Raw genomic sequence first — 56,816 nt, forward strand, 5'->3', positions numbered from 1 at the left:
CCTTGCCACTGCGAGTCAGTAAGGGGTTGAAAGCACTCAACCATAAGGGAACGGAAGCCTAGGAACTCCCGCCCCAACTTACTGGCTCGTTTCTGTTTACGCCCTACTCAATTCCCCAACACGCTCTAAGAGGTTATTCAATTCTGAAAAATCTTCCTCTCCTAACTTTGCCTTACTTTTCTCTAGCTCACTCTTTAGCTGTAAAGCTTCCTTGCGTAATGCTCTGTTTTCCTCTCCAAGCTTAGATAGCTCATCGACCAGCGGTTTAGTGTCTGTGAATTCAGCTCCTGAAATCCAGCCAGATAGATTATGACGTTGCTGAAGAACTGGTATTGTCTCGTGAATGGCCAACTTAATGTCTTTGGAGTCAGAAAAGAAGCTAGATATACGACTGAGTACCTTCTTTCTAAATGCTTCCAACTTTGTTGGGTTTTTTAATTCTAAAACGTCTTTGCCACGAGTTTTCACCCATTCATCAAGGGTTTTATCTTGAATTACTACTGCGAAATATGGCTTGCCAGTAGATACTGCATAATCGTATTCCATTTCAGTATAACCTTGTTCAGTATCCGGATGAGTTGATCCATATCTGCCGCCAAGTATCAGCATATATATGTCGCTTTCGTCAATCCATCGGGTTATAGTATCCCATTGGCTTTCATCTCCTGCAGTGAATAACTCCATTCCTGCTGGGATGTGTCCTGCTTTCAAAATAGCAGCAACTGCCGCTTGTCTTTCCTCGTGTAAGTCAAGGTACGTTGAAGAAATGAAAATTTGTAGTTTCTTCTGAGGCATTGTTCGATGATTTTTATTAAAAGTCTTATTTTGGGCGAATAAACGAATTAAATTCGGTTTTTACATGATGAAATAATTGTAATTGCGGAATAAATAGTTGAAAAATTGTTTTACGCAAGTAATCGAGATTGTTACTACCGGCCTCACCACCAGAAACCGCAGTGGCCTGTAGCCACTCCCGCAGCAAGATGACGGCTTCGGCACGGCGGGCGGCATAACAGGGGCCTAGCTAAGCTACCTCAGCCGCCCGTGCTACTGCGGTATGGGGAGGGCGTAGGTGGTATTCAGGTAGCGGTACAGGGCGGGCCAGTCGGGGAAGGCGCCGCCGACATCGGAGCGAATGGACAAGTCGCCGAACAGGTCGTAGGCCAGGCCCACGATTTCCAGGGGGGCGGGGTTGGTGGCGGTCAGGCGTTTCGGCTTGGGGGCAAAGGTGGCCGGCAGGGGGCGGCAGAAAAAGAGGATGGGCTGGTGCTCGGGCAGGCGGATGCCGAATACATCGGACGGGCCGTGGCTCGGCGGCATGGCGACCTGGATGGTTATTTCCCCGGTTTTGGGGTCGGTGAGGATGGCTTCGGCGCGCACGCCGCGGTAGACTACCGGCACGGTGCCGGGGCGCAGCTGGCCTTTGAGCAGGCGGGAGAGGCGGATCAGGCTGGTGTGGTATTGCCGGTTGCGGGCGGCGTTGAAGTAGCTGACGGTCTGCACCAGCTGCCCTTCAAAAATCAGGGTGGCTTGCTGCATGATTTGGTCGGCTGTGAGGGGCGGGGGAGGGTTTTGCGCCGGCGCGGGGAGGGCGGGGCACAGGCATAGCAGCAGGGTATATAAGTAGTGTTTCATCCCGGGGCGGTGGGTAGCACCGGAAAGATAGGTGCTGCGGTCGGGTGGAGGGGTGGGCGTTGTCTGGCCCTCTCTTGTTTCGGTAGGGGAATGAGGGCGGCGCAGCGGAGCGGTAGGGATGCTTGGTTGCGCTTCGTTGCGCCTCGTTGCGCCTCACCCCCCGGCTCCCTTCCCTCGCTTGATGCGCGACATGAAAAGGAGAGGGGGAGCCGGACGAAGCGGTAGAGGTGCTTCATCTGGCAGACGCTTGTCGAAGCATGACGCCCTTTTTCATTATGGACAATTTTTCGGATAGGCTTTGAGGCGCCTAGCTGCCGGCTGGTTGGGGTGCGGGGGGGGCTGTAGGCGGCTTGGCAAATGGCGCTATCTTTCGCCTACTCCCACAACCACTGTTTTTATCTTTCCGTGAAGCACCTGTTTTTATCGGCGGCCGTGGCCGCGGCGTTGCTGCTGCCGCTGATGGGCCACACGCCGGCGGCCGGCGACTCGCCGCAGTTGGCGGCCATGTTTGAGAAGTACTGGGATGAGCGCGCCAGGCTCTTTCCGCTGGAAGCCACCTCGCAGGGCGACAACCGCTACAACGACCAGCTGCCCAACGACGGCACGGTGGCGTCGCGCACGGCCCAGCGGCAGTTTTTCCAGCAGTACCTGGAGGCGCTGCAGAAGTTCGACCGCAGCAAGCTCTCCGCGGGCGACCAGGTGAGCTACGACATCTTCCGCTACGAGATGCAGATGCGCCTGGAGGGGCTGAAGCAGAACACCTGGATGATGCCCTTCACGCAGTTTAGCGGCCTGCCCATCTCGCTGGCGCAGCTGGGCGCGGGCACGGGCAACCAGCCCTTCAAAACGACCCAGGACTACGACAACTGGCTGGGCCGGGTGCGCAGCTTCCCGGTGTGGGCCGATACGGCCATCAGCAACATGCGCCGCGGCATGCTCACGGGCGTGGTGCTGCCCCGCCCGCTGGTGGAGAAGATGCTGCCGCAGCTGCAGGCCCTGGTGGCGGCCGACCCGACGAAGAGCATTTTCTACGGGCCGGTGGCGAAGTTTCCGGCCGGGGTGCCGGCCACCGAGCAGCCGCGGCTGGCGGCGGCCTACCAGCAGGCCATCCGCGAGCAGGTGGTGCCCACGTACCAGAAGCTGCACGACTTTCTGCAGAACGAGTACCTGCCCAAGGCCCGCACGACCACCGGCATTTCGGCCGTGCCCGGCGGGGCTGATATGTACCGCTACGCGGTGAAGTTCTGGACCACGACGGACCGCACGCCGGAGCAGATTTACCAGACCGGGCTGAGCGAGGTGCAGCGCATCCGGGGTGAGATGGAGAAGATCAAGGCGGAAGTGGGCTTCCAGGGCGACCTGCCAGCCTTCTTCACTTACCTGAACACGGACCCGAAGTTCATGCCTTTCAAGACGCCGGAGCAGGTGCTGGACGTGTACCGGGGCATTCAGGCCAAGATTGACCCGAACCTGAAGAAGATGTTTGGGCGGGTGCCTAAAACGGGCTTCGAGGTGCGGCAGACGGAGGCTTTCCGCGCCGCGTCGGCCGCCGCGCAGTACAACCGCGGCCTGCCCGACGGCTCGCGCCCGGGCATCTTCTACGTGCCCATCGTGGACGCTACCCGCTACAACGTGACGCGGGGCATGGAGTCGCTGTTCCTGCACGAAGCCATTCCGGGTCACCACTACCAGATTGCCTTGCAGCAGGAAAACACGGCGCTGCCCAAGTTCCGCCGCTTCGCTTTCTACAGTGCCTTCAGCGAGGGCTGGGCCCTGTACGCGGAGAGCCTGGGCAAGGAGCTGGGCCTCTACACCGACCCCTACCAGCGCATGGGCGCGCTGAACGGGGAGATGCACCGCGCCATCCGGCTGGTGGTGGACGTGGGCATGCACTCCAAGAACATGACCCGCGAGCAGGCCATTCAGTACATGAAGGACAACCGCGCCATCGGCGACCAGGAAGCCACGGCCGAAATCGAGCGGTACATGGCCTGGCCGGGGCAGGCGCTGGCCTACAAGACCGGGCAGATGCACATCATCGGGCTGCGCGGCAAGTACCAGAAGCAGCTGGGCACGAAGTTCCGCCTCAGCGACTTCCACGACGAGCTGCTGGCCAATGCCGCCATGCCGCTGGCCATTGCGGAGAAGACCATGGACAGCTGGGCGGCGCGGCAGAAGTGAGGTTGGTAGTATGAGAAAAAGCCCCACGGCGTGCGCTGCGGGGCTTTTTTGTGGGTTGCTATGGCTATTGCCCGACCCAGCTACTTAAGCAGTCCAAGTTGCGGAACGGGACTAGGGCTAGCTCCCCTCCTCAGCTGAGGAGGGGTTGGGGGTGGTTGAAAGACTAGGGCTAAAAGGCTAATGCTAAACGATGTTCAACGATTGGTCAACCACCCCTAGCCCCTCCTCAGCTGAGGAGGGGAACTAGCTTTAGCATTGGGCTACTCCGCAACTTGGGTTAGGTAGTTAATCAGTGCATATACCATAAGGATAATGCACAGACGGGTTGGTGTCCTCCTCTTCCATCCGGATAATTACTCGTTCTGCAGAGCAGTTTTCGCCTTGTAGCCGTGCGCGGCGGCTTCGTTGCTGAAACGTATATCAACGCTGCCCCCAAAAGCACAGATGCAGCAAACGTAAACTCTGGACGGCCTATAAACATTGGTTTCTTGTAAGCGTCTTGAAAGGAAAATATACAGCGCGGTTCCGGTGTAGAATCATATCCATCGGCTCGGACAGTATCGGGGCTAAACCGCAATAGGCGCGCTACTCCGCCAGCAACGACAGCAGAAAGAGCAAGCCGGCGAACAGCATGAAGCCGCCGAAAATCAGCGTTGGGATTTCTTGATAGGGTTTTACGTCTTCGTCGAGGCTGGCCGTTTCGGGGTGGGCAGGGTCGTAGCGCAGGGTAAGGTAGGCACCGGGCCAGCAGTCCTTATCCACCGTTACCTGCACCGTGTGCACGGCGGCGCCCTCGGGCTGGTACTGCACCGTAGCGCGGTACGACCGGTTGGACTTGGGTAGGGGCGTGAGCTTGGTGACTACGCCCCGGATGGGGCGGCCGTGGGCCAGCAGGTGGCGGTTGCGGCGGCGCAGCTGCAGGCCGCCCACCATGAATGCCGTGCCGGTCAGTAGTCCTATTCCGGCAGAGAAGGCGTTGGTGAAACTAGGCATCAGAATAAGCACTGGCCGCAGTTATAGCAGGTATAAGCAGATGCTGAGCACAACGCAGGTGCCGCTGACCAGCAGGCCCGTCAGCAGCATGTCCTCCACGTGGGCGGCGCGGCTCATGAGCAGGAACTGCTCCGGCTGCAGGGGCAGGTAGCGCACCGGCAGCCGCTGGTTCATCTGCCAATCATGGCTGACGCGGTCGTAGGGCAGCTCGACTTCCGCGCCGAAGCGCGTGCGAAACCGCAGTACAGGGTAATATCCGGCCAGCCGTTGAGGATATTCCGAGTCCTGAACCGGCACCAGGGCTATGACCTCGGCTTCGGTGGTGTCGCCGTGCCGCTGAATGTGCTGGTACCGGCGGAAATCGAGGTACATAACGCGGAAGAAATAGGCGCCGGCAGCTAAGCCTATGGCCAAGGATAATTCGGATTCTCCGAGCGGTATCATGGGGGTAAGTTGAAAACGGCTTACGCGTTGGCAAAGGTCGGCAGGGGCGACGCAAGAACCATGAGCCGTCCGCAGCGGCTCGCGGCCCGAAGCGTGAGAATGCCCAGGGGAAGTACCTTCGCAGCTTCACGTCCTCCCGATTATGAACTTTGAGCTGATTACTGAAATAGAAAGCTATCTATCCCGAAAGCAGCTGACGGAAGCTATTGCCCTGTGCGAAACGCGGCTGCGGGCGCTACCGGAAACGGATTTTCATGCCATGCTGGGCTGCACTATGCTGGCCCAAACGCAGGACGCCACGGCGTGGCTGGAGGCACTGTACCAGAAGGTGGTACAGGCGCAGCCGGTAGCGGTGCTCTACGCCGAGCTGAACGGGTTTGCCTTCAACACCGACGAGTGGTACGCCGACGGCATTGCCTACCCGCAGCGGGGGCCGCTGGACGACCTGGACTGGCTCGGGGAGTGGCACCGCGGCATGGCCTCGGCCGAGCCGCTGGTCATCCACGACATGGAGGCCCTGCAGGAGGCTTTCGAGGAGCACTTCGACCTCGACGACGAAGATGCGCCCCTGGAAGCGGCCCGCGACCTGACTTATATGCTCGTTATCCTCCGTTTTCAGGAATTGATGGCGCAGGCCCACGCTGCGGCGAAGGCCCAGGGGTTGCCGTGGGCGGCGCTGCCGGTGCTGGCTACCGCCCACGGCCACGATTTTGTGTACGAGTCTGCGTAATTAGCACCCCGGTTGCGCCTGGTCTTGGCCGGCGCTAGTTCCTTTCACCCTTCAACCGCGCGTGGGCGGGGTGCGGCCGTCGCGGCCCGTATCCGCCACGCACCCGGCCCGCGTAGTGGCCGATTTTACTTACCTGATGAGCCAATTGACCATCCGCAGCCTAGCCGACCTGGAGCAGTACCAGGGACAGGAGTTGGGCACGTCCACCTACCACACCATCACGCAGGAGCAGATCAACCGCTTCGCCGAGGCCACCCTCGACCACCAGTGGATTCACGTGGACGCGGAGCGGGCCCGCAGCGAGTCGCCGTTCGGCGACACCATTGCCCACGGCTACCTCACGCTGTCGTTGCTGCCCTACCTGTGGGGGCAGATCGTGCGCATCGAGAACCTGAAAATGCAGGTGAACTACGAAATCGAGAGCCTGCGCTTCAACCAGGCCGTGACGGTGAACAGCGAAGTGCGGCTGCACACCAAGCTGCTGTCGGTGAAAAACCTGCGCGGCATTGCCAAGGCGCAGATCGGCGTGACGCTGGAAATCAAGGACCAGAAGAAACCGGCCTACACCGGCGTGATTACCTTCCTCTACCACTTCGCCGAATAACCCGCTGGGTATTGTCGGGGCGGCCGGGGCTTGTACACCCGGCCGCCTTTGGGCTACCAACGTGTGACAAGATGTTAAGCCCCGAAGCAGGACTAGCCCTGGCCGAGCAGTACGTGGCGGAGCAGCTCGGGGCCGACTATTGGGTGAGGCCCGGCAGTTTTCAGCAGGACGAGGAGCTATTCATCTTCGACTACACGACGCGCGAATACGTTGGGATTTTGCTGGGCCCGGGGCCGGTCATCATCGACCGCCGCGACGGGAGCATTCACGCCTACGGGTCTGCCACCGGGTGGGAAGGGGCGGTGGCGCATTACCGCGGGCAGCAGCCGACCAGGGCCGCCGTGGCAGCCGAGTTTCCGGGTTGCCGTGCTGGCACTGAGCGGTATACGCTTACCATTACCCAGGTCTACCGCAAGTGGCCCCTGCTGCAAGCCCTCACCAAGGCGGACCTGAGCTACGTCGTCCCGGAAGCTCGCGCGGGTGTTATCTGGCGTGTCCCCCGGCGCTACGATTCTGAGCTGCTGGAGCAGCGCCTGCGCCGGCAGCCCACCCGCTTCGACGACGTAGCGCCAGAGGCGGTGCTATACCTCTACCCGCTGCTCAAACAGCCCCGGGTGTGCCGCTTCGAACTCGCGCCCTACGAGCCGCGCACGTACCGGAAATACCCCGAGCAGGCCACGGCCGAAGATTACGAGCCGCGCTGGTAATTGGGCTGAGTGGCACTGATAACACAAGCAGGCCAGAAGCTGTGCGCTGAAAAATTATGCGGTTGAGGTTGCTTACTTACTACTAAGTAAGTACGTTTGGGCGTCATGTCAACGTCCGCTTCCGCCACCGCTTTCGATACCCGCACGCGCATCCTTAACCTGGCCGAGGAACTGCTGCTAGCCCGCGGCTTCAATGCCTTCAGCTACCAGCACATAGCCAAGGAGCTGCAGGTAAAGCCCGCCGCCATCCATTACCACTACCCGAGCAAGGAAGAGCTGGGCACGGCCATCATCCGGCGGCAGCTTATGCGCCTGCGCAAGTGGCGCGGCCTGCCCCGCGTGACCGAGCTGACGCCCCCTCAACAGCTGGAAGCCTTGCTGGATGTGTACCGCCAACGGGCCGCCGCTGCTCACGGGCCGCAGGTGTGCTTTTTCGGGGCTCTGGCAGCCGATTTTCTCACCCTGCCCGCCCCCATGCAGCAGGAGTTGCGCACCTTCAGCGAGGAGTTGACGCAGTGGCTGGCTGGGGTGCTGGCCGCCGGCCGCGCCGATGGTTCGCTGCAGTTCAGCGGGCACCCCTTCAGCAAGGCGGCCCAGGTGCTGACCACCCTCGCCGGTTCCCTGCAGGTAGCGCGGGTGCACGGCCAGCAGCAGTTCCAGTACATTCTCAAGCAGCTGCACACCGAGCTGCTGCCGGCCGCTGCCTAAGGCACGGCTGCTATCTGTCCGATTGGCTGATCTTCCAACCTGCACCGCTACGGCTATGCTGAATACCTTCTCGCCCGCTTACCAGTGGCCCGCCCGGCACGAGCCTTTGCCCGCCGCGCCCACGGCGTTTCGCTACGCCGAACCGCCCGGCATCGGCTGGGTACGGCTGAAGTTCCGGCTGCTGGCCGCCGTGTCCACGGAGTGGGCGTTCCGGGAGGCCTGGCGGATGTTTTGTACCCCGCGTCGGCTGCCCCGCAAGAAGTGGGAAGAGGCCACGCTGGCCACGGCACGGGCCTTTCGGGTACCCTTCGAAACCGGCTCCCTGGCCGCCTACGAGTGGAACCCGCAGGGCCGGCGCACGGTGCTGCTGGTGCACGGCTGGGAGCACCGCGCCGCCTTCTGGGGCGTGTTTGCCGACGGGCTGGTGCGCGCCGGCTACCGCGTAGTGGCCTTCGACGGGCCCGCGCACGGCGACTCGCCCGGCCGGCTGACCACCTTGCCACAGTTCGCCCAGGCCACCCAGGCCGTAGCCGATTACCTGGGTGAGGTGTGGGCCGTGGTGGGGCATTCCTTCGGGGCGGCTACCACAGCGGGCCTGCCGGTGCAGTTCAATCAAGCCAGTAGCGGTGAGCTTCCGCGGCTCGTGCTCATGAGCGCGCCCGGCGATACGCTCGCCGTGGCCCAGCGCTTCGCCGATCTGCTGCAGCTGCCAGCGGCCGTGGTGCAGCGCATGGCCCGGCACATCCGCGAGCAAACGGGCCGCGCCGCCGAAAGCTTCAGCCTGACGCAGGCCGCGGCCAAGGTACGCGCCGCCCGCGTGCTGCTGCTGCACGACTGCCAGGACGAGTCGGTGCCTTTTGCGGAGGCGCAGGCCATAGCCCGCAGCTGGCCGGGCCTGGTGTTCCGGCCCACCACCGGCCTGGGCCACAACAAGATCATGCGCGACCAGGGCGTAATTCGGCAGGTAGCGGAGTTCCTGCAGGCGTAGCCTCAGCCTGGCACACCAACGGTTACACGCCCTGTCATTGCGAGGACGAAGGACGAAGCAAGCCTGCCTCCAGTAGCAACGCCGACGCAATACCTACTACCCGAAAACGGCCCCGCCCGAAACTAGTCGTTCATGGAACGGTTTCGGGCGGTGCTCATTTAGTGGTCTGCTCGTTGGTCAGGACCGATTGTTTCGTCCTTCGTCCTCGCAATGACAGCGGGTGTGGCCGATGCTAGCAGGGTGAACAGTTAGATTTCCTGCTGACCGGCGGCGTCCAGCTCGCGGAGCAGTTGCCGCAGGTCTTCCGGCTCCTGCACGGCTTTCTGCACCAAATCCAGGTATTCGGCTTCGGCGCGCAGCTCGCGTTTGATCATGCGCAGCTCGGCTTCCTGCTTTTTGCCGGTGCCCATAAAGGCGTTTTTGTCGCCGTACTTGAGTTGTTGCACGCGCAGCTTCAACTCGTTTTGCTGCTGTTGCAGGGCGCGGGTGTAGCGCAGCAGCAACTCATCCGATTCCGTGTCGGCCTCGAGGGCGGTGTGCTCGGCCAGCAACTGCAGCAGGGCGTACAGGTCGTCGGCTTCGTAGGCGCGGGTGATGCGCTGCATGCGCTCGGTTTTCTGCCGGGCCAGCTCCGGGTCACGCTCCAGGTCGGGGTGGTTGGCGCGGGCCAGTTGGCGGTACACAGCCTTGGTACCTGCCTGCAGGCGCTGCTGATCGGCCGCCAGCGCGCGGGCGGCGGCTTCCTGGTCGCGCTCAGCCTTGCTTTTGCGCTTGCCCCGCTGGTGGGCGTGGTGCTCGTGATGATGCTGGTCGGGGTGAGGCTCCGCGCTGCGGGGCAGCATTGCTTCGTCGTCCTCGAACTTAGGCACCGGGCGCTTGGGCGCGTAGCGCAGCAGCAGCTCGTCTACTTCCTCGCCGAAGCGGTGCTGCAGGGTTTTGGCGTTGCGCCACAGCAGCTCCTCGATGCGCTGCTCCTCCAGGCGGCTGAAGTAGCCCGTCGTCAGGGCCGTTTCCAGCGGCTCGAACAGGGCGCGGCGTGTAGCCACCACGGCATCAGCGAGCGGGCCTACCTGCCGCCAGTACTTGTTTTTGGCCTCGCGCTGCTCCTTTTCCAGCTCCTGCACCTGCAGGCGCAGGCTTTCCACCTTCTCGATGGCCTCGCGGAAGGCCTGCTGCGCGGGCGTGCCAGCGTCCTGATCGGTCTCGCTAGGGCGGCTCAGGCCGCGCTGCGTAGCAGGCGTACGCGTGGAGTCGAAGTCTTCAAACTTGGGCAAAGGCATAGGCAGATCTTGTCGCTGGGCAAAGGTCGGAAGTCGAGCCCGCACGACAAGGCACCAAAATCCACTGTTGCTTTACATAGAGTAAGCTAACCGTTTTTTATTAGCATAGTAATTTTTTCTATCTATTGTACAAGTGGATAATTAAGGCTTACTTCCAAACCGTTTCTATCATCTTGTTTTTCCCAAACTGAATGTCAAAAGATTTTACTCCTTCTGGCGCCCGCACTCCGCTATTGCGCTTGCTGCAACAAGCTTTTTGCCTGGCAAGCGCTGCCAATGAGCCCGATGCCCCTTCGGTAGACGAACTGGCCGAGCAGGCTTTGGCGCACAGCCGCCGCCGCTTCCTCACGCGGACGGCCCAGGCCGGACTGTTGCTGGGGGCCGGTTCGCTGCTCACGGCTTGCGCCGATGTGGCCGAAGACGTGGCGCCCCGCGCCTCGCTGGCCCCAGCCCAGGACGCCAAGGGCGGCTCGCAGCCTACTATTGTGATTGTGGGCGGCGGCATGGCGGGCCTGAACTGCGCTTACCAGCTGCAGAAAGACGGCTTGGTGGCGCAGGTGTACGAGGGCAGCAACCGCCTGGGCGGGCGCATCTTCACGGCCCGCAACCTCATGGGGCCTGGCATGACCACCGAGCTTGGCGGCGAGTTCATCGACAGCGGCCACCGCGATATGCTCGCGCTGGCCAGTGAATTTGGTCTGCCGCTCTACGACGTGGAGGCGCCCAGCGAAACGGCCCTGATCAAGGACAGCTACTTCTTCCGCGGCCGCCAGTACAGCCTCGCCGAAATCATCGCGGCCTTTCAGCCCTGGGCCCGCCAGATAGGCGATGACTGCCGCTCCCTACCCGGCACCATCACCTACGACAACCTGACGGCCGCCGCCGCTCACTTCGACCAGATGTCCATTGCCGATTACTTCGACTCGGTGCAGCTAACCGGCGTCATCCGCGACCTGCTTGATGTGGCCTACGTCACGGAGTTTGGCCGGGCCATCAGTGAGCAAACCGCCATCAACTTCCTCTGGATGTTTTCGGCCGATACGCGTAAGGGCCGTTTCGACATCTTTGGTATCAGCGACGAGCGGTACAAGATGCAGGGCGGCAACAGCCGCTTGATTGAGGCCTTAGCGCAGCGGCTGCCCGGGCAGTACACATTGAACCACAAGCTGGTAGCTGTGACCAAAGCGGCCGGCCGCTACCAGCTCACCTTCGAGCAGGCCGGCGGCGCCCGCATCAGCGTGGCCGCTGACTATGTGGTGCTAACCATTCCCTTCACCATTCTGCGCACCGTGGACCTGACGGGCTTGGCCCTGCCCACCTGGAAAACCAACGCCATTCAGCAACTGGGCTACGGCAACAACGCCAAGCTGTTTCTGGGTTTCAACGGCCGCCCCTGGCGCGACCGAGGCTACACAGGCTACTTCTTCTCCGACCGCATTACGCAGGGCGGTTGGGACGGCAGCCAGCTGCAGCCTACCACGCAGGGCGCCTTTACAGTGTACCTCGGTGGCCAGCCCGCCGTCGATTTGGGCAGCGGTTCGCCCCAGTCGCGCGCGGGCGAGCACCTCACGGTGCTGGAAGCCGCATGGCCCGGCAGCAAAGCCAAGTTTAATGGTCAAGTGGAGCGTTTTCATTGGCCGACGCACCCCTTTACCCGCGCCGCCTACGCCTGCTACCGGGTGGGGCAGTACAGCACCATTGCCGGGGCCGAAATCAAGCCAGTGGACAAGCTGTTCTTCGCTGGTGAGCATTGTAGTGCCTGGTATCAAGGCTACATGAACGGGGCCGCCGAAACCGGGCGCATGGCCGCCGAGGGCGTTGCCGCGGCTATCCGCACAGGCAACACCGCTACGGTGCTGCGGCAGCGTCTGCGCCAACGCGCCCAGCAATTGGCGTAAGCCGACCTGCACTTAGCCCGTTCTGGTACCCGCCGCCCGGCGTATCTTCTTGATGCGCCGGGCGGTTTGATTGTAGAGGTTAATTTTCGTACAGTTCGTAAGCCACGGCAAAGGTCTGGCAGTGGGCATCCACGATGTCGCGCAGGCGCTCGGAATAGCCCCCGCCCATGCTCACGGCCAGCGGCAGCCCCCGCTCGTGGCAGAGGCCGAGCACCAGCTCGTCGCGCTGCCGGCAGCCGGCGGGTGTCAGGGCCAGCTTGCCCAGCTTGTCGGTGGCCAGCACATCCACCCCGGCCTGAAAGAAGACGAAATCGGGCTGCACCTGCTCGATCAGGCCCGGCAGCACCTCCTGCAGCTGCGCCAGGTACGCAGCATCGTCCATGCCCAGCGGCAGGGCCACGTCCAGGTCCGACTGCTCCTTGCGCAGCGGGTAGTTGGCCCCGGCGTGCATGCTGAAGGTGAACACCCGCGGCTCGTCGCGGAAAATGCTGGCCGTGCCGTCGCCTTGGTGCACGTCGAGGTCGACCACCAACACCTGCCGCGCCAGGCCGTGGTGCAGCAGGCGGGCGGCGGCAATGGCAATGTCGTTCAGCACGCAAAAGCCCTCGCCACGGTCGGCAAAGGCGTGGTGGGTGCCCCCGGCCAGACTCATACCGATGCCGTCGCGCAGCGCCCGCAGGGCCGACTGCACCGTGCCCGCCGCCGACGATAAGGAGCGGTGCACCAGCTCCGGGCTTTGCGGCAACCCCAGGCGGCGCACTTCGGCAGGGGAGAGGCGCAGCTCCTTTACCTTGTACCAGTATTCGGCCGTGTGCACGCGCAGAATGTCCTCTTCGGCGCAAAAGCCCGGGTCGTAAATATCCGCGGGCTGCGCAATGCCCTGCCACAGCAACTGCTCGCGGATGAGCTCGTACTTGGCAATGGGGAAGCGGTGGCCGTCGGGCAGCGTGATGGAGTACCGGTCGGAGGAGGCGAGGCAGGGCATACGGGCGTGACGCGGGGCCGGAAGCGAAAAGCGCATCGGGCGCCCAACGGGCAACAATACGCGCCGAGGGGAGTTCCGGCTGCGCGTTTGTGCGGCCACCGGTGTGGAGTAGCGGCGGATTTCGGGACGTGAGCTTGGCTCTATGCTGCGCGATGTGCGCACGAGACGGGTGTGCTAGCTGCTGCTCACGTACGGTCGAAAAGGTGACGCCCTGCCCACGTCGAGCAAGGGCTAACGCAGGTTCTCTGCAAACTCGATTACGTTGCCGTGCAAATCTGCGACAAACCCGCAACGCTTGCCAATGGCCGGCACGTTGAAAGGCTCCCGAATGACTTTCACGTCCCGCTCGCGCAGCGCCGCCAGCGTGTGGTCCAGGTTGTCAACCTCCAGGCAGAGGTGTTGGAAGCCAGTCGTAACCGGCACGGCAGAGGCTGGCGCGGGCTTTGCCGCGCCGTCGCTTAGCACCTCTAGCCAGAAAGTATCGTCGTTGGCCGGAGCGAGGAACGCTAGCCGCAAATCACCTACCGTCCATTGCTGAAGTACCCTGAAGCCCAGCTTTTCTGAGTACCATTGAATGGTGCCTTCGTAATCCGGCGTGCGCAGCCCGACGTGGGCGGCTCGCATGTTGCCATTGATGCCTTGCGGGTCTCTCGCGGGCATCTCAATAGAGGTGGTTTGCATTAGGTATGTGGCTTTATAAAGGCCCGGAGGGCGGTAGAGCACAAAGGTCTGCGGCGGCTCTGCTGGAAGGATGGTGAATATTTCAGTTTTGGGCGTCCAGCCACAATCTGATGCTCAGGCCAGACGCGGTTGCTAGCACCGCGGGATGGGTAGGCCCCGGGTACGCTGCGATTATCACGTGCTGGGGCGTCTCGGCAAGGAGAGGTTGAGCTGCGTCTGAAAAGGCCGGAATGCTATCTGATTTGCGGGTTTGAATAGCTCATTGATAATTAAGAGCCAATCTAAATACAGTCTGCTATTACGTTTATTGACCCCGGTAATTCGCATTAAGCAGTAAGTGAGAAAATATTTTAAAACTTTTTTATCGAAATATTGCGTCGTAAAAAATAACCTTTCTACCTTTGACCCGTTCAAAGCACAAAACCTAAACGAACTAACGACTTCACTCGTCATGCGCCGGCACTTTAACCAATACCCCGTCACCCTTAGCTCGCTGGAGGATAAGATCCAGCCGGGGTTCGGCGCGCACGCAACGAAGTGAAGTTTCACCGATAGAAGCTCACCTTGCAAAACGCCCGAACCCCACCCGGTTCGGGCGTTTTGTTTTTCATCTGCTTTCTAATCTGTTTACTACCCCGATGTCGAACGACCAACCCCAGCCCCGCCTCGTTGCCCGCTTATCGGTGCCTGCGCCGCTGTGGCACGGCGACATCATACCGGCCAACCGCAGTATCAGCAGCGCGCGAAAACGCGGCTGGTAACGGCGCAAGCCCCGGCCCGATGGCTTTTCCTCGGGCTTGATTTACGGTAATTAATTCCTGGTTTAGCGACGGTAAAAATGTCGCCTGGGAAAATATTGCCCGAATTATTTCAGCAAATAATAGCTGCGCAACGGCAATTAATTCCACAGGAATTGCCGGATGAAATGGTACACCCTTTTGCCAAACACCACCATGTACGAAAGCTTCAGACTTCTGCTTCACCCGGCCGCCCCAGCGGCGCCTTCTTCGTCTGATTCATCAATCGGTAACCGCCCCCGCGAGGGGAATTATGACCGATGGCAAACCGCCTCAAACCCCTACCGCACGCCGTCTGGCAAGCCGAGCAAGCCCGCATAGTACTGGCCGCGGCCCGGCGCTTCGACTGGCGCCGCATGACACCCAAAGAGCAGGTCAGTCACCTGTTCAGCGTACAAGGACCGCTGCCCGTCGTCGATGCTCATTTCGGCGAAAACTCGGCCCTGACGCAGTTCTACCGCCACTGCGCCCACGAAAAAACCTGGGAACAGCGCAGCCGCTGCGCCATCCTGTTGAAGGGCCTGGCCGCCAAGCGCAGCACCCTGCTGTGGCGCCCCGAGCTGGCGGCAACTCTGGCAGTCATGGCCGACTTCATGCGCCACCGCTGCCGCGAGCTGGCCGACTGGCAACCCCGCTCCCGGAATCCCTTCCGACAGCTGGAAAGCCTGGTGCGCCACCTCTTCGACCAGTACGGCGACGTGCCGGCCTGGATTATCAACTCCTGGACCGCCGGCCGCCTGCACGACGGTTTAACTATCGCCGACCTCACGGTGCACCTGGGCCGCGGCGGGGCCTTGCGCACCTTTCACCGCCTGCCGGTGAAGCTCACCCGCAAGGTGGAGCACCACCTGCGCCAGGCGCCGGCGGGCTATACCTTCCTGCAGGCCCTGCGCTACGCCCAGCTCGCCGCCCGCGAGCAGCTGGACTGGCTCGGACCGGTGCTCGACTCCCGCCTGGGCCGCCGCCTGGAGCGCGACGACGAGTTCTGGCTGCGGGTGGTGGACTTCTTCGCCGCTGCGCCTATGGTCGAGCCGTACCAGCTCGGCCCTGTGTGCGACTGGATTCACCAGAAGCGCGCGGTGGGTATGGGTGACGAGCCGGCCCAGCCGGGCTTTTCACTGAGGGGGCGCTCCATGGCCAGCGTGCTGGCGCAAACGGCCAAGTGGCACCGCCAACTGGCCAAGGATGCCCACCGCCAGCCCGACCAGGAGCCGGCATACAGCACCACGTGGGCGCCCATGCCGGTAGCCGATTTTGCTGGCGGTGGCAAGTGCAAGGTGCGCATTACCCAGCTGCTTAGCTACTGGGACCTGATTGACGAGGGACGCGCTTTGCGGCACTGCGTGGCCTCGTACCTCGGCGCCTGCCAGCGCGGCCGCAGCGGCATCTTTTCACTTACGCTCGACGGCAGCCGGGCCCTCACCCTGGAGGTGCAGGCCAACCGCACCGTGGTGCAAGCCCGGGGCCTGCTCAACCGGCGCCTCAACGAAGAGGAGCTAGGCTGGGTGCAGCGCTGGGCCACCGACAACCGCCTGGTGATTCCCAAGCACCTGTTTGGGTAAGCCGCCAATCCTGTTCCAACGGGCGTAGCCGGGCACTTCGTGCAACGTTGCCGGATGGTAGTAAGGGAAGACTACCGATCCAGCGGAGTGCTGCGGCTGCGCCCGCCCGGAGGACAAGCCGCCTGCCTCACTGTCATCCTGAGGCGCAAGCGGAAGGACCTTGTCACGCTTGACCGACCAGCGTCAAGTGCATGCCAGACAACGAGAAAGGCCCTTCGATCCGCTCAAGACGACAGGCAACCACAGAGTATCAATCCCCTTTCACCACCTCTCTATCTCACCACTTTTATGCGTTTCAACTTCGGATTCCGCAAAAACAAGCCGGCCGACGTGGTGAACCACGCGGGGGCCGCCGCTTACTCGCTCACCCCGCAGCTGGAGCTGTACGCCGCCGTGGCTACGGCCGCGCTCAGCGACCAGTTCTACGAAAAAGCTGATACCCGCCTGCTGCGCCTGCGCGAGTTGGTGGCCAAAAACGAACCGCGCTTCGTGGCGCAGCTGGCCGTGTACGCCCGCGAAAAAATGTACCTGCGCACGGTGCCGCTGGTGCTAGCCGTGGAGCTGGCCCAGGTGCACCGCGGCGACAACCTCGTGAGCCGCTTGGTGGCCCGCGTGGTGCAGCGCGCCGACGAAATTACCGAGCTGTTGGCCTTCTACGCCGTGGCCAACCAGCGCCAGGGGCAGAAAACGCTGAACCGCCTCTCCAAGCAGCTGCAGAAGGGCCTAGCCCTGGCCTTCAACCGCTTCGACGGCTACCAGCTGGCCAAGTACGACCGCGCCGGCCAGGTGCGCCTGCGCGACGCCTTGTTCCTGGTGCACCCGCAGGCCAAAAGCCCGGAGCAGCAGGCCTTGTTCGACCAGCTGGTGCGCGGCGAGCTGCCGACGCCCTACACCTGGGAAACCGAGTTGTCGGCCCTGGGGCATCAGAAATTCGCCACGGAAGCGGCGCGGCAGACGGCCGTGCGGGCAAAGTGGGAGGAGCTGATCGGTAGCGGCAAGCTGGGCTACATGGCCCTCTTGCGCAACCTGCGCAACATCCTCGAAGCCGAAGTATCGGCTGGGGCCATGGCGCAGGTGGTGGCAGCCCTCACCGACGAGCGGGCGGTGGCGCGCAGCAAGCAACTGCCGTTCCGCTTCCTGGCGGCCTACCGCGAGCTGCTGCAGGTGCGCTCCGGCCACGTGGCGCGCTTGCTCTTGGCGCTGGAAACGGCCATTATGCACTCGGCGCAGAACCTGCGCGGCTTCGCGGCCGAGACCCGCGTGGTGGTGGCCTGCGACGTGTCGGGCTCCATGCAGCAACCCATTTCGCCGCGCAGCAAAGTGCTGCTCTACGACGTGGGCCTGGTACTGGGCATGCTCCTGCAGCGCCGCTGCCAGAACGTAGTCACTGGCATGTTCGGCGACCGGTGGAAGCGCATCGCAGTGCCGCAAGACCAGGTGCTGAGCAACGTGCAGGAGTTCTACCGCCGCGAAGGCGAGGTGGGCTACAGCACCAACGGCTACCTGGTGGTGCAGGACCTGATCCGTCACAACGAGCGGGTAGACAAAGTGATGATTTTCACTGACTGCCAGCTCTGGGACAGCACCGGCCACGGCACCTCCCTGGCCGACGTGTGGCGCCAGTACCGCCGCACCGTGGCGCCCACGGCCCAGCTCTACCTCTTCGACCTGGCCGGCCACGGCAACGCGCCGCTGGACGTGCGCCGCGAAGACGGGGTAGCCCTCATCGCCGGCTGGTCCGACAAAGTCTTCGACGTGCTGCAGGCGCTGGAAAACGGCGGCTCGGCCCTGGACGAGATGGAGCGGATTGAATTGTAAGTGCAGCCGAAGCAGGCCGTCATGTCGAGCGTAGTCGAGACATCTCGCGTGCTGTCGTTGAACGACGGAAAAGACCATCATGCTGAGCGAAGCCGAAGCATCTCTACCGCTTCGTTGAGTTTACTATCCAACGACAGCACGCGAGATGTCTCGGCTTCACTCGACATGACGAACTCAGCGAGGCAGCCGAGATTCCTCGACTGCGCGGACGCCAGATCAAGCATGTCAACCAGATAAACTAATTAAAGCCAAGCAGTAAAGCAGCCTGCTTACGTGCCCATCCTTACCTGATTCATTTCTAGCCCTGTTTGACCGATCCATTTAGCCGATGCCTGTGAGGCTGCTTTACCGCCTGCTTTTCTCCTGATTCCAAACCACACTCGCAACCCCCAAGCGGTACGGCGCGGCGGCAACAGGGCCGCCGTGCCCCGCGCCCGGAGGCCTGCCGAACTACCTGCCCCAATGAACCGCGAACATCGTCAACAACTGGCCCGCCTCACCCTCGACGCCCTGCAGCAGGGTCACTACCAAACCGCCAGCGGCCGGGTAGTGTCCATCGAGGCCTGGCAACACGCTGCCCATCACGGCAGCTTGCTCTACCGGCCGGCGGACGCCGACGCGCTGGGGCAGGAACTCGGTTCGGCTATTTCGGACGCCCCACCCGCCGCGGTGCGCGTGTACCACGCCACTACGCTGGAAGCCGCGGCCGCGCTCAGCGGGGAGTTTGCCCGCGTGGGCGTGCTGAACTTTGCTTCGGCCCGTAATCCGGGCGGCGGTTTCCTGGGCGGCAGTCAGGCCCAGGAAGAAAGCCTGGCCCGCTCCTCGGGGCTTTACCCGTGCATCGCGCAGTTCGGCGAGCTGTACCAGCACAATGCCCACCTGAACGGCCTGTACAGCGACTACCTGATTTACTCGCCCGGGGTACCGGTCATCCGCCACGACGCCGGTCAGTGGCTGGAGCAACCCTACCGCATCGACGTGATTACGGCGCCGGCGGTGAATGCCGGGGCGCTACGGCGCAACCACCCCGAGCTGCTGTCCGAGCTGGTGCCCACCATGCGGCGGCGCATCCGGCTGGTGCTGGGCGCGGCAGTCCGCCATGGCTGCGAAGCCCTGGTGCTGGGCGCCTGGGGCTGCGGAGTGTTTGGCAACGAGCCGGCCCAGGTGGCGCAGCTCTTCGCCGAGGTGCTGCAGGAGCCGGGCATCCGTGGCCAGTTCCGCCGCATCGACTTCGCCGTCTTCGACCCCGAGCCGCCGCAAAGCGCGCTGCAAGCCTTTGAAGCGGCTCTGCAATAGACTTTCTCAACCTTGTACTCCCATGAAGCTCACGTAAACAACTTCACGGTTCTCAGCTACTAACCCATCGGGTGCCGTTGCGGGGCGATACTTCGCTTGGTAGAAATGATCGGCCGTTTCGGCGGCCATCATTGGGTTCGACTCCCATACGCGCCCCACGCTTGTTGCCCCGATGGTTTAGGGCCGAGTACCTAACTGAATACACCCCGCCGGGCGTCGTCGCCTTCACCTACTTAGCTTCGCTGACCTTCGGTTCGTGTTATAAGTTCGACTCTTATCGGGCCCGCTACTTACCTACAAATAGGGCCTGTAGCTCAATGTAGAGCAGAAGTGAGGCATTTTTTACCCCGGCGGTTTTTTCATCATCGTGCCGAAAGCGGGTGCCGTAGGAGCGCATTCCTTCGCTAGGGACCGGTGCCGCAAGGCGTGCGGGTTCAAGTCCCGCTCCGTCGCCTGTGGGGCGGCGGATGGCGAAAGGCAGACGCGCCGGTGTATAAGGGCGCTCCGCGTGTTGCCCCGCCCCGGCACGAAAAATATCCCCCGCAAATGGGTGCCGTAGAGCAGCGTTACTTCGTCGATTCACGGATTGCAGGTTCGAATCCTGCCTTTCTCAGCGGATTCCGCTGCGGAAGTCGCCACTGGTAGGGCACTACGCTGTTTCGCTTATTGCCCCGTTGCGGGCTCTGGTACCTGCGCCGTTGGGTGCCGTAGTCCAGCCTTACTTCGATTGAGATTCGCCGGGTCGCGGGTTCGAATCCCGCCTCCTCCACCGCTTTTTCATCCAATGGGGGAGTAGCTCAGCATGGTAGAGCAGGATATGTGGAGGCTGGGCGCTTTTTGCCCCAACGGTTTTTTGATTACTGCTGCTCGGGTGTCGTAGGGAGGCGTTACTTCGGCGAGACCTTAGGGTTGAGCGGGTTCAACTCCCGCAGCTGGCCGCTTCGGAGGCCGGTGACGCTCCTTCAACAAGAGCGTCGGCAACGCCCACCGCCCGTTGCCCTGGGTAGCAGCTTGGGTTCCTGATTGGTGTCGTAGCGCCGCCTTACTTCGTTATACGTCTGCAAGGCAGGTTCGAATCCTGCCGGTTGGGTTAACCGCCAACCGTGGCTGAGTGGTCAAGCAAGACGGGCAAGTGGCTGCGCGGCAGGTCGCCCAATCAGGGGTAGGGACGGGCGAGGTGTCGTCGGGCAGCATTCCTTCGACTGAAAACTGAACTGGGCTGCCGATTTATCACCCTGGCCCAAGCCTACTCGCCTTACGGCCGGATGCCGTAGGTCCTCGCTACTTCGACCTGTCACGTCGGGTAGTATGCGCTAGGCATATCCCACGGTGCGCGGACCGCCCGTTGCTCCGGCTTTCGGGGGCGCTAAAGAAGCGCTGCCCTTTTCTTCACCAAACCGCGACATAGCTCGCATAGACCATTATGGCCAATCAATTACGCGGCAACGACCTTCGCCAGCTCGGATTTCCCGAAGGCCGGGCCATCGGGCTGGCGCTGGCCCAGCTGCAGCGCAAACACCTTAAGCGCCTCTCGCACACCGATCAGCTGGCGCTGCTCAAGCTCATTCTCGCCGAACCCAACAACTTCCTCACCGACCTCGACTGGAGCCACACCGCGGCCGCCCTGCTGCCTCCGCCCAGCCGCCACATTGCCCTCACGGCCCGCAAGGACTACACTCTCTACGGCGCCGAGCACGTGGAGCCGGGCGCCATCCACCAGATGGAAACGGCCATGAAGCTGCCCGTGACGGTGGCTGGCGCGTTGATGCCCGACGCCCACTACGGCTACGGCCTGCCCATCGGCGGCGTATTGGCCACCGACAACGCCGTGATTCCCTACGCCGTGGGCGTCGACATCGGCTGCCGCATGGCGCTGAGCATCTTCGCCTTGCCGCCGCAGTACCTCGCCCAGCGGGTGCAGGAGCTGCGCAACGTGCTGCTGACCACCACCAAGTTTGGTAACCGCGACGTATTCCGCCACGGCCAGAAACTGGGCCACGAAGTGCTGGAGCGCGACGAATTCGCCGCTATTCCTTTCCTGCGCAACAAGCAGGAAACCGCCGCGGCGCAGATCGGCACCTCCGGCTCCGGCAACCACTTCGTGGAGTTCGGCATCGTGGAAATCACCGACCCCACCAACGACATGGGCGTGCCGGTGGGCCAGTACCTCGGGCTGCTCTCGCACTCTGGCTCCCGCGGCCTGGGCGCGAGCATCGCGCAGCACTACACCAAGCTGGCCAAGGACACCTGCCAGCTGCCCGCCGAAGCCCAGCACCTCGCTTGGCTGACCATGGACTCGGAGGGCGGGCAGGAGTACTGGGCGGCCATGAACCTGGCCGGCGACTATGCCTCGGCCTGTCACCACCAGATTCACCAGCGCGTGGCCCGTGTGCTGGGCGAGCGGCCCCTGGCGAAAGTGGAAAACCACCACAACTTCGCCTGGAAGGAGCGTCTCGCCGACGGCCGCGAGGTCATCGTGCACCGCAAGGGCGCTACGCCGGCCGGCAAGGGCGTGCTCGGCGTTATTCCCGGCTCGATGACGGCCCCGGGCTTCATCGTGCGCGGCCGCGGGGTGGCTGAGTCGTTGGGCTCGGCCTCGCACGGGGCAGGGCGGCTGATGTCGCGCACCCGGGCCAAGGCCGAGCTGGGCGAAGCCGAGGTGCGCCGCCACCTGCAGCAGCACGGCGTGGAGCTCATCGGCGGCGGCCTGGACGAGGCGCCGATGGCTTACAAAGACATCCACACCGTGATGCAGAGCCAGCAGGACCTGGTGGACGTGCTCGGCACGTTCACGCCCAAAATCGTGCGCATGGACGGCGGCGCTTAGGCTGTCGTGCAAGGATAGGTTGCTCGGGCAAGGGTCATTTGCTTGGCTTCGGGCTTGTTTTACCCTATCGTCCTGAGCCGCAGGCGAAGGACCTTATCACCACTGAACGGCAGTCGCTCCAACGACTCGTTCACGCGTGGTAAGGTCCTTCGCCTGCAACTCAGACTGACGCCTGTTTTCTGCTTATCTCCTGTACAATCACCTATTCATGAACTGCATCCAACTCGCTGAATCCATCTACCTCATGGAGGACTTTCTGACCAAGAAAGAATGCCTCGACTACATCGTGCTCAGCGAAAAGCTGGGCTTCGAGCCGGCCAAAGTCAACACCAGCGGCGGCGCGCGGCTAGTACCGGGCATCCGCAACAACAACCGCGCGTTTTACAAGAGCGAGGAGCTGGCCCAAACCCTGTGGGAAAAGGCCCAAGAATTTATTCCAACGCCGTTCGGCCATAGCGTGGCCACCGGGCTGAACGAGCTTTTTCGCTTCTACCGCTACCAGCGCGGGCACCAGTTCAGGGGGCACTTCGACGAAAGCTACGCTCGCAGCTCCACGGAGGCGAGTCTGTTCACGTTCATGATGTACCTGAACGACAACTTCCAGGGCGGCGACACGGCGTTCCGGGCCGTGCGGGTCCGGCCGCGGCAGGGCGCGGCGCTGCTGTTTGAGCACCGCCTGTTTCACGAGGGCAGCGAAGTCCGGCAGGGCGTGAAATACGTGCTGCGCACCGACGTGATGTACCAGCTGCCGGCGGAGTAGGGGTCATACTTGTGTCTTGGCAAGTCAGGTGTACATTTCCCGCATTGAAGACGCAGGTATGCGTCTCTACGTCAGGCTGGAATCAACCTCGACTGTAACTCCCAGGCGGTGGGACGCGCTACACCCGTTACCATCCTTCCCCTCGACCACCCATGGCCAAAAACACCAATAAACTCCACAGCAAGGACCTGCGCCAGCTCGGCTTCACCGACGACAAGCAGATCAGTCTGGCCCTTGATATCCTGGATCAGCGCGAGCTGCGCAAGCTCGATAAAGGCAGCGCCCTGGCTCTGCTGCGCGAAATCAAGGAAGACCCCTTCAAGTACGTGCGCGACCAAACCTGGCGCCCCTTGGCCCAGGAGCTGGTGCCCCAGCCCAGCCGGGAGGTGCGCCTCAGCCCCGATGTGAAAGACTACCGCCGCTACGGGGACTCCTTCATCGAAGATGGCGCCCGCCGACAGATGGACACGGCCATGCAGCTGCCCGTTACCATCGACGGGGCGCTGATGCCCGACGCCCACCAGGGCTACGGCCTGCCCATCGGCGGCGTGCTGGCCGTCGACAACGCGGTGATTCCCTACGGCGTGGGCATGGACATCGGCTGCCGCATGGCCCTGTCGGTGTTCGACGTGCCGCCGCGCTACCTGGAGCAGCGCCGCGACGAGCTCAAGAAGCTGCTGCACAACCACACCCGCTTCGGCAACAAGGAAACCTTCAAGACGCCCGCCGACGATCCGGTGCTGGAGCGGCCCGAATTCAAGGAAATTGCCGTGGTGCGCGGCAAGCGCGAGGCGGCCATCAACCAGCTCGGCTCCTCCGGCTCCGGCAACCACTTCGTGGAGTGGGGCATCGTCGATATTACCGCCGAGGACAACGACCTGAATCTACCCGCGGGGCAGTACCTCGGGCTGCTCTCGCACAGCGGCTCGCGCGGGCTGGGCGCCGCCATTGCCCAGCACTACACCAAGGTGGCCATGAACCGCTGCCCCCTGCCGCCCGAAGCCCGCTACCTCGCCTGGCTCGACCTCGACACCCAGGAAGGCCAGGAATATTGGGCGGCCATGAACCTGGCCGGCGACTACGCCTCGGCCTGTCACCGCGACATCCACCGCCGCCTTGCCAAAGCCCTGGGCCAGGACGTGCTGGCCAAAGTGGAAAACCACCACAACTTCGCCTGGAAAGAAGAGCTGGCCGACGGCCGCACGGCCATTGTGCACCGCAAGGGCGCCACGCCGGCGGGGCAGGGCGTGCTCGGCGTCATTCCTGGCTCGATGACGGCGCCGGGCTTCATCGTGCGCGGCCGCGGCGAGCGGGACTCCATCCAATCGGCCTCGCACGGGGCGGGGCGGCGCCTCTCGCGTACGCAGGCCAAGCAGCAAGTGAGCGAAGGCGAATTGCGCCGGCTGCTGCGCGACCAGGGCGTGGAGCTCATCGGCGGCGGGCTCGACGAAGCCCCCATGGCTTATAAGGACATTCACCAGGTGATGGCGCACCAGCAGGACCTGGTGGACGTGCTCGGCTCGTTTCAGCCCCGCATCGTGCGCATGGACGCCGGCGGCGCGGGCAAAAGCAAGTACGGCGGGGAATAAGCGGCTGCCGCCACAGCGAGCCGCTGCTACCAGGTAGCAGCGGCTTTCGCTTTGATGGAGGTAAAGAACCGCTCCCGTTCAGCGCGGCCGCTAATGCCGGCAGTGTCCGACTTGTCGAGGGGAATAAACAAAAACGCGTAGCCGGTGTGGTTGAGGAGCAGCGAGCGGGAGTACTTCACCACCAGTTTGCCGGTGCCTTTGTGCCGGGCGCGCATTTTGAGCTCAATACCTTCGCCGGCCGCTGTCGGAAAAGAGGTGCGCGCCAGCAAAACCGCTTCCTGCTGGCCGTTCACGGCGCCGTTTACCACGCCATCGTAGTAGCGCTGCCGGGCGGCTTCGCCTTGCAGGGCCGTGCCCTGTTCTTCCGACATGTCGATGCGGATTACTTGGTAGAGCCCCACCGTGTCTTGAGCCATAAACAGGCGGGTGTTGGGCAACGGCATATTCACCTTGGTCACGTCTACTTCCCGAACCCCAGCCGGCAGCTCAACGCTAAGCCGGCTATCCACGTCAAACGTGGCCCAACTCGCCCCGGGAATAGCAAAAGCCAACAGAGGCAGGCAAAGCACCCATAAAAAGCCGGACCGAAAGCGCTGTTTAATCATAAAGTAAAGATAAGGCAGCAAGCCAGGATGCTGGACCGAAAACGCAGTACGCATACCGCTTCTCTGACCGCCTACGTGCTGAATGGGCGCTACATCATCGGCGACAACGTCCTGCGCGACATCGATCCGCAAAGCATCCGCAAGGTGGTAATCCATAAGAGCGGCGACGCCCCAGCCAAGTGGCGCAGCCTGGCTTCCTATGGCATTCTGGAGATTTTCCTGAGAACGAAGGTGCACCCTGAATCCAGGAGCCTGCCGCAGATTCAGCGCTGGCTGAAGCTAACCGGGCCGGTGCGGTTTCAGGTAGATGGCCAGTTTCTGAAGGATACTTCGCTACGGGTGGTGACGGCGGCCATTGCCAGCCTGGAGGTCAGGCGCCCAGTTGCGGCGGGAGGCGAAACCATCGTCAATTATTCGCCCTGTGCGGCTGCCCCGCCGCCGGTACCGCCCGGCCAAATCCGTATCCGCGGCCTGGTGCAGCGCTGAAGAGTGGCGCAGCCGCGCTGGCGCAATGGGTGTCCTTGCCGGGCAAGGTCTAAGGCCACTCAGAATTCTGCGCTACGTTTGGGGCCCCGCTCTACTACTTTACCCATGCCCCGATTCCCCGCAGCCGTGCTGCCGCTTCTGCTTCTCTGCGCTGCTGCTCACGCGCAAAACCCCGCCGCTACCCGCGCCGCTGACTCGGCCTACGTGCGCGAGCATTACCTCAAGCTCGACCGCCGCATCCCGATGCGCGACGGCGTGCAGCTGTACACCGTCATCTACGTGCCCAAGGACGCGGCCAAAAACCGTCGTTACCCCATCCTGATGCAGCGTACGCCGTATTCGGCTGCACCCTACGGCGAAGAAAACTACCCCAAGGCCGGCCCCATCCGTAGCCGCGAGCTGAGCCGGGAGCAGTATATCTTCGTCAACCAGGATGTGCGCGGGCGCTACATGAGCGAGGGCGAGTTTGAGGAAATGACGCCCACCGTGCCCGCGGCGCATGGCAAAGCCACCTCCAAGCGCAGCAAGGCGTACGGCCACGACGAGAGCACCGACACGTATGACACCATCGAGTGGCTGCTCAAAAACGTGCCCCACAACAACGGCCGCGTGGGCCTGATGGGCATCAGCTACCCCGGCTTCTACGCCTCGGCCGCCCTGCCCGACGCGCACCCGGCCCTCAAGGCCGTGTCGCCGCAGGCCCCGGTGACCGACGAGTTTATGGGCGACGACGCCAACCACAAGGGCGCCTTCTTCCTGCTCGACAACTTCGACTTCATGCAAAGCTTCGACGCGCCGCACCCCGGGCCGCAGCCGAAGTACACGCCGTTGTTCAACGCCGAATTTGCCGACGCTTACCGTTTCTTCCTCGACCTCGGCCCGATCAAGAATGCCAACAGCGCGGCGTACTTCAACGGCCGCGCCAAAACCTGGGGCGAGTACCTGGCGCACCCCACGTACGACGCGTATTGGCAGGCCCGCAACATCCGCCCGCACCTGCGCAACGTGCGCCCCGCCACCCTGGTCGTGGGCGGCTGGTTTGATGCCGAGGACTTATTCGGGGCCCTGAACACGTATCAGGCCATCGAGCAGCAAAGCCCCAAAGCCAACAACCGCCTCGTGATGGGCCCGTGGACGCACGGTGCCTGGGCCCGCACGGAGTGGAGCGGGTTTGGCCCGCTGCGCTTCGGGCAGAATACCGCCCAGTGGTACCGCGACAACCTGGAGCTGCGCTTCTTCAACCACTTCCTCAAGGACAAGGGCGACTTCGCCGCGGCCGAAGCCACCGCGTTCGACACCGGCACCAACCAGTGGTGCGAATTCCCGGCCTGGCCGCCCAAAGCGGCGGCTTCGAACGCCCTGTTCATGCAGGCCGGCGGCGGGCTAACCTTTACGGCTGCCACGGGCAGCGAAAGTTTCGATGAGTACGTGAGCGACCCGCAGCACCCGGTGCCCTACACCAGCGGCATCCATGCCGGGCGCAACAACGAGTACATGGTGGAAGATCAGCGCTTCGCCGCCCAGCGCCCCGACGTGCTGACCTACCAGACCGAGCCGCTGGCAGCCGATTACACCGTGGCAGGCCCCATTCAGGCGCATTTGTTCGTGTCGACCACCGGCACCGATGCCGACTTCGTGGTCAAGCTCATCGATGTGTACCCCGACTCGGCCCGTGGCACGGCGCCCGGGGCCTCGCCCGCCCCGCGCGCCGGCTACCAGCAGCTGGTGCGCGCCGAAGTGATGCGCGGCCGCTTCCGCCGCTCCTTCGAAAAGCCCGAAGCCTTCCAGCCCGGGCAGGTGACGGAAATACGCTACGAGCTGCCCGATGCCCTGCACACCTTCCGCAAAGGTCACCGGCTGATGGTGCAGGTGCAGAGCACGTGGTTTCCGCTGGTCGACCGCAACCCGCAGAAGTTCGTCAACATTCCCACGGCCGAAGCCGCGGATTTTCAAAAAGCCACTATCCGCCTCTACCACGACGCGCAGCACGCCTCGTCGGTTAAGGTGCCGTTGCTAAAGCCTTGATTCCTTGCTGGCAGGCTGTAGCTACCGCACCCTCGCGGTGGCCACGGCCTGCTAGCTGGGCGGCGTACATTGCGCCCGCGGGAGCCGTCAGGCCACCGTGTCTCGAATGGCGTGGAGCAGTTCCTGGGTGCCCCAGTACACCGAGTGCATCCAGGCTTTTTCGTCGATGATGCGGCTTAGCGGGTCCAATACTGGTATGTCCTTGGGCTTGCTGCCATCGTGCAGGCGAAACACGGTGCTGGCCGTGAAAGCCAGCAAATCGGCCGTGTCCCAGAGGTTGGTCCAGCGGCCAATGGTATCGGGGAGCTTTACGGGCTGGCCGCTGCTGTAAACGTCCAGCGTAGTGCGCCGGTCCACGATGTGGAAGAACGCGGCCTGGCTGCCGAAGGTGGTAAAGGACTTCAGGTGCAGCCGATTGCCTTTCTGCACGGCGGCATCGAAAGTGATAACGCCGCCCAGGCTGTGCGCCACGGCGTGAATTGGCTTTTCGGCCGAGCCATAGCCCTGGCCATGAGCCGCCAGGGCCTCCCAGATGCGCTGCTGAATTCGTTGCTGGTCGCGCTGGTACACGATGATGTCGCCGAAGAAGAGGGCCAGCGAGGGCAGCACGGCCGCCCGCAGGTTCTGGTTGAACTGCCCGAGCCGGTTGCTGAGCGTGCGCCCCAGGATTTCGTCGACGGAGTGAATCACGCGTTTGACCACGCGCCCCACCGGGTCCAGAATGCCCCGAACGTCTTCGTCGGTGAGGCCGCCCATGCGCACTACTTCGCCGCCGGCCGGGGCCGGGGCAAAAGTAACCTGCGTGGCCTCGAGGCCGTCGATGGCCGCGCGGATGGTTTCGCCCAGCTCCCGAAACACGGCTGCATCGTCGAGGTGCTGCAGCACCTTGGTGTCGGGCAACTCCTGCTGCGCCACGTGCCTTACCTGCGCATCGGTGGCCACACCCCGCACCGGCTTGCCGCCCGGGCTGGCTGCCGCTGCAATGAGCTCGGCGCGTTCGGCGTTCGGGCGCTGGCCGGGAGGCATCAACCCGGGCAGCAAGGCTGGCAGCGGCTCCCCCGCGAAGCTGCGCACGTGCCAGTCGCCGTCCTCGAATACGGGCAGGCAGTCGGTGATGTCGGTGCCTACGCCGCCCAGGTCGCCCCAGAAGACGGGCAGCAGCTCCCACTGCGCGCCGAGCTGCGTTTGCAGCTGGGCCACCGAGTGCAGAAATTCGTTTTTGTCGCGGTTGGCGACGCCGTGGATAACGAGAATGGGTTCGGCCATAAACGGGCAGGTGAGTTATTGAAGCACGGCGCTGGGGTTGCCGTAAAGTGTATAAGCGAGGTAGGTCGGGTCGCCCGGGCGCAGGGCCTGGCGGGCCTGGCGCATGGCTTCGCCCAGGTTCTTGCCGTCAGCCAGGGCCTGGTAAAACGCCTCGGCAAATTGGGCAGCGCTTTTGTCGCGCACTTCCCACAACGAGCCCACAAACGCCGCTGCACCCCGCCGCAGAAAAGTATCGGCCCAGCCGCCCATCTCCGTGAACAGCGGCTGCTGACCGGCCGTGGTGCAGGCGTTCATAAATACCAAAGGCTGGTCGGTGGCGTAGCGGCGCAGCGGGATGCTGGCCATCAGCGGCAGGCTAAACGCTTGCTGCCCGAATGGGATGTAGGACGTGCCAATCTGGTCGGGCAGGGTGAGGTTGTGGGCCGCGAAGTGCAGCCAGCGAAACGCGCCGTTGCGGGTGAGCTGCCGTAGCCCGTCCAGGTCTGATACCAACGCGGGCTTGCCGCAGACGCGCTCCACCGAAGCCAGTTCCTGCTGGGCCTGGGGCGGTGCGTTGGGCGGAATAACCACGTAGGCCGGGGCCCGGCGGATGGTGGTGGGCGCCCCATCACCATAGAGCCAGCGCACGACCACCGTCGCGTCGGCCAGAAAGACGCCGGGCTCGTCGCTGCCCGGCGCCGGCTCTGGGTCCGACAGGAAAAGAATTTCCCAGGGCATCTGATCGGCCGGGGCAATAAGGTTCAGCCGTTGCATGCTGTGGCGGGCCTGCCAAAGGTCTTTTTGTAGGCGTTCGGGCAGCAGCTGCCGAAACATGAGCGCGCCCATGCCCTCCAGCCAGTCCCGCGCCTGCTCGTCGGAGTAGGCCCGCGTGTTGCGTGCCAGGTCGTTCATCATGCGGGTCAGGCCACCCAATATCTCCTGGCGGGTACCCACCAGCGGTGGGCTTTGCACGGGCGCTAGGATGGCAGTTTCGTGCTGCAGCCGGAACGTGTACTGCCCTTCGTCGGCCTCGTAGTCCACCACCAGAGTGTATTCCCCCTGTTCCGGGTTGCGCAGAATCGCGTTGGCCTGAGCGCTGCCGCCGGCTGGCCCCGGCTCGTCGGGCGCAACGGGGCGCGCGGGCTGCTCCACCGCCACTACTACTTCTACGCTGGCTATGTGGGCAGCGCCGTTCCAGGCGTCGATGCTGATGGTGTAGCTGCCCGCTTTGCTTGCCTTGAGTCCGAAACGGATTGGCTGGGAATTGCCGCGGGGCGGCACGTCTAGGGTTTGCGAGCTGCCGGTGGTCAACTCCAGACCGGGGGCCCGCACGTCAATCAGCAACTGGCCGGCAAACCCTTCCGGCACGGGCGCCGCAGCCTCGTGCGGGCCCGCGGGGCGAGCCTCGGTGGCGACCTGCACGGTAAGGGCAAAATCCTGCGCTATGCGCACCTGCTCTTGCGTTTGGACCAGTAACTGGCGCTGCTCCGGCGCCGGAGGCACATCCGGGCCTGGAGCCATGGGCAGGCTGGGCGGTGTCGCGGCTGTGGTGGCCGGCTCGGCGCTGCGAACGGTATCCGGAATGTATATGCTATCAACCTGATCGGAGCCGTCGGAAAAAGGCGCGTTCGGGGGTGAAGCAATGTTGGGGGAAATGTGGTTGAATATCTGGAACTTTAGATATCGGTTGCCTGATTCTAAGCTGTTGTTTGATAGGTTTTTATTAAACCACTGGTGCAGGCTGCGGCTCTTGGTAGCCCGCGTAATGCTGGATCTGAGGGCCGGTAGGTCGGGGTACTCATTCCACGAAACCGTGGGGTCCAGCTGCGGATCAATCAGAATGGCCGCCAGCGGCTGGGGGCGGCCGGTGCTGCCAGAGGCGGAAGCTGCAATTATCAGCAGGCCTGGGACTTCGCTGCGGCGAACGTAACGTAACCAGCCCCGCGGGTCGAATGCTACTTCTTCGCTCGCCGTGAGTTGTTGGCCCGCGAAGGTCATAAACGTGAGCCCGGGAAGGCGAAGCCCCTTTTGGGTGACCGTCAGCGAAATCAGGTGGTCGGTAGAAACGAGAAAAATGGGCGCCCCGGAGCGCGTACCGGGCTGGCGTGCCCAATCATCCCGCCCGGCCTCAGCGACGGTCAGAACTGGGGTTTGCCGAGGCCCCTGCACGACCAGCAAGTTGAAAGTATGTTCCATCGGCCCGGGCGGTATGGTCTGAAGGGCTTAAATAATGAATTGTTCAGCACACCAGCGTCAGTGCCAGCACTGAAAAAGCAAGTGAGGTGGGTAGTTCCGGTTCGGCCGCAAGCTGGCAGCCGACACAACGCAAAGGGCGCCGACCAGTAGGTCAGCGCCCTTTGCGGCTTAGCTAAAGAAGCCTGAGGAGCCGGTTGGTAGGAGCCTAAGCAGCCTTACGGCGCTTGCGCAGGCGCGACACGGCGTAGGCTGCGCCGCCCGCGAGCAGCAACGAGGCGCCGCCGTCGATGGGGACGGCCGTAGGGTCGGGGGGCGTCACGGGGCCGGGCACGGGGCCGCCCGAGCCGGGGCCCTGGGCCGAAGCGGTGTGCAGCACAAGCAAGAAGGCGCCGGCCAGCAGCAGACGCACGGAAGAGGCAAGGTGGTTCATGCGAAAGAGGCTAAACGCAACAAGTAAATCAATGTTGAACTGGAATGGCACGCGGCGGCGCACAGGCCGCCGCGTGCCAATATTAGGCATTTATTCCACCACCAGGCGCTTGTTGACGGTGCCGGCCGGCGTGTTCAGCCGCACGGTGTACACGCCTTTGGCCAGGCCCGTGAGGGGCAGCGTCACGGCGTCGGTGGCGCGGGCGGGCAGGCTGCGGCGCAGCACGTGCTGGCCCAGCGCGTTGAGCACCGTCACGTCCAGCGCTTGCTGGCGCAGGCCGGCCGGCAGGGCCAGCGTGGCGCTGCCACGGGCCGGGTTGGGGTACAGGGCTACCTGGGCGCTGAGCTGGGCCGGGGCGGCGGCCAGCACGCGCTGCTGGGTGAGCAGCAGCGAGAAGCGCGCGTCGAGCGGGGCACCGGTGGTGGCGAAGCTGTAGCTGGCTTGTTGCTGCAGGTCCACGGCGGCGCCGGTCGCGGCGTCGCGCAGGTAGGCAAAGGTGCCGGCGGGCAGGTTCAGCAGCTCGCTGGCGCGCAGCGTGTAGGTGCCAGTCGGCAAGGCCTGCACGTACAGGCTCACCACGCGGTCGGCAGCCGTCAGCGGCGGCAGGGCATTCACCGACAGGCGCGTGGCCGCGTCGAGCTGCGAGGCCAGTACCAGCGAGCTGCCGGCCAGCAGCTTGTAAGCGTCCAGGGCCGGGTCGAAGCCCGCGGTGGCGCCGGCTTCGCAGTACACCACCGTCTCGTCGGCCGGGCCGGCGGCGCCGCGCAGCTCCAGGCGCACCAGCGGGCCGGTGATGGCGTTCGGGCGCTGGAACACGGGGCTTTCCTCGGGCGCCAGGCGCGCCGCGTTGGTGAAGCTCACCTGCCCGTTGCTGGTGCCGGGCGTGCTCACGCGCACGAAGAAGCCCTGGCCCAGGCCGATGACGTCCGTGCCGCCGTTGGTGCCGGCGCCGTTAGCCACGTAGCTGGAGTAGGTGCCGGCATAGGGGCCGGTGGAGCGGTACACGTACACGGCCGCGTCCACGTTCGAGCGGCCTACCAGGTCCCAGTCGAGGGGCGAGGGGTAGGGGTTGCCCAGCAGCTGCCAGCCCGATTCGGTCTGCGTGCCGCGCGTCAGGCCCGAGGCGGTGATGGGGCCGTTGTTGAGCGTGCCCACGAAGTCCGGCGTCAGCCCGGCCGGGATGTTCACCGTGTAGCCGCGCGCCACGGTCAGCGGGTCGGCCAGCGCGGCGGGCGAGAAGAAGCCCCGGTCGAAGTCCTGCGGGGCGGGGTTGCCGCTGCTGGTCACGCGCGTTTCGTCGTAGCCGAACACGGTGGGGAAGGGCGTCACGCTGGTGGGCACCGGGGCCGTGTTGTAGGCCGGGTTCACCACGGGCGCGTAGCTGCCCACGGCCAGGTCGCCCACGGTCGAGCCGGTCACCGGCGCGGAGAAGTGGCGGTAGCCCGGGCCCGCGTTCAGGCTCGGGTCGATGTAGCGCTGCACCGTCACGTTGCCGAACACGGTGTTGTTGCCCAGGTTGAGCACGTGGGCCGTCCGGGCCGCCGTCGAGAGCAGTGTCAGGTTGCCCTGCGACACCAGGCTGCCCGTTAGGTTCAGGCTGCGCTGAATCCGCACGGGCGCATTGAGCACCACCGCGCCGGTGTTGGTGGTCAGCACGTCAAACGTTGACGTGGTGCCGCTGATGGTCTGGTTGGCCGAGCCGGTAAAGCGAATCTCGCCCAGGTCGCTGCCGCTCGTGGTGCCGCCGTTGTTGGTGAAGTCACCGTTGACCTGCAGCAGCGCCCCCCGCCGGAACGTCAGGCTGGCGCCGCTCTGCAGCGTCACGTTGTTGGCAAACTGCGGGTTGCTCACCACCGGGTCGTTGGCCACGTCCGGAATGGTCACGTTGTCGGTAGCCGTCGGTACCTGTGCGGGCAGCCAGTTGCCGGCCGTGCCCCAGTCGGTGCTCACGGCGCCGGTCCACGTCAGCCCCGCCGTGATAATCGGGCCGGGCGTGAGGAAGGCGGCCAGGCCCGTCAGGTTGGTGCCCGAGCCGATGCGGCCCACCGCCGTAGCGGCACCGGAAGCCAGGTCCACGGTGTACAGGTTGTCGGTGGCGGCGGCCACGCCGCCGGGAGTGGCCACCAGGAAGGCCGAGTTGGCAGGCGCCGCCGGGTTGCTCAGGTCGCTGTACACGTCAAACTCCACGCCGTTGGGGTTGATGAAAATCCCCGTTGGGCCCTGGTCCACGTAGGTACCGGCGTTGGCGTTGGTGGAGCGCAGCAGCACGTTGCGGGCCTGGTCGTAGCCGTAGAGCGTGGTGCCGGTGTTGACGTTGTTGTCGTTGTTGGTGTAAGCCACGCCCGAAAGGGCGGGTACGCCGCTCGGGTTGGTCAGCTGGGTATCCACCGTTACGGCCCCGGTGGTCGGGTTCACGCGCAGGTTGGTGCGCGTCGAGGCCGATACTACCCGGATGAGGTCCACGGTCGGGTTGAAATCGAAGCCAATGGCCGTGGCGGCCCCGCCCAGCGCCATGCTGTTGAGGGCGCCCACGGCCGTCAGGGCGCCAGTGGTCAGGCTGAGCGTGTACAGCTGGCCTTGTTGGGTGCTGGCGTCGTAGCCCAGGGCGTACAGCTCGCCGGTGGCCGGCCGGAAATCAGCCCCCACCAGCACCTGCGCAGCCGGCAGCCCGGTGATGTTCACCGCCGTGCGAATCACCGTCGGGTTGCCTGAGTCAAACGACACCAGGTTGCCACCGGCCACGCCGTAGAGCAGGCGGCCCGTCAGCGCCGCCGAGGCATCGGCGCCGCTCAGCTGAGCCGCCACGTCGCGCACCAGAATGCCTTGGCCAATGGTGCCTACCTGGTTGGTAGCGCCCGTGGCCAGGTCCAGCGTAAACAGGCTGCTGTTGGTCGTGTTGCCGCCCACATTGCTCACCACGAAGGCCAGGTTCGCCAGCGTGCTGCGGTCGAAGTAAATATCCAGGTCCACCAGGGCGTTGGCCGGGTTGATGGCCAGTCCGGTGTTGCCCACCACGTTGAGCGTGCCTGCATTGGGCGGGTTCTGAATGGCCAGCGCGCTGCGCGCCTCGTCGATGTCGTAAAGCGTGGTGCTGGTGCTGCCGGGGTAGCTGTTGGTGTAGCCCACCGCGCCGATGCGGGCCCGCGTAGAGTCGGCGGCGTAAGCCAGCTGGCCGTCGGTGGCGGCCAGAGCGCCGTTGTTGGGGTTCAGGCGCAGGTTAGCCCGGTTGGTGCTCGTAACGCGGATGCGGTCCACCGTCGGGTTGAAGTCGAAGCCGATGTTGTCGGTAGCGCCGCCCAACTCCAGCCGGATGGCCGCGCCCACGGCCGTGGCCACGCCCGTGCCCGGATCGATGGTGTACAGCTGGGTGTTGGCGCCGCTGGTGGCCGCGTCGTAGCCCAGGCCGAACAGCTGGCCGGTATTGGGGCGGAAGTCGGTGCCCACGATGGTCTGCCCGGCCGTTACCCCGCTCAGCGCCACGGCCGTGTTGATGTAGCCCGGCGTGCCCGAGTAGAAGGAGAGCAGCGTGTTGTTGGTGTTCAGCGCGTAGAGCAGCTGCCCGCTCGGCGCCGGCGCCGTGCGGTCGATGCGGATGGCAATGTCGGTGATGCCCACGCCCGTCCCGTTGATGGCCCCGGCCAGGGTAGTAGCCCCGGTAGTCAGGTTCAGGCGGTAGAGCAGCGAAATGAAGGAGCCGCCCTGTACCTGGTTCACGTTCAGGTAAGCCTGCTGGTCGTTGACGCCGAAGTTGATGATGTCCAGGTCGGTGCTGGCGCCGGGCGCGTTGATGGGCGTAGGGTTGCCGCCGGCCTGCGGGTTCAGCACCGCCGCGGTGTTCTGCGTACCTGCGTTGGGCGGGTTCTGCGTCAGCAGCAGGGAGCGTTGCTCATCCACGGTGTAGAGCGTGGTGCTGGCCGCCCCAATGAAGGAGTTAGTGTAGGCCGCCGCGCCCACGTAGGGGTTCTGCCCGGCGTTGGCATCCGCAGCCGCAAAGGCCAGCGTGCCGTCCGTCGTCACGGCCCCGGTAGTGGGGTGCAGGCGGTAGTTGGCGTCGTTGGTGCTGACGACGCGGATGCGGTCCACCGTTGGGTTAAAGTCGAAGCCGATGCGTTCCGCGCTGCTGCCCAGGGCCAGCGACATGACGGCGCCCACGGGCGTAGCCGCGGCCGTCGTTTGGTTGATGACGTAAAGCTGGGCGTTGGCGGTGGTCAGCGCGCTGTTGTAGCCCAGGGCGTACAGCTCGCCGGTGGCGGGCCGGAAATCCAGGCCCACCAGCGTTTGGCCGGTCGCGACGCCGGCAATGGCTACGCGCGTCTGGGAGGTGAACGGGCTGGCCAGGTTGACCGAGGTCAAATCGGTGCCCGACAGGCCAAATACCGTCTGGGCATTGGCCACCGCGGGCGCGGCCAGCGTCAGGAACAGCGCGCCGCCCAGCAGCCCCAGGGAGCGGCGAAACGCAGGCGACAGCGGACGGGAAGAAAACCGCAGTAAGGGTGTGGGCATAAGCTAAGATGAGGTTTGGTGAAATAGGAAAGTGCACACAAGGAGCAGCCCTGAAGCCGGGCCAAGCCGGACAAGCATACGCGGGCGAGTGGGCGGGTGGATTGAATAATTTCGTTAAAACTACATTAAAAATTAAATGAGTGCATTGCTGGCTTCCGCTGTGCTTTTCTGTTGTTAGAGGGACTTTCCGCTAAGTGGTTGGCCAGCCACCACTGTCGGTTTTGAGGCCGTCAGAAGCCGGTTATTCGCATCGGTATTTGGGAGAAGAACCCCGTTTTCTGAGCTTCGCCCCCGAAATGCTTGTCTGCTCACTGCTCCTAGGTTCCGCCCACCGGCCGTTTTCCATGTGCACATCACGAATCGTAACGGGCTTTGCCACGGCGCTGCTGACGGCCGCTGGCGGCACCGCCGTAGCCCAGAGGCCGGCCAATGCGCCGCAGCCCTGGGGCACCTGGGGCATATTTACGTTGCTGCTGCCCGGCAACACGGAGCACAAATGGGGTGGCTACGCCGAAGTGCAGGCCCGCTCCAACGGGCTGCTGCGCCAGTACTTCTACCACGAAGTGAAGGCCGGCGTGAGCTACGACCTCGACCCCAACTTTACATTCATGGTGGCTGGCGGCCGCTACAGCACCTCGGATTACCAGGACCTGGGTACCGGCCCGCTCAACGTGGAAAAACGCCTGTGGGAACAGCTGGTGCTCAACCAGTACATGAAGCGCCTGAAAGTGGAGCACCGCTACCGTGTGGAGCAGCGCTGGTTCAGCTACCGCGGCGACAGCACTGGCTTCCGCCAACGGCTGCGCTACCGCCTCAATGCCTTCCTGCCGCTCAACGCGCCCACCATCACGGCCAAAACCTTCTTTCTCTCGGCCTACGACGAGATATTTCTAAACCCGAAAGGGCCGGTGTTTGAGCGCAACCGCGTGTACGCCGGCATCGGGTACCAGTTCAATAAGCACGTGGTGTTGCAGCTTGGCTGGGTTAATCAGGCCAACTACAACGTGGCCACCGTGCGGCAAGGCCAGTACGTGCCGCAGAACACCGCCGCCAAAAACAACGTGGTGCTATCGGTGATGTACCGGCTGGCGCACCGCACCACGGCCGAGGCGCCCGAGCGGCTCCCTTCCCAGCAGGACTAGGTACTGCTACGGCTGTTAAAGCGGCTGATTAGGTGATGAGTAGCGCCAGCTCAGGCCGGGCTTCCCAAAATGGAACGAGCCGACACCCCGCTATTCCGTAGGAGCTGCCTACATTTCTGCCGCCTGCGAGCCGCCGCTGGGCCTCATTGCGCTGCTATCACCCGCCTGCTTATGTCTGCTATCAAACGATTTGCTACCGCCCGCTGGCTGGGCCGCGGCACCGATGGAGCCGGCCAGCTCACCACCAGCAGCACCGTGCTGCAGGAAGCCCGCTACAGCTACCACACGCGCTTCGCCGACGGAGTGGGCACCAACCCCGAGGAGCTGATTGCGGCCGCCCACGCGGGTTGCTTCGCCATGAAGCTGGCCTTCAATCTGCAAACGGCCGGCTTTACGCCCACGTTCATCGACGCGCGCTGCGAAGTGGTGCTGCACGAAGGCTGCATCACCGAGTCCAACCTGACCGTTGATGCCGCCGTGCCGGGGCTTTCGCCCGAGCGGTTTCAGGCCCTCGTCGACGACGCCCAGCAGAACTGCCCGGTGTCGAAAGTGCTGCGGGCCAATATCCGCTGCACCGCCCAGCTGACTTAACCGCCTCCCTGGCGCCACACCAGCCGCCAACTTGCAGCCCTGCGCCTGGCGGCGACTTACCCGGCCGGCTCCACTCGCACGGCGTCGCCTACCCGGATGCGGCCGCCCTGCACGATGCGGGCCGTGAGGCCGCCGTGCCCGCGCATGGCGTTGTAGCCGCCGGGGCCCAGCTCTTCTTCCATGCGCGAGCAGGGGTGGCACTCCCCGGTGATTTCCAGCACCACATCCGCGCCGATGCGTACGCGGCGGTTTTTCAACGACAGCAGGTTCAGCCCGCTGACGGCCAGGTTGCGCCGTAGCCGGCCGAGCGCTACCGGCTCAGGCAAGCCCAGGTAGCCCGCCACGGCAGCCAGGTGCTCGTGCTGAATCAGCGTAATCTGGCGCTTGCCGCCGGGCTTGATGCGGGCGTGGTCGCCTACCAGATGCGCGTCGGTCAGCGCCTCTACTTCCTCGACGGAGGCCAGCGGCTCGCGCCGGCGCGGGCGCACCCCAACCCACTCTACCCGCCCGGTTTGGGGCAGGGTAGCCAGCAGCCGGGCCACCACTGATTTATCGTCGCCGAAGAAGGGAAAAGCCATAAAATGAAGAATGAAGAATGAAGAATGAAGAATGAAGAATGAAGAATGAAGAATGAAGAATGAAGAATGAAGAATGAAGAATGAAGAATGAAGAAGCTAGCCTAAACGCCCATTGCTCATTCTATTAAACTGGCCACGCCGTAAGCCGCGGCGGCCGCTACCGCTCCGATAGCGGCCATTTTCAGGGCGCCCCACACGGGTGGCTGGCCCGTCATACGGCTTCTGAAGTAGCCGAACACCAGCAGGCACAGCAGCGTGATGAGGGCCGACCACAGCAGGCCCTCGGCGGGAGTAGAGGTAAAAAAGTAGGCACTCAGCGGTATCAGCCCGCCCGCAGCGTAAGCCAGCCCGATGGTGGCGGCGCTGTTGCGCGCGCGGCGTGGGTCGGGCTCTTCCAAGCCCAGTTCGTACTTCATCATAAACTTCACCCACTGGTCGCGGTCGGCCGTCAGCTCGCGCATGGCCAGCTCCTGCGTGGCCGGCGAGAGGCCCATATCCGCCAGCAACTCCTGCACCTCGGCGCGCTCCACGTGGGGTACTTCGTCCACCTCGCGGTATTCGCGCTGCAGCTCAGCGGCGTAGTGGTCCAGCTCGGTGCGGCCCGAAAGGTACCCGCCCAGCCCCATGGCAATGGAGCCAGCCACGATTTCGGCCAGTCCCGCCGTAATCACCAGTTCCGACGACTGTACGGCCCCGCTCAGCCCGGCGGCCAGCGCAAAAGGCACCGTGAGCCCGTCGGAGAGGCCAATGACGATGTCCTGCAGCAGGGCGGAGCTGGTGAGGTGTTCTTCGGGGTGGGGGTGCTGGTGGTGGGCCGACATGAGCAGCTGCGGGAAAGAAAAATCGGGCGGCGGGCGCGGCTAAATATACGGCCTGACCTCAACCCCGGGCGGATGCTTGGCGTAATGCCGACAGGTGCGGCGCTTCCGGGCAGCCGCGCCCGGCCCGACAACGGGCCTTTCCGAATTACACCGCACCACTTCGTTTTACCCTACTCATGGCAACCAAAGCCACCTCCGCTAAGAAAGCCCCTGCCGCTCCGGCTCCGCGCGTAGCCGCCGCTAAAAAAGCCGCTGCCGCCTCCGATGGCCGCGCCGATACCGCCAAAGCCCCCGACGCCGCCGATATCGACGCGCCGGTGCGCCCCGCCGACCGCAACCAGCCGCTGGTGCAGCCCATTCTCAACCAGCAGCGCGACGCCGTGGCCCCGCTCCAGAAGTTCGGTACCGTGGCCCAGCGCCTGCCCATCGGCCTGAGCGAGCAGGTGCGCCAGGAAAGCGTAACCATGCTGAACCAGCTGTTGGCCGATACCATCACCCTGCGTGATATGTACAAGAAACACCACTGGCAAGTGGTGGGCCCCACGTTCTATCAGCTGCACCTGCTCTACGACAAGCACTACGAGGAGCAGAGCGAGCTGGTCGATACCATTGCCGAGCGCATCCAGATCCTGGGCGGTGTGGCCGTGGCCATGGCCGCCGACGTGGCCGAGTTGACCAGCATTCCGCGCCCGCCCAAGGACCGCGAAGAGGCCCCCGTGCAGGTGTCGCGCCTGCTGGAGGCCCACCAGATCATGCTCAAAAACTGCCACGACTTCGCCAAGCGCGCGGATGATTCCGGCGACGATGGCACCAACGACCTCGTCGTGAGCGACGTAATGCGCACCAACGAAATGCAGGTGTGGTTTGTGTCGGAGCACGTGGTGAACACCCCGCTGGCCAAAGCTGAATAAGCACCTTTCTCCTTACCTCCAAACGTCAGCGCGGCGGCTTTCCTACCCGGGAGAGCCGCCGCGTCGGTGTATAGCCACCCTGTGCGGGCAGTTACGTGCGGTGCTTGTGCAGCTGCTTTTCGGCGTGGTTTTCCTCGGCTTCTTCCACCGTGTGGGTGCGGCCCAGGTCGTTATCCTGCTGGGCTTTTTCGGCCAGCAGGCAGTAAAACTGGTGCAGCAGCGCAATTTCTTCTTCCGTGAAGTCCTGCGCGTTAATCAGACGGTTGCTGGCGCCCTTGGTGGCGGCAATCAGTTCGTTGAGCTTCAGGTGAAGCACCAGCGAATCCTTGTTTTGCCCGCGCTGAATCAAGAACACCATCAGGAAGGTGATGATGGTCGTGCCCGTATTGATGACGAGCTGCCAATTCTCAGAATAATGGAACAGGGGCCCCGTAACGGCCCAGGCCAGCACCGTGCCCAGCGCCAGCAGGAAGGCACTCGTCGAGCCGGACCATTGGGTAATGGCTTGCGCGATGCGCTGAAAAAAGGACCTGTGGTGCTGCAAGCCCAGCTCCTGGAAGGCCTCCTTGGTTTTCATAAAAGGGGTGTGGAAAGGCGGCAGATAAAGACCGGCAACTTCGGCAAAGGGTGTGAAGGCGGCATGAAAGCCGGGCCGCTGGTAATTTTTATCCCTGATAACCTTATGTATACGCGCCAGAAGGCAGAAATCCGCGTGCTGGGCTTGCAACGCCACCAAGCATCTACTACTTTTGTCGCCACTTCGCCACCCTCGACGGCGGAGCGGGCGCTGCCAGCAGCGTCGATTATGTGTTCTGCGCACATGGTGAAATTGGTAGACACGCCATCTTGAGGGGGTGGTGCCTTCGGGTGTGGGAGTTCGACTCTCCCTGTGCGCACACCAGCCCAGCGGCCGGTTCCTGATGCAGGAGCCGGCCGCTGATGTTTTGGGCCATAGTCATATGCGGGTGATGCCAATTTAGCCGTGCCTGGGACTAAACTGACGCCTGCTTGTCGGGCCTCAGCTGCCCCGCTCGTAGGGGTTGCTCGGCACCACCAGTACCACTTTCTCGCGCTCCACCACCACCTTGCCCGGCTCGGCGCCGCGCGGCTTGCGCACGTATTTCTTCGGCGTCACGGTGACGGGACAGAGGGAGTCGTTTTGCCGGCGTGAATACCACGCAGCCAGCTGAGCCGCCCGCTCAATAACCGGCGCGGGCACGGGGTGGCCCGGCCGCTGGCGAATGACCACGTGCGAGCCGCTGACGTCCTTGGCGTGCAGCCACAGGTCGTCCTTGTGGGCGTAGCGCTGGGTGAGCAGGTCGTTGTTTTGGGCATTGCGGCCCACCAGGATGGTGAAGCCGCCGTCCTCAAACACCTTGAACGGCAGCTCCGAGGCCGCGGCCTTCGCCTGCAGAGTAGGGTCAAGGCCGTGCTGCTTGCGCCAGGTGCGCAGCGTGCGCAGATCCGTGATGGCCGGCAGCTCTTCCAGGCGTTCCATACACCAGAGCGCCTCGGTTTCGCGCTTGTCGGCGCGCTCCTGCAGCTGCTGCATCTCTATTTGCTGGTTTTTGGCCTTGCGGTAGAGGTTCTGGGCCGTGCGCTGAGGCGTTTCGGTCGGTTTGAGCTTAATGATGCGCGGCTGGTCGTGTTGGTAAAAATCCAGCACCTCTACCTGCGCCGCTCCGGCCGGAATCTGGTGCAGATGGGCCATAATCAGGTCGGCCGTCTGGCGGTAGCTGGCCTCGTGCTCCAGCGCGTGCAGCCGCTTGCGGGCCATGCTGGCGCTGGTTGAGGATTCGTCGGCGCGCTTTTCGAGCGTATGCTGCAGCTGGCGCAGCTCGGCCTCGTAGGCGCCCCGGCCCAGCAGCAGCGGCACGAAAGCACGCAGAGCGGCTACCGGGTCGGGCGGCAGGGTTTGCTCCACCGTGCCCACTGGCAGCAGGCTCAGGCGGGTGCGCCCTTCCAGCGCGGTGATGTAAAAGGCCGGCGGGGCCAGCAGCAGCGCCAGCACCTCGTGCAGCAGCGCCACGCGTGTGGGTTGCGGGGCCGTGTCGTAGCTGCGGTGCCGCAGCCACTGCCGCGGCACTTCGCCGAGGGTGGGGTAGAGGCGGGCCGGGTCGGGGTGCGCCGCTACTTCGGCGGGCATGGGGTCCGGGCGGGTCGGCTCGGCACGCAGGGCGGCGTCGGTGGTATAGCGCTGCTGAAACAGCTGCGCCGGTGCCGACGGATCGGCGGGGTAAAAAACGGCATTCGGGCGCGGCCCGAACAGCTTGAGCAGCAGCGCGGCCCCGCCACCGAAGCGCAGGTGCAGCACCCGGTCGTTGGGCGTCACGTCGACTTCGGCTACCACCAGCCCGAGCAGGTCGGGTAGCAGGTCCACGGAGTTTTGGCGGGCGCGGTGAAAGGTTTCGGGCAGGCTCAGCAGCGGCTGGGTACCCGCCAGGTGGGCCTTCAGCCAGAACTCGGCCGCTTCGTCGGTTGGCGACGAGCTGGGCTTGACAAACCCGATGACCAACTCGTCTTTTTCCTGGGAAAAGCAAGTAACGACGCGGTAACCAGCCAAATGGCGGCTCAGGGCCGGGGCCAGCAGCCGCAGGAAGTAATAATTGTTGTGCATGAAAAATCCAGCTACGCCCTGCAAGTTGCAGATTATGGGTTGTACGGTAGCGCCCTTAGTGGCGTCTGCCGGGCAGAATCAATGCGCTGCCCTGGCTTAGCCTTCGGTGGTATTAGGGCCGGCCGCGGCCCCAGGCGTCAGCCGTGAGGGGCATTCATTGCCGATAAACAATATATTGCCGTGCTTGAGGGCTGCGTAGTCGAAACCGGGGCGGGCCAGACACGGTACCAAAACTACCGGCGCGCACTTCAACGGGCTAGTCCCTGCCTGCTCAAGCCATACTGCCGAGCTGCTATCCTCTTCGCTGTTCGCTCAATTATCAGAATACCAAGTAAACTATATGCCGAAAATCAAGGGATTAATACTGCGAGAATTAGTGTGCTTAGTTGCCGTTTCGGCAACGGCGCTGCTACTGGCACTGGGCCTTAACACACTGCTGCAGGGCAACTGGCGCAGCTATTCCCTGCTGCTGGCGGAGTTGCGCGGCAGCGAAGCGGCGCTGAAGCGGCGCTGAAGCTTTTGCTATGGACGCTGTGCTTCAGCGGGGTTTACGTGGCACGCCTGGCCATAGCCGCTGTGGGCGCCCTGCTTGAAATTGCCAGCACCGTGGCTGCTCGTCAAGCCAGTCAGTAATCAAAGCAGGCACGGCACCAAGCTAGCACCCGGCTCAGGAAGAGGACGGCCCCTCTTCTCCGCCACGATTTATATCGGGTGACGGGGCCGCTTATCAGCCATAAGCCTTGGCTCAGACTTCCAGGCGCAGCCCGTCGTAAGCTAGGCGCACGTGCGCGGGCAGGGAGGCTTCTACCTCGCGGTGCTTGCCCAGCAGGTGGCTGATGTGGGTGAGGTAAGCGCGCCGGGGCTGCACGTCCTCGATGACTTCCAATGCCTCCGAGAGGCTAAAATGCGAAATGTGCGGCTCGTGGCGCAGGGCGTTGAGCACCAGTACATCGGAGCCGCGCAGCTGCTCGCGGGCCGCGGCCGAAAGATGGTTGGCGTCGGTGACGTAGGAAAAGTGACCCACGCGGAAACCGAGCACCGGCAGCTTGTAGTGCAGCGCGCGGATGGGCTGAAATTCAATGCCCTCGACTTCAAACGCGGCCGTGTCGCTCAGGATGGGCACGGTTTGCACCTGCGGCACGCCGGGGTACTTCTGCTCGGCAAAAATGTAAGCGTACTCGCGCTTCAGCTGCTCCAGCACCCGCGGCTCGGCGTACACGGGCATGTCCTGCTGCTGCTTGAAATTGTAGGCCCGGATGTCGTCCATGCCGGCCGTATGGTCCTTGTGCTCGTGCGTAAACACCAGCGCATCGAGCCGGTCGACCCGCTCCCGCAGCACCTGCTGGCGGAAATCCGGTCCCGAGTCGATGATAATGCTCCGCCCTTGCACCTGCAGGTGCACCGACACGCGCAGGCGCTTGTCGCGGAAGTCCGCCGAGCGGCACACCGCGCAGTGGCAGCCGATAACCGGTACGCCCTGCGACGTGCCCGTGCCGAGGAAAGTGACTTGCATGAATTCAGAAGTTAGAGTTGAGAAGCGAGAAGCGAGAAAGAGCGCAGCAGCCGGTGGCTGAACGACGTCTCAATTCTCCCTTCTCAGCTCTCACTTCTACAACTTACCCGATATGCTGTTTCACGGTGCGTACCAGCGCGTCGAAATCCAGTGGCTTGGGCAGGTAGTCCGTTACGCCCGCCTCCCGGAAGTCGTCCATGGAGTAGTTGTTGGCGTTGCCGGTAATGGCAATGATGGGCACCTGCCGGATTTTGTCGTCGGCGTGCTGCCGGATTTCGCGGGCCACCGTCATGCCGTCCTTTACTGGAATATTTATATCCAGCAAAATGCAGTCGATAGGCTGTGCTTCGAGTTGCTTTACCACTTCACCACCGTTTTTAGCCGATACAATGCGGTATTTCTGCAGCTCCAGAATTTTCTTGGTCAGGTTCAGAATTACGGAGCTGTCCTCCGCAATCAGAATGGTTTTCGAGTCGGACATGACTGCTAGCTAAGGTTTTGGAGTAGGGAGAGTGTGGAGCTGAGGGCCGGACGGGCCAATCAGGCGGCACTAGTGCGCGTGGGGTACTCTTGGATGAACTCTGCGAAGTAATGCAAAAGCGCCTGAAAATCCCGCACAGCATGTTCTGTACGGCCTTGCTTCAGGTCGTGTTCCAAGTGCTTGGCTTGCTCGGCCAGCCGCGTTAGGCCCAGGGTGAAGCCAGTGCCCTTTAGCTGGTGCAAATGGGGGAGAATTTCGGGGTAATTTCCTGCCTCCACCAAGCCCCGGGCCTCGTCCAGCAGCGGGCCGGCTTCCTGCTCGAAGTCGGCGTAGAGGCCGGCGGCAAAGTCGGAGCCCCCGAGCTGGCGCAGCTGCTCCACGGTATCCAGGTCGATGACCGGCCGCGGATCGGGCGCCGATAAATCCAGGGTGTCCGATGGCGCGTCCGGGTCGGCCAATGCCGAAGATTCCGACGTTTCGGCGGCGGTGGCCGAAGCCATAGTCAGCTGCGGCCGCCAGCGGCGCAGCACCTCGTACAGGTCCTGGCTTTTCACCGGCTTGGGCACGTAGTCGTCCATGCCTTGCTGCACGAAGCGCTCCGCATCTTCCTTCATGGAATAGGCCGTCATGGCCACCACCGGCGGGCAGCTGGGGCCGAGGCGGCGGCGAATTTCGCGCATGGCCGTCACGCCGTCCATTTCGGGCATCTGTATGTCCATGAAGACGACGTCGTAGCGGATGCCGCTGGTAGCCAATCCGATGGCTTCGAACCCGTCGCTGGCCACGTCGGTGCGGCAGCCCAGCTTGTCCAGCAGGCGCATGGCCACCTTCTGGTTGATGGGGTTGTCGTCGACGAGCAGGATGCGCGGCGTCTGTTCAAAGCGCATGATGCCGGCCGCCGACCTATCGCGTGAGGCCTGCCGCTCCTGCAGGATGGCTTCTTCGTTTTCGGCCACGCGGCAGCGGATGGTAAACCAGAACGTGGCCCCTTCGCCCACCACCGAGTCGACGCCAATTTGCCCGCCCATCAGCTCGGTAAGCTGCTTGCTGATGGCCAGGCCGAGGCCCGTGCCGCCGAAGGACTTGGTGGGCGTCGTGTCGAGCTGAGTGAAGTTGGTGAAGAGCAGCTTGGCGTTTTCGTGCGAGATGCCGATGCCCGAGTCCTGCACCTCGAAGCGCAGGGTGTGCTCCACGCCGTCGGTGGATACGGAAGTGGCCCGTACCGTCACCGCGCCCTGCTGGGTAAACTTGATGGCGTTCGAGGTCAGGTTCGAGAGAACCTGCAAGAGGCGCGTTTCGTCGGTGATGATAAAGCGCGGCGTGTGCGGCGTGATATCGTAGGTGAAATCGAGCTGCTTTTGCTGGGCGCGGTTGGCAAACAGCGAGTGAATCTTCTCCATCGTGTAATGGAGGTCCATGCCTTCCTCATTGAGCTCCATCTTGCCGGCCTGGATCTTGGAAAGGTCCAGAATGTCGTTCAGGATGGCAAGCAGCGCGTCCGAGGACTTGCGCAGCGTGTCGATGTACTCTTCCTGCTCCTCGGAAGCTACCGTCTGGTGCAGCAGATCAATCATGCCGATGATGCCGTTCATCGGGGTGCGCAGCTCGTGGCTCATGTTGGCCAAAAACTGCGTTTTGGCGTGCAGGGCAGCTTCGGCCTCGTCCTTGGCGCGGCGCAAATCGTCCTGCATCTGCTTGAAGTCCGTCACGTCGCGCGCAATGCCTTCGATGCCCTGGAAGCGCCCCGTTTCGTCGTGCAGGGCGCGGGCATTCACCAGTACTTTCACCGCGTGTCCCTCGCGGTGAATCAGTGCCGTTTCGAAGTTGCGTACCACGCCGCCGTTGCGTTCCAGCTCCTGCAGCAGCTCGCCGCGCTGCTCGGGGTACTCGTAAAAATCCGCTACTGCGTGGCCCACCGCTTCCTCCGGCCGGTAGCCCATGATGTCGTAGGTGGAGGGCGAAATGATGGTGATGATGCCCTTGCCGTCGGTGCGGTAGTAGATGTCCTGAAACGACTCGAAGATGGCGCGGAATTTCTCTTCCTGCGCCGCCATTTCCAGCTGCGAGCGTTTCTTGTCGGTGATGTCGTGCGCGATGCCCGAAATTTCCTCGAAGGTGCCGTCGTCGAGGTAGATGGGGTTGAGGTAGATTTCGCGCCAGGTGTCGTGGCCGCGCACGTCGCGCAGGCGCACCTCGAAGCGCTGCGGCACGCCCTCGAAGGCCCGGGTGTAGTGCTCGATGAACAGCTGGCGGGCGTCTTCCTCCATCATGGCCAGGTCGGCGTGCCAGAGGTTGATGTTGACGGCCGGGTGCACACCGTTGCGGCGCAGAAAGTAGGCGGCGTAGTTGCGGTTGAACGAGGTCAGGCGCGACTTCAGATCCACCGACCACATCAGGTGGGTACCACTCTCGAAAATGGCGTTCAGGCGCGCATTCTGCTTGTTGATCTGCACCTCGTTGCGTTTCCGCTCAATGGCTAGGGCCACCTGGTTCGAGATGAAGTGCAGAATTTCGAGGTCGGACGGGGCGTAGGCGTCGGGCTTGGTATAGTCCTGCACCGTGATGACGCCAATGATCCGGTCGCCGATGCTCAGCGGGGAGCAGAGCATGACCTCCGGCATCAGCCCGTAGGCCGTGATGGTGCCGTCGGCAATGAGCGCCTGCAAATCGGGCTTGAGCAGAATCTGCGGCTTGCCCGTGCGGATGATGTACTCCGACACGCCCGAGGAGAAGGGGCGCATCACCATTGCCTTCTCTCCCTGCGAGTTCTGATCAACGAAGTACGCAAACTGTAGTTGCGTGCGGGCCTCGTCGCAGAGCGCGATGTAGAAGTTGTTGGTTTCGATGATCTTGCTCAGCTCGCGGTGAATGGCCCCGTACAAAGAGTGCAAATCCTTGGAGCTGATGGCCAGGTTGGCAATGCTGTAGTAGACCTTCTGCAGGCGCTCGGCCTTGATGCGGTCGGTGATGTCGTGCAGGATGGCGCGGGTGCTCACCGGTTCTCCGTCGTCCCAGGAGCAGGTGATGGAGCCGATGAGGTGCACTGGCTTGCCCGTCTTGGTGAGAAAGACGGTTTCGAGCTTGTTGACTTTCTCGCCCTTGTAGAGGTTGCGCAGCTGGTAGAGCAGCTTGGCCTTGTAGTAAGGGTGCACCACGTCGGTGAGGGCCAGGCCGGGCAGCTCCTCATCGTCGTAGCCCAGCTTTTCCTTCCAGGCCTTGTTGACGAACAAAAAGCGGTTGTCGATGCTCAGGTTCTGGATCAGGTCGTGGGCGTTGTCGAGAAAGTCCTGCAAACGCGACTGACTTTCCCCGAGGGCACGGGCCGTAAACTGGCCCTTGGTCACGTCGCGTCCCACGAACATGACCCCGCTGACCTTGTCCTCCACGTCGCGCACGAACTCGGCGTACCAGTACACTGTACGCCGGTGCCGGTCGTAGGCCAGCAGGGAGCGTTCGAAGAAGTCCTGCAACTCCTCGCGCTCCAGGGCACGGCGGTAGGCATAGCGCCGCGGCTCGCGCTCCACCTCGGGGGCAAACAAGCCGAAGTACTCCTGGCCGAGCACCTGCTCGCGGGAGTAGCCCGTCATGAGCAGGAAAAATTCATTGACATCGACGATGCGCCCGTTGACGTCGAGCTGCAAAAAGCCGAGGTCGGCGCGGGTAAGCACGTCGCGCAGCTGCTCGCGCAGCCGCGTGGCGGTCGTCTCGTGCTTCTGCGCCTCGTACTGGCGGCGGCCGTGGGTTACGTCGCGGGCGGTGAGCTGGATCAGGCAGCGCTGATTGGGCAGCTCCAAGCGGTGCAGCGTAATCCACGCGTCGAGCAGGGTTTCATCGGGCCGCTGGCCGTACCACACGCGCGACACCGGCTGGCCCGTGCGCGCCGTGTGCAGCAGGGATTCCTGCAGCTCTTCGTCGCTCATCCACGTCTCGAAGCTGGAGCGTTCGGGGCGGGTAAAGCCCATCAGGCCAGCGCTCAGCAGCACCGGCCGGGTGGTGCCCAGCATCTCCACGGCGCGTTGGTTGCAGTCGAAGAGCTGGCCGTGCTCGTCGTAGAGGAGAATGGCGTCGTAGGCCCCGTTGAACAGGGCGCGGTACGTGGCCGCTTCGTCGGCGGCGGTATGGGTAGAGTCCGATAGCAGGTTCATACGCGGGGCGTCCGCCTGCGGGGCCTAGGGGCTGGGCCTGCCGACAAGCGGGGTTAACCTCTTAAATTTGTCAAATATATCCGAACCCCCGTGCCAATCCGCGGCGCGGACGGTCGGGTTTTTCTTCCCGCCCGTGCGCCGTTTGCTTTTTGCCGTTACCACCGACCTGAATTACGACCAGCGGATGCAGCGCATTTGCACGTCGTTGGCCGAGCACGGCTACCGGGTGCGGCTGGTGGGGCGGGAGTGGCCCACGTCGCAGCCGCTCACGCCCCAGCCCTACGAACAGCACCGGCTGCGCTGCTGGTTCACCAAGGGCAAATTGTTCTACCTCGAGTACAACCTGCGCCTGATCCTGTACCTGCTGGGGCAGCGCGGTTTTGCGGCCTACGGCGCCGCCGACCTCGACGCGGCCCTGCCCGTGTGGCTGCGCGCCCGCCTGGGCGGCCTGCCCTTTGTGTACGACGCCCACGAGCTGTTTACGGAAGTGCCCGAAGTAGTGGCGCGTCCGGCCGTGCAGCGCGTCTGGCGCTGGGTGGAGCGGTTCATCGTGCCGCGCGCCACGCTGGCCTACACCGTGGGCCCGGCGCTGGCGCGGCTGTTTGAGCAGCGCTACGGCCGGTCCTTCGGCACGGTGCGCAACATCAGCCGCCTGCAGAACGAAAGCACTGCGGCTGCCGGCGGCGAAGGCTACATCCTGTACCAGGGCGCCCTAAACGCCGGCCGCGGGCTGGAGGCGCTGCTGGAGGCCATGCCCCAGGTGCCGGCCCGGTTAGTCATTTGCGGCGAAGGCGACCTGTCGGCCGGCCTGCGCCAGCGGGCCGGGGAGTTGGGGCTGCTGCAAAGCGGGCAGGTGGAGTTTCGTGGCTTCGTGCTGCCGCAGGAACTGCGCCGCGTTACGCAGGGTGCCCGCGTAGGCATCAGCGTGCTCGACAACCTGGGCCTGAGCTACTACTATTCGCTGGCCAACAAGTTCTTTGACTACCTGCACGCCGGCGTGCCGCAGCTGATTTCGCCTTTCCCCGAGTACCTGGCCCTGAACGAGCAGTACGAGGTGGCCGAAGTAGTCCCCGAGCTGACGCCCGCCGCGCTGGCCGCCGCCCTGAACCGCCTGCTGCGCGATGAGCCCGCGCGCTACGACGTGCTGGCCCGCAACTGCCGGCAGGCCCGGCAAGCCCTAAACTGGCAGCGCGAAGAGCAGGAGCTGCTGCGCCTCTACGCCGCACTCTGGCCCGCCACCTCTTTTCCCGTTTCGGCATGAACACCCAACCGACGCTGCTGGTAGTTGCTGGCCCCACGGCTGTGGGCAAAACGGCCCTGTGCGTGCGCCTGGCCCAGGAGCTCGGTACCGACGTGGTATCGGCCGACGCCCGGCAGTTTTTCCGCGAAATGCGCATCGGCACGGCCAAGCCCACGCCGGCCGAAATGCAGGGCGTGCGGCATCACTTTATCGATTCGCACAGCATCACGGAGGACTACAGCGCCGGCCGCTACGAGGCCGATTGCCTAGCGTTGCTGCAGGAGCTGTTTCAGCAGCATTCGGTGGTGATTCTGACCGGCGGCTCGGGTCTGTACCTGCAGGCCCTTACCGATGGGCTGGACGAGCTGCCGCCCGCTGATGCGCCCGTGCGCGAGCAGCTGCAAGCCGAGCTGGCGGCCAAGGGCCTGCCCGCGCTGGTGGCCGAGCTGGCCGAGCTGGACCCCGTCAGCCACGCCCGCATCGACCGGCAAAACCCCGTGCGCGTGCTGCGGGCCCTGGAGGTGTGCCGCAGCACCGGGCAGCCGTTCAGCTCGTTTCACGGCGCCGGCCCGAAGGCGGAGCGCCCTTTCCAGGTACTGAAAGTGGCCCTGAGCCGCGAGCGGGAAGAACTGTACCAGCGCATCGATCTGCGCGTGGACCAGATGCTGGCTGAGGGTCTGCTCGACGAAGTGCGCGCCTTGGTGCCGTACCGCCACGCCCAGGCTCTGCAGACGGTGGGCTACCAGGAAATCTTTGGCTACCTGGATGGCGAGTACGATTGGGACGAAGCCGTGCGCCTGCTCAAGCGCAACACCCGCCGCTACGCCAAGCGCCAGCTCACCTGGCTGCGCCGCGATGAGCAGTACCACTGGCTGCACCCCGACGCAGCTGACCTAGCCATCAAAGCAATGCTGGCCCACTAACGCCGCAAGCGGAAAGCTGCCTTAATCGGCGGCGTAGAGCCGGTAAGATGTTTTCAGTATTAAGCCTAACTGTGCGCCACCGCGCATACGTTGGAATATACCTTCACTCTCCAGCCGCCAGCGCTGGTGTTTATCAATGGCTACACCTACGTGAAGCGACAGAAGGGCGCCTATTCGGACGCCGGACACGCGATATTTCTCATAAGCAAGAGTTCCCGGTTGCGTGCTAGCAGGGTTGTAGCCGTACGTTACCCAGAGGTAGTCCTGCTTATGGGTATAGCCCAAATACGGACCTATCCCCACAGCCACGGCTAAGCGCCGAGTATTGCGCAAAAAATTGTAGTAAAGCGCATACTCCAAGAACGCCGATTGGTAGTGACGCGGTAGGGGCGTAGCCCCAGGGGCCATTATTAGCGGCTCAGAAACCCGTGTACCCGATAACCGGGCGCTTGAAAAAAAATGGGAGCCATAATACTGCCTGTACCCAATCTGCGCCCGTAATCCGGCGTAGCCGGAATGGCCCTGGCCCACACCTAGCTCTACAGCACTGCGCGGCACGTCGTCAGTAGCCTGTTGAGCAAACGCTGAGCAGGAGCATAATACAGCTCCAACAAATGCAAAGTAAGAAGGGGACATGAAGTTATGAGGACTTAAGCACTGTTTTACAATGTGTTAGTTCTTTAATACTAGGTAATTAAACTGCCCTGCTGACTACAAACACCGCGCGATGCGGAGCTGAGCGCCGGGCAGGATGTTGGCATAAGTGTCGTTTTGCAGAGCCGCCTTCAGCCCCAGCAGCCACAGCTGCTGCCGGCCCATTGCCAAATCCAGGTTCAGGGAGGCCATGTAGCCCACGTGGAACCCGTTGGGGTCGCGGGATTTGTACTGCAGTTCCCGGTTCCCGTTGGCGTCCAGGCCGTAGCCGGCCCACTCGAAGTCCTGCTGCAAGGTATAGCCCGCGTAGGCTCCGACGCCCACAGCGAATACCACGCGCCGGTCGTTGCCGAACGGGGCGTAGTACGCTTCGCCTTCCAGATTCACCGCGTGGTAGCTCATGGGAAGATAGTCGGCCGGGCCAAACACCAAGCGCTTGGTTCCGCTAATCATCGATACGCGAGGGCCAGCGCTTACATGGCGGCTCAGCGTGCGGGTGTAGCCCAGGTGCGTTTTCAGGCAGTTATAATCTCCCGATCCGTTCAGGCTCGTGCCCAAGCCGAAATCAAGCAGGTGGGGGCGGGCGGCGGGAGTGAGGGCAGGCGTCTGGGCGGTGGCAGGCAGCGCGAGCAGGGCGGCAATAGCCAGGGAGTAGATACGCTTCATAGAATGCAGAATAAAGTAAACCGTTTGACCAAGGCTTGCTTCCGCAAACCACCGGCCAAACGGTTTACTTTATTCTGCTTGCGCAGCAATTCTTTACACCGACAGGATTTCCACCATGCGCATAAAGCCCTGGTTGATGAGCTTTTTGCGGTAGATGCAGTCGTGGAAGGGCGTGTACACCAGCTTGCGGTCCACGATGCCGGCCATCACGTTGCGCATGCCGTTGAGCAGGCCTTCCACGGCCGCAATGCCGATTTGCGAGGCCAGCAGGCGGTCGGCGGCCGAGGGGGCGCCGCCGCGCTGAATGTGGCCGATAACCGTCACGCGGGCGTCCATTTCCGGAATGGCCTCCTTCACTTTGTTGGCCACGGCCGTGGCGTTGCCTTCTTCGTCGCCTTCGGCCACGATGATGAGGAACGAGGACTTCTGGCGCAAGCGGGCCTGCTGCAGCGTGTCGATGACCGTGTCGATGGATTGCACTTGCTCGGGCACCAGCACAATTTCGGCCCCGCCGCCGATGGCGCAGGGAATGGCGATGTAGCCCGAGTCGCGGCCCATCACCTCCACGAAGAAGGCGCGGTCGTGGGAGTCGGCCGTGTCACGGATTTTATCGATGGCCTCCAGGGCCGTGTTCACGGCCGTGTCGTAGCCGATGGTGTAGTCGGTGCCGAACAGGTCGTTGTCGATGGTGCCGGGGGCGCCCACCGTCGGAATGCCGAATTCCTCCTCAAACTTCATGGCGCCGGTGAAAGTACCGTTGCCGCCGATGGCCACCAGGCCCTCGATGCGGTGGTTCACCAGCTGGTTGTAGGCTTCCTGGCGGCCTTCCTTGGTGGTAAATTTCTGGCTGCGCGCCGACTTGAGGATGGTGCCGCCGCGCTGCACGATGTTGGCCACCGAGGTGGAATCCAGCTTTACAATTTCGCCCTTGATCATGCCCGAATAGCCGCGCATGATGCCGTATACTTCGATTCCGTGGTATAGGGCCGTGCGGACCACTGCGCGCACGGCCGCGTTCATACCGGGCGCGTCACCGCCGCTGGTAAACACTCCAATTCGCTTCATTCTTCGTGGGTCAGTAAAACGGGCCGCCGGCGGCAGGCCCGTCTATGAAATGGCAAATGTACAAGAACGGCCAAACTGCGGCCCCGTTTGCTAAAATTTATGCGCAAATATGAAAGGCAAGGTGGCAGTTTTTTCAGCTTATCCGTATTGGACGGATGGGCCGGAAACAATAACTTAACCGGCGCCCGCTGCCGTCCGCAGGGCCGCCGGACCGGCAGCATAGCCATTTCCACGCGCGGCCGCTCCTCCTCACCGTTTTATCCTGCCCGACCCATGTTTGGTTTCTTCGAAAGCGAACAAAGCAAAAAAGTCCGCAGCCACATTCACAACCTCGCCGCTCTGGCCCGCGTCGACGGGCACATCGACGAGCGGGAAATGAACTTTCTGGTGGCTGTTGGCAAGAAAAACGGCTTGAGTGCCAACGACGTGCGCAGCGTGGTGGCCAACGCCAGCAACCACGTCCTCGCCCTGCCCGACAACGACTCCGAACGATTCGACCAGATATTTGACCTAGTGGACATGATGCTGGCCGACGGCGTGGTGGACGACAACGAAATGGACTTCTGCATCGACATGGCCGAGAAGCTGGGCTTCCGTAAGGCTATTGTGGGCGTGCTGGTACGCAAAATTTCCATGGGCGTGCGCGACGGCCTGCCCCGTGAGCACATCAAAGAAGAGTCGCAGGCCTTCCTGAACTTCCAGGGCAAGGGCGAGCCGACGCACGGCAGCGGGCTGTAGCTACCGGTCGGGGCGCACCGAAATTTCGATTGCGGCTTCGGCATCATATAACAAAACCAAAGGCCGCTGGCACTGCCAGCGGCCTTTGGTTTTGTGCGCTAGTAGCATAGTCGGTTATTTTGATTGTAAGTGAATGATTAGCAAGGTATTGATTGGTGGCGAAGGGTTAAACAAGGGAATCCGTTACGTGCTCCACGGCCCGCAGCAGGGCGGCACAGGCCTCATCGATTTCGGCGTCGGTGATGGTCAGGGGCGGGGCGAGGCGCAGGGAGTTGTCGCAGAACAGAAACCAGTCGGTGAGCACGCCTTCGTGCTCCAGGGCGCGGTCGATGATGGGCTTGAGTACCTCGAAGGAGTCAAATTCCACCGCCATCAGCAGGCCCAGGCCGCGCACCCCGCGGATAGCCGGGTGCACCAGCTGCCGCCGGAAACGCGCGGCCTTTTCGGCTACCCCGGCCAGCAGCTGCTCCTCCTGGATAACCTGCAGCGTGGCCAGCGCCGCCGCGCACGACACCGGGTGCCCACCAAACGTGGTCAGGTGGCCCAGAATCGGGTCGGTCTTGAAGCTGTGCATGATTTCCTGGCGCGAGATAAACGCGCCGATGGGCATGCCGCCACCCATGCCTTTGGCCGTCAGGAGGATATCGGGCACCACGCCGAACTGCTCGAAGGCCCAGAAAGTACCGGTGCGCCCAAAGCCGCACTGGATTTCGTCGAGGATGAGCAGGGCGCCTACTTCGTCGCAGCGGCGGCGCAGCTGCGGCAAGTAGCCGTTTGCGGGCACGCGCACGCCGCCTTCGCCCTGCACCGTCTCCACGATGACGGCCGCCGTGCGCTCGGTAATGTGCGCGAGGTCGGTAGCGTCGTTGTAGCGGATGTGGCGCACGTCGGGGAGCAGGGGGCGAAAGCTGCGCTTGAAGCTCTCGGAGCCCGTCACCGACAGCGCGCCCTGCGTGGAGCCGTGGTAGGCGTTCAGGCAGCTGATGAGCTCGGTGCGGCCGGTGTAGCGCTTGGCCAGCTTCAGCGCGCCCTCCACAGCTTCGGTGCCGGAATTGGTGAAGTACACGTTGTCGAGCTCGGCGGGCAGCGTCTGGTGCAGGGCGTGAGCCAGGGCGGCAGGCGGGGCCTGCACCAGCTCGCCGTACACCATCAGGTGCAGGTACTTATCGAGCTGGTCCTGAATGGCCCGCAGCACGCGCGGGTGGCGGTGCCCCACGTTGCTTACGCCGATGCCCGAAATCAAATCGAGGTAGCGGCGGCCGCCGGGCCCGTACATCCACACGCCCTCGGCCCGCTCGATTTCGAGCAGCAAGGGAAAATTGGAGGTTTGGGCCTGGTGGCGCAGAAACAGCTGGCGGGGAGTAAGCATGGCACTCGTGGGGTAAGCGAAAACACAAAAGTACCGCCCGACGCGCAAAGCGGCACGAGCCCAAAACAACCGGGGCTGCTCCTTGGTAAGGAACAGCCCCGGTTCATCTATAAAAATGCGGCCTAGTCCTGGCCGCGCACGGGGCCGCTGGCGCGGCCGTTGTCGAGGCGCTGAATCAGCGCTTTGGTGAAGTCGCGTTCGGCCTGCAGCAGCTGGGCCACCTGCCGCAGCGTGATGACCTTCTGAAACCGGTCGACGTACTCTTTTTCGAGGTTGATTTCGCTCTGGCGCAGCTTGAACTGCTGATCCAGGGCGGCGCGGATGTCCTTGTCGCTCATGGCTGTGAAGTCCTGACCGCGCAGGCCCATCTTGGTTTGCTTGCGCAGCTCGCGACGCTTGTCGGTGAATTCGTTAAAGAGCGGCCAGAAACGCTGGGCCTGGTCCGGCGTCAGCGAAATCTTATCGGTGATGTAGGCAATGCGGGCGTTTTCGAGGCGCTCCGTGCGCGGGCCCTGGCCGCCGCCGGGGCGCTGCGCCAGGGCGTGCGTAAAGAACGTGAGCAGGCAAAACACTGCCAACGGTAAGTTGCGAAGGAAGAAGCGTTTCATCGGAAAGCGGGGAAACATCAAGCGAAGTAACGATTATAGGTACACATCCACGCTGGGCTGCTCGTCGAGGGCCGCCTGGATTTCGGCATCCGTGGCCGGCAGGAAGGCGGACGTGAGGTCGTGGTCGGCCACCGTGGTTTCCGACAGCTCGGCCAGGGAGAGGCGTGCGGCTTCGTCGGAGAGCAGGTACTGCACCGCCTCGGCGCGGGGCACCGCCGCCAGCGCCTGCGCCGACGACTGCCGCGTGGCTGCCAGCGGCGCACCGGACTGCGGCAGGGCGCGCTGCGTGAGCCAGAACGTGCCCACAAAGCCGACCAGCAACAGCAGCGAAGCCAACGCCGTGCGCAGCGGCGCGCTCAGAGCCGTGAGCCAACCCAGCAGCGGCGCCGCGGCCGGTTCCTGGGGGCGCACGCGCTGCATCACGCGCAGCGGCAGCTTATCAAAGTAATCCTCGGGCGGCGGGGCCAGCGGCGGCGCGGGGCGCCGTGGGTGCTCATTGAGGCGAAAAGGCGTTTTCATATCGGTTAGAGGCCGCTCGGGCCCCGGAGTTTAATCGGTGGTGTCGTTTACGTACTGCTCAATCTTCTTGACGGCGTGGTGGTAGGAGGCCTTCAGGGCGCCCACGCTCGTGCCCGTCACTTCGGCCATCTGCTCGTAGGGCATGTCCTCGTAGTAGCGCAGGTTGAACACCAGGCGTTGCTTGTCGGGCAGGCGCAGAATGGCTTTCTGCAGCTTCTTTTCCACTTCGTCGCCAGCCAGGGAGTCATCAGCTTCCAGCTTC

The 56,816-nt window shown here is 63.4% G+C and carries 48 protein-coding genes and 1 tRNA gene (1 of these 49 running past the window's edge); 23 read left to right on the forward strand and 26 right to left on the reverse strand.

Annotated features, from left to right (window positions below; genetic code table 11):
• Nucleotides 1-96: 96 nt before the first annotated feature.
• Entirely contained in the window at nt 97-795 is a 699-nt protein-coding gene (locus B0919_RS20055; RefSeq protein ID WP_078014079.1) for a DUF4062 domain-containing protein, read from the reverse strand.
• A 252-nt stretch (nt 796-1,047) separates the two neighbouring features.
• Complete coding sequence (locus B0919_RS20060) at nt 1,048-1,635, reverse strand: hypothetical protein (protein WP_078014080.1); 588 nt, start codon at nt 1,633-1,635, stop codon at nt 1,048-1,050.
• 405 nt (nt 1,636-2,040) lie between these two features.
• Here B0919_RS20060 and B0919_RS20065 point away from each other — a divergent pair, with 405 nt between their 5' ends.
• Entirely contained in the window at nt 2,041-3,816 is a 1,776-nt protein-coding gene (locus B0919_RS20065) for a DUF885 domain-containing protein (protein WP_139362282.1), read from the forward strand.
• Nucleotides 3,817-4,401: 585 nt separating this feature from the next.
• Here B0919_RS20065 and B0919_RS20070 read toward each other — a convergent pair.
• The gene (locus B0919_RS20070) at nt 4,402-4,809 is read right to left on the reverse strand and encodes a DUF3592 domain-containing protein (RefSeq protein ID WP_078014082.1); all 408 of its coding nucleotides are present in this window, start codon (nt 4,807-4,809) and stop codon (nt 4,402-4,404) included.
• A 21-nt stretch (nt 4,810-4,830) separates the two neighbouring features.
• Nucleotides 4,831-5,253 (reverse strand): DUF3592 domain-containing protein, encoded by a 423-nt coding sequence (locus B0919_RS20075; RefSeq protein WP_410503633.1) that lies wholly within the window; start codon nt 5,251-5,253, stop codon nt 4,831-4,833.
• A 142-nt stretch (nt 5,254-5,395) separates the two neighbouring features.
• Between B0919_RS20075 and B0919_RS20080 the strand changes: the two genes are divergently transcribed.
• The 5 genes from B0919_RS20080 to B0919_RS20100 all read left to right on the forward strand — a co-directional run bounded on the left by B0919_RS20080 (nt 5,396) and on the right by B0919_RS20100 (nt 8,990).
• Entirely contained in the window at nt 5,396-5,983 is a 588-nt protein-coding gene (locus B0919_RS20080; protein WP_078014084.1) for a hypothetical protein, read from the forward strand.
• A gap of 136 nt (nt 5,984-6,119) precedes the next feature.
• Entirely contained in the window at nt 6,120-6,587 is a 468-nt protein-coding gene (locus tag B0919_RS20085) for a MaoC family dehydratase (RefSeq protein ID WP_078014179.1), read from the forward strand.
• Between the two features lie 71 nt (nt 6,588-6,658).
• Complete coding sequence (locus B0919_RS20090) at nt 6,659-7,294, forward strand: hypothetical protein (protein ID WP_078014085.1); 636 nt, start codon at nt 6,659-6,661, stop codon at nt 7,292-7,294.
• 105 nt (nt 7,295-7,399) lie between these two features.
• Nucleotides 7,400-8,002 (forward strand): TetR/AcrR family transcriptional regulator, encoded by a 603-nt coding sequence (locus B0919_RS20095; RefSeq protein WP_078014086.1) that lies wholly within the window; start codon nt 7,400-7,402, stop codon nt 8,000-8,002.
• A 55-nt stretch (nt 8,003-8,057) separates the two neighbouring features.
• Nucleotides 8,058-8,990: an alpha/beta fold hydrolase gene (locus tag B0919_RS20100; RefSeq protein WP_078014087.1), complete on the forward strand. Its 933-nt coding sequence runs from the start codon at nt 8,058-8,060 to the stop codon at nt 8,988-8,990.
• Between the two features lie 248 nt (nt 8,991-9,238).
• On the opposite strand, the gene B0919_RS20105 is transcribed toward B0919_RS20100, so the two are convergent.
• On the reverse strand, nt 9,239-10,270 hold the full coding sequence (locus B0919_RS20105; RefSeq protein WP_078014088.1) for a hypothetical protein: 1,032 nt from the start codon (nt 10,268-10,270) through the stop codon (nt 9,239-9,241).
• A 239-nt stretch (nt 10,271-10,509) separates the two neighbouring features.
• Here B0919_RS20105 and B0919_RS20110 point away from each other — a divergent pair, with 239 nt between their 5' ends.
• A complete protein-coding gene (locus tag B0919_RS20110; protein ID WP_254846633.1) occupies nt 10,510-12,168 on the forward strand; it encodes a flavin monoamine oxidase family protein in 1,659 nt (552 codons plus the stop codon).
• A 79-nt stretch (nt 12,169-12,247) separates the two neighbouring features.
• Here the strand turns inward: B0919_RS20110 and B0919_RS20115 are convergent, their stop codons facing one another.
• The 3 genes from B0919_RS20115 to B0919_RS25415 form a co-directional block, all read right to left on the reverse strand.
• Entirely contained in the window at nt 12,248-13,153 is a 906-nt protein-coding gene (locus B0919_RS20115) for a histone deacetylase (RefSeq protein WP_078014180.1), read from the reverse strand.
• Between the two features lie 231 nt (nt 13,154-13,384).
• On the reverse strand, nt 13,385-13,834 hold the full coding sequence (locus B0919_RS20120) for a VOC family protein (protein ID WP_078014090.1): 450 nt from the start codon (nt 13,832-13,834) through the stop codon (nt 13,385-13,387).
• Between the two features lie 677 nt (nt 13,835-14,511).
• The gene (locus B0919_RS25415) at nt 14,512-14,742 is read right to left on the reverse strand and encodes a hypothetical protein (protein ID WP_176133150.1); all 231 of its coding nucleotides are present in this window, start codon (nt 14,740-14,742) and stop codon (nt 14,512-14,514) included.
• A 149-nt stretch (nt 14,743-14,891) separates the two neighbouring features.
• On the opposite strand from B0919_RS25415, the gene B0919_RS20125 reads away from it, so the two are divergent.
• From B0919_RS20125 to B0919_RS20150, 6 genes are all read left to right on the forward strand, one after another.
• A complete protein-coding gene (locus tag B0919_RS20125) occupies nt 14,892-16,193 on the forward strand; it encodes a PcfJ domain-containing protein (protein ID WP_078014091.1) in 1,302 nt (433 codons plus the stop codon).
• Nucleotides 16,194-16,481: 288 nt separating this feature from the next.
• Nucleotides 16,482-18,011 carry a TROVE domain-containing protein gene (locus B0919_RS20130; RefSeq protein WP_078014092.1) on the forward strand — a complete coding sequence of 510 codons (1,530 nt, stop codon included), beginning with the start codon at nt 16,482-16,484 and terminating at the stop codon, nt 18,009-18,011.
• 462 nt (nt 18,012-18,473) lie between these two features.
• On the forward strand, nt 18,474-19,307 hold the full coding sequence (locus B0919_RS20135) for a TIGR02452 family protein (protein ID WP_078014093.1): 834 nt from the start codon (nt 18,474-18,476) through the stop codon (nt 19,305-19,307).
• A 1,423-nt stretch (nt 19,308-20,730) separates the two neighbouring features.
• Complete coding sequence (locus B0919_RS20140; protein WP_078014094.1) at nt 20,731-22,134, forward strand: RtcB family protein; 1,404 nt, start codon at nt 20,731-20,733, stop codon at nt 22,132-22,134.
• Nucleotides 22,135-22,342: 208 nt separating this feature from the next.
• Nucleotides 22,343-22,894, forward strand: a complete 552-nt coding sequence (locus B0919_RS20145) for a prolyl hydroxylase family protein (RefSeq protein WP_078014095.1) — start codon at nt 22,343-22,345, stop codon at nt 22,892-22,894.
• A 152-nt stretch (nt 22,895-23,046) separates the two neighbouring features.
• Entirely contained in the window at nt 23,047-24,483 is a 1,437-nt protein-coding gene (locus tag B0919_RS20150; RefSeq protein WP_078014096.1) for an RtcB family protein, read from the forward strand.
• A 26-nt stretch (nt 24,484-24,509) separates the two neighbouring features.
• Here the strand turns inward: B0919_RS20150 and B0919_RS20155 are convergent, their stop codons facing one another.
• Nucleotides 24,510-25,088, reverse strand: coding sequence for a hypothetical protein (locus tag B0919_RS20155; protein WP_078014097.1), 579 nt, complete (start codon nt 25,086-25,088; stop codon nt 24,510-24,512).
• A 27-nt stretch (nt 25,089-25,115) separates the two neighbouring features.
• On the opposite strand from B0919_RS20155, the gene B0919_RS20160 reads away from it, so the two are divergent.
• Both B0919_RS20160 and B0919_RS20165 read left to right on the forward strand, forming a co-directional pair.
• Entirely contained in the window at nt 25,116-25,574 is a 459-nt protein-coding gene (locus B0919_RS20160) for a hypothetical protein (RefSeq protein WP_078014098.1), read from the forward strand.
• 105 nt (nt 25,575-25,679) lie between these two features.
• Nucleotides 25,680-27,599: a CocE/NonD family hydrolase gene (locus B0919_RS20165; protein ID WP_078014099.1), complete on the forward strand. Its 1,920-nt coding sequence runs from the start codon at nt 25,680-25,682 to the stop codon at nt 27,597-27,599.
• Nucleotides 27,600-27,686: 87 nt separating this feature from the next.
• Here B0919_RS20165 and B0919_RS20170 read toward each other — a convergent pair whose 3' ends face one another.
• The 4 genes from B0919_RS20170 to B0919_RS20185 all read right to left on the reverse strand — a co-directional run bounded on the left by B0919_RS20170 (nt 27,687) and on the right by B0919_RS20185 (nt 35,973).
• Complete coding sequence (locus tag B0919_RS20170; protein WP_078014100.1) at nt 27,687-28,865, reverse strand: hypothetical protein; 1,179 nt, start codon at nt 28,863-28,865, stop codon at nt 27,687-27,689.
• A 15-nt stretch (nt 28,866-28,880) separates the two neighbouring features.
• Nucleotides 28,881-30,365 carry a CHAT domain-containing protein gene (locus B0919_RS20175; protein ID WP_176133151.1) on the reverse strand — a complete coding sequence of 495 codons (1,485 nt, stop codon included), beginning with the start codon at nt 30,363-30,365 and terminating at the stop codon, nt 28,881-28,883.
• Between the two features lie 880 nt (nt 30,366-31,245).
• Entirely contained in the window at nt 31,246-31,470 is a 225-nt protein-coding gene (locus tag B0919_RS20180; RefSeq protein WP_078014102.1) for a PID-CTERM protein-sorting domain-containing protein, read from the reverse strand.
• Nucleotides 31,471-31,560: 90 nt separating this feature from the next.
• Nucleotides 31,561-35,973, reverse strand: coding sequence for a DUF4394 domain-containing protein (locus tag B0919_RS20185; protein ID WP_078014103.1), 4,413 nt, complete (start codon nt 35,971-35,973; stop codon nt 31,561-31,563).
• A 344-nt stretch (nt 35,974-36,317) separates the two neighbouring features.
• Between B0919_RS20185 and B0919_RS20190 the strand changes: the two genes are divergently transcribed.
• Together B0919_RS20190 and B0919_RS20195 are read left to right on the forward strand one after the other, a co-directional pair.
• Nucleotides 36,318-37,115, forward strand: a complete 798-nt coding sequence (locus tag B0919_RS20190) for a DUF2490 domain-containing protein (RefSeq protein ID WP_078014104.1) — start codon at nt 36,318-36,320, stop codon at nt 37,113-37,115.
• Nucleotides 37,116-37,286: 171 nt separating this feature from the next.
• Entirely contained in the window at nt 37,287-37,706 is a 420-nt protein-coding gene (locus B0919_RS20195; RefSeq protein WP_078014105.1) for an OsmC family peroxiredoxin, read from the forward strand.
• A gap of 56 nt (nt 37,707-37,762) precedes the next feature.
• On the opposite strand, the gene B0919_RS20200 is transcribed toward B0919_RS20195, so the two are convergent.
• Nucleotides 37,763-38,284: an MOSC domain-containing protein gene (locus B0919_RS20200; RefSeq protein ID WP_078014106.1), complete on the reverse strand. Its 522-nt coding sequence runs from the start codon at nt 38,282-38,284 to the stop codon at nt 37,763-37,765.
• A 116-nt stretch (nt 38,285-38,400) separates the two neighbouring features.
• Nucleotides 38,401-39,105, reverse strand: coding sequence for a VIT1/CCC1 transporter family protein (locus tag B0919_RS20210; protein ID WP_078014107.1), 705 nt, complete (start codon nt 39,103-39,105; stop codon nt 38,401-38,403).
• Between the two features lie 176 nt (nt 39,106-39,281).
• Between B0919_RS20210 and B0919_RS20215 the strand changes: the two genes are divergently transcribed.
• Nucleotides 39,282-40,016: a Dps family protein gene (locus tag B0919_RS20215; protein WP_078014108.1), complete on the forward strand. Its 735-nt coding sequence runs from the start codon at nt 39,282-39,284 to the stop codon at nt 40,014-40,016.
• 91 nt (nt 40,017-40,107) lie between these two features.
• On the opposite strand, the gene B0919_RS20220 is transcribed toward B0919_RS20215, so the two are convergent.
• Nucleotides 40,108-40,593, reverse strand: coding sequence for a low affinity iron permease family protein (locus B0919_RS20220; protein ID WP_078014109.1), 486 nt, complete (start codon nt 40,591-40,593; stop codon nt 40,108-40,110).
• A 237-nt stretch (nt 40,594-40,830) separates the two neighbouring features.
• Here B0919_RS20220 and B0919_RS20225 point away from each other — a divergent pair.
• Nucleotides 40,831-40,912: transfer RNA gene (locus tag B0919_RS20225), tRNA-Leu, on the forward strand.
• A 122-nt stretch (nt 40,913-41,034) separates the two neighbouring features.
• Here the strand turns inward: B0919_RS20225 and B0919_RS20230 are convergent.
• The gene (locus B0919_RS20230) at nt 41,035-42,633 is read right to left on the reverse strand and encodes an NFACT RNA binding domain-containing protein (RefSeq protein WP_078014110.1); all 1,599 of its coding nucleotides are present in this window, start codon (nt 42,631-42,633) and stop codon (nt 41,035-41,037) included.
• 340 nt (nt 42,634-42,973) lie between these two features.
• Here B0919_RS20230 and B0919_RS25420 point away from each other — a divergent pair, with 340 nt between their 5' ends.
• Nucleotides 42,974-43,147: a hypothetical protein gene (locus tag B0919_RS25420; protein ID WP_176133152.1), complete on the forward strand. Its 174-nt coding sequence runs from the start codon at nt 42,974-42,976 to the stop codon at nt 43,145-43,147.
• Nucleotides 43,148-43,378: 231 nt separating this feature from the next.
• On the opposite strand, the gene B0919_RS20235 is transcribed toward B0919_RS25420, so the two are convergent.
• The 3 genes from B0919_RS20235 to B0919_RS20245 all read right to left on the reverse strand — a co-directional run bounded on the left by B0919_RS20235 (nt 43,379) and on the right by B0919_RS20245 (nt 48,772).
• On the reverse strand, nt 43,379-44,146 hold the full coding sequence (locus B0919_RS20235) for an MBL fold metallo-hydrolase (RefSeq protein ID WP_078014111.1): 768 nt from the start codon (nt 44,144-44,146) through the stop codon (nt 43,379-43,381).
• A gap of 103 nt (nt 44,147-44,249) precedes the next feature.
• Complete coding sequence (locus B0919_RS20240) at nt 44,250-44,627, reverse strand: response regulator (protein ID WP_078014112.1); 378 nt, start codon at nt 44,625-44,627, stop codon at nt 44,250-44,252.
• A 59-nt stretch (nt 44,628-44,686) separates the two neighbouring features.
• Complete coding sequence (locus B0919_RS20245; RefSeq protein WP_078014113.1) at nt 44,687-48,772, reverse strand: PAS domain S-box protein; 4,086 nt, start codon at nt 48,770-48,772, stop codon at nt 44,687-44,689.
• Between the two features lie 133 nt (nt 48,773-48,905).
• Here B0919_RS20245 and B0919_RS20250 point away from each other — a divergent pair, with 133 nt between their 5' ends.
• A complete protein-coding gene (locus B0919_RS20250; RefSeq protein WP_139362283.1) occupies nt 48,906-50,033 on the forward strand; it encodes a glycosyltransferase in 1,128 nt (375 codons plus the stop codon).
• Nucleotides 50,030-50,935: a tRNA (adenosine(37)-N6)-dimethylallyltransferase MiaA gene (gene miaA / locus B0919_RS20255; RefSeq protein ID WP_078014115.1), complete on the forward strand. Its 906-nt coding sequence runs from the start codon at nt 50,030-50,032 to the stop codon at nt 50,933-50,935. Before B0919_RS20250 ends, miaA begins: the two co-directional genes overlap by 4 nt.
• Before the next feature lie 711 nt (nt 50,936-51,646).
• On the opposite strand, the gene B0919_RS20265 is transcribed toward miaA, so the two are convergent.
• Entirely contained in the window at nt 51,647-52,255 is a 609-nt protein-coding gene (locus tag B0919_RS20265; protein WP_078014117.1) for a hypothetical protein, read from the reverse strand.
• A 93-nt stretch (nt 52,256-52,348) separates the two neighbouring features.
• Nucleotides 52,349-53,320: a 6-phosphofructokinase gene (pfkA, locus tag B0919_RS20270; protein WP_078014118.1), complete on the reverse strand. Its 972-nt coding sequence runs from the start codon at nt 53,318-53,320 to the stop codon at nt 52,349-52,351.
• Nucleotides 53,321-53,593: 273 nt separating this feature from the next.
• On the opposite strand from pfkA, the gene B0919_RS20275 reads away from it, so the two are divergent.
• Nucleotides 53,594-54,058, forward strand: a complete 465-nt coding sequence (locus tag B0919_RS20275; RefSeq protein WP_078014119.1) for a TerB family tellurite resistance protein — start codon at nt 53,594-53,596, stop codon at nt 54,056-54,058.
• Nucleotides 54,059-54,224: 166 nt separating this feature from the next.
• Here B0919_RS20275 and B0919_RS20280 read toward each other — a convergent pair whose 3' ends face one another.
• The 4 genes from B0919_RS20280 to B0919_RS20295 form a co-directional block, all read right to left on the reverse strand.
• Complete coding sequence (locus B0919_RS20280; RefSeq protein ID WP_078014120.1) at nt 54,225-55,427, reverse strand: aspartate aminotransferase family protein; 1,203 nt, start codon at nt 55,425-55,427, stop codon at nt 54,225-54,227.
• Between the two features lie 122 nt (nt 55,428-55,549).
• A complete protein-coding gene (locus B0919_RS20285; RefSeq protein ID WP_139362284.1) occupies nt 55,550-56,035 on the reverse strand; it encodes a hypothetical protein in 486 nt (161 codons plus the stop codon).
• A 33-nt stretch (nt 56,036-56,068) separates the two neighbouring features.
• A complete protein-coding gene (locus B0919_RS20290) occupies nt 56,069-56,554 on the reverse strand; it encodes a hypothetical protein (RefSeq protein ID WP_078014122.1) in 486 nt (161 codons plus the stop codon).
• A gap of 30 nt (nt 56,555-56,584) precedes the next feature.
• A protein-coding gene (locus B0919_RS20295; protein WP_078014123.1) for an RNA polymerase sigma factor crosses the window boundary here: on the reverse strand, nt 56,585-56,816 show its end. The gene runs 314 nt beyond the window's last position; only the last 232 of its 546 coding nucleotides appear in the window; its start codon lies beyond the right edge, outside the window — the gene reads right to left on this strand; it ends in the stop codon at nt 56,585-56,587.

Source organism: Hymenobacter sp. CRA2 (genome assembly GCF_002007105.1).
In the GTDB taxonomy this organism is placed as follows: domain Bacteria; phylum Bacteroidota; class Bacteroidia; order Cytophagales; family Hymenobacteraceae; genus Solirubrum.

What these genes read in the sequence shown, in the direction of transcription:
- B0919_RS20090 (WP_078014085.1), top strand. Translation starts at nt 6,659, where the DNA reads ATGTTAAGCCCCGAAGCAGGACTAGCCCTGGCCGAGCAGTACGTGGCG.
- B0919_RS20105 (WP_078014088.1), bottom strand. Translation starts at nt 10,270, where the DNA reads ATGCCTTTGCCCAAGTTTGAAGACTTCGACTCCACGCGTACGCCTGCT.
- B0919_RS20060 (WP_078014080.1), bottom strand. Translation starts at nt 1,635, where the DNA reads ATGAAACACTACTTATATACCCTGCTGCTATGCCTGTGCCCCGCCCTC.
- miaA (WP_078014115.1), top strand. Translation starts at nt 50,030, where the DNA reads ATGAACACCCAACCGACGCTGCTGGTAGTTGCTGGCCCCACGGCTGTG.
- B0919_RS20265 (WP_078014117.1), bottom strand. Translation starts at nt 52,255, where the DNA reads ATGAAGCGTATCTACTCCCTGGCTATTGCCGCCCTGCTCGCGCTGCCT.
- B0919_RS20240 (WP_078014112.1), bottom strand. Translation starts at nt 44,627, where the DNA reads ATGTCCGACTCGAAAACCATTCTGATTGCGGAGGACAGCTCCGTAATT.
- B0919_RS20160 (WP_078014098.1), top strand. Translation starts at nt 25,116, where the DNA reads ATGCTGGACCGAAAACGCAGTACGCATACCGCTTCTCTGACCGCCTAC.
- B0919_RS20170 (WP_078014100.1), bottom strand. Translation starts at nt 28,865, where the DNA reads ATGGCCGAACCCATTCTCGTTATCCACGGCGTCGCCAACCGCGACAAA.
- B0919_RS25420 (WP_176133152.1), top strand. Translation starts at nt 42,974, where the DNA reads ATGCCGAAAATCAAGGGATTAATACTGCGAGAATTAGTGTGCTTAGTT.
- B0919_RS20095 (WP_078014086.1), top strand. Translation starts at nt 7,400, where the DNA reads ATGTCAACGTCCGCTTCCGCCACCGCTTTCGATACCCGCACGCGCATC.
- B0919_RS20185 (WP_078014103.1), bottom strand. Translation starts at nt 35,973, where the DNA reads ATGCCCACACCCTTACTGCGGTTTTCTTCCCGTCCGCTGTCGCCTGCG.
- B0919_RS20070 (WP_078014082.1), bottom strand. Translation starts at nt 4,809, where the DNA reads ATGCCTAGTTTCACCAACGCCTTCTCTGCCGGAATAGGACTACTGACC.
- B0919_RS20200 (WP_078014106.1), bottom strand. Translation starts at nt 38,284, where the DNA reads ATGGCTTTTCCCTTCTTCGGCGACGATAAATCAGTGGTGGCCCGGCTG.
- B0919_RS20220 (WP_078014109.1), bottom strand. Translation starts at nt 40,593, where the DNA reads ATGAAAACCAAGGAGGCCTTCCAGGAGCTGGGCTTGCAGCACCACAGG.
- B0919_RS20190 (WP_078014104.1), top strand. Translation starts at nt 36,318, where the DNA reads ATGTGCACATCACGAATCGTAACGGGCTTTGCCACGGCGCTGCTGACG.
- pfkA (WP_078014118.1), bottom strand. Translation starts at nt 53,320, where the DNA reads ATGAAGCGAATTGGAGTGTTTACCAGCGGCGGTGACGCGCCCGGTATG.
- B0919_RS20080 (WP_078014084.1), top strand. Translation starts at nt 5,396, where the DNA reads ATGAACTTTGAGCTGATTACTGAAATAGAAAGCTATCTATCCCGAAAG.
- B0919_RS20235 (WP_078014111.1), bottom strand. Translation starts at nt 44,146, where the DNA reads ATGCAAGTCACTTTCCTCGGCACGGGCACGTCGCAGGGCGTACCGGTT.
- B0919_RS20115 (WP_078014180.1), bottom strand. Translation starts at nt 13,153, where the DNA reads ATGCCCTGCCTCGCCTCCTCCGACCGGTACTCCATCACGCTGCCCGAC.
- B0919_RS20165 (WP_078014099.1), top strand. Translation starts at nt 25,680, where the DNA reads ATGCCCCGATTCCCCGCAGCCGTGCTGCCGCTTCTGCTTCTCTGCGCT.
- B0919_RS20120 (WP_078014090.1), bottom strand. Translation starts at nt 13,834, where the DNA reads ATGCAAACCACCTCTATTGAGATGCCCGCGAGAGACCCGCAAGGCATC.
- B0919_RS20230 (WP_078014110.1), bottom strand. Translation starts at nt 42,633, where the DNA reads ATGCACAACAATTATTACTTCCTGCGGCTGCTGGCCCCGGCCCTGAGC.
- B0919_RS20140 (WP_078014094.1), top strand. Translation starts at nt 20,731, where the DNA reads ATGGCCAATCAATTACGCGGCAACGACCTTCGCCAGCTCGGATTTCCC.
- B0919_RS20175 (WP_176133151.1), bottom strand. Translation starts at nt 30,365, where the DNA reads ATGGCTCCAGGCCCGGATGTGCCTCCGGCGCCGGAGCAGCGCCAGTTA.
- B0919_RS20245 (WP_078014113.1), bottom strand. Translation starts at nt 48,772, where the DNA reads ATGAACCTGCTATCGGACTCTACCCATACCGCCGCCGACGAAGCGGCC.
- B0919_RS20075 (WP_410503633.1), bottom strand. Translation starts at nt 5,253, where the DNA reads ATGATACCGCTCGGAGAATCCGAATTATCCTTGGCCATAGGCTTAGCT.
- B0919_RS20155 (WP_078014097.1), bottom strand. Translation starts at nt 25,088, where the DNA reads ATGATTAAACAGCGCTTTCGGTCCGGCTTTTTATGGGTGCTTTGCCTG.
- B0919_RS20150 (WP_078014096.1), top strand. Translation starts at nt 23,047, where the DNA reads ATGGCCAAAAACACCAATAAACTCCACAGCAAGGACCTGCGCCAGCTC.
- B0919_RS20195 (WP_078014105.1), top strand. Translation starts at nt 37,287, where the DNA reads ATGTCTGCTATCAAACGATTTGCTACCGCCCGCTGGCTGGGCCGCGGC.
- B0919_RS20180 (WP_078014102.1), bottom strand. Translation starts at nt 31,470, where the DNA reads ATGAACCACCTTGCCTCTTCCGTGCGTCTGCTGCTGGCCGGCGCCTTC.
- B0919_RS20130 (WP_078014092.1), top strand. Translation starts at nt 16,482, where the DNA reads ATGCGTTTCAACTTCGGATTCCGCAAAAACAAGCCGGCCGACGTGGTG.
- B0919_RS20275 (WP_078014119.1), top strand. Translation starts at nt 53,594, where the DNA reads ATGTTTGGTTTCTTCGAAAGCGAACAAAGCAAAAAAGTCCGCAGCCAC.
- B0919_RS20100 (WP_078014087.1), top strand. Translation starts at nt 8,058, where the DNA reads ATGCTGAATACCTTCTCGCCCGCTTACCAGTGGCCCGCCCGGCACGAG.
- B0919_RS20215 (WP_078014108.1), top strand. Translation starts at nt 39,282, where the DNA reads ATGGCAACCAAAGCCACCTCCGCTAAGAAAGCCCCTGCCGCTCCGGCT.
- B0919_RS20145 (WP_078014095.1), top strand. Translation starts at nt 22,343, where the DNA reads ATGAACTGCATCCAACTCGCTGAATCCATCTACCTCATGGAGGACTTT.
- B0919_RS20085 (WP_078014179.1), top strand. Translation starts at nt 6,120, where the DNA reads ATGAGCCAATTGACCATCCGCAGCCTAGCCGACCTGGAGCAGTACCAG.
- B0919_RS20055 (WP_078014079.1), bottom strand. Translation starts at nt 795, where the DNA reads ATGCCTCAGAAGAAACTACAAATTTTCATTTCTTCAACGTACCTTGAC.
- B0919_RS20135 (WP_078014093.1), top strand. Translation starts at nt 18,474, where the DNA reads ATGAACCGCGAACATCGTCAACAACTGGCCCGCCTCACCCTCGACGCC.
- B0919_RS20290 (WP_078014122.1), bottom strand. Translation starts at nt 56,554, where the DNA reads ATGAAAACGCCTTTTCGCCTCAATGAGCACCCACGGCGCCCCGCGCCG.
- B0919_RS20285 (WP_139362284.1), bottom strand. Translation starts at nt 56,035, where the DNA reads ATGAAACGCTTCTTCCTTCGCAACTTACCGTTGGCAGTGTTTTGCCTG.
- B0919_RS20280 (WP_078014120.1), bottom strand. Translation starts at nt 55,427, where the DNA reads ATGCTTACTCCCCGCCAGCTGTTTCTGCGCCACCAGGCCCAAACCTCC.
- B0919_RS20210 (WP_078014107.1), bottom strand. Translation starts at nt 39,105, where the DNA reads ATGTCGGCCCACCACCAGCACCCCCACCCCGAAGAACACCTCACCAGC.
- B0919_RS20125 (WP_078014091.1), top strand. Translation starts at nt 14,892, where the DNA reads ATGGCAAACCGCCTCAAACCCCTACCGCACGCCGTCTGGCAAGCCGAG.